General features: G+C 69.6%; 43 protein-coding genes and 3 pseudogenes (1 of these 46 running past the window's edge). 17 read left to right on the top strand and 29 right to left on the bottom strand.

Annotation, left to right across the window (positions count from 1 at the left end; translation table 11 throughout):
* Positions 1 to 4,030 precede the first annotated feature (4,030 nt).
* The 5 genes from AZE13_RS25085 (at position 4,031) to AZE13_RS25065 (ending at position 10,539) form a co-directional block, all read left to right on the top strand.
* Entirely contained in the window at positions 4,031 to 4,771 is a 741-nt protein-coding gene (locus tag AZE13_RS25085; protein WP_066936342.1) for a CRISPR-associated endoribonuclease Cas6, read from the top strand.
* Positions 4,768 to 6,252, top strand: a complete 1,485-nt coding sequence (locus AZE13_RS25080) for a hypothetical protein (protein ID WP_066936340.1) — start codon at positions 4,768 to 4,770, stop codon at positions 6,250 to 6,252. Before AZE13_RS25085 ends, AZE13_RS25080 begins: the two co-directional genes overlap by 4 nt.
* 127 nt (positions 6,253 to 6,379) lie before the next feature.
* Positions 6,380 to 7,423 carry a type I-B CRISPR-associated protein Cas7/Cst2/DevR gene (gene cas7i, locus AZE13_RS25075; RefSeq protein WP_066936337.1) on the top strand — a complete coding sequence of 348 codons (1,044 nt, stop codon included), beginning with the start codon at positions 6,380 to 6,382 and terminating at the stop codon, positions 7,421 to 7,423.
* Positions 7,420 to 8,076 (top strand): CRISPR-associated protein Cas5, encoded by a 657-nt coding sequence (gene cas5 / locus AZE13_RS25070; RefSeq protein WP_066936334.1) that lies wholly within the window; start codon positions 7,420 to 7,422, stop codon positions 8,074 to 8,076. The genes cas7i and cas5 overlap by 4 nt, the downstream gene beginning before the upstream one ends.
* A 90-nt stretch (positions 8,077 to 8,166) precedes the next feature.
* Positions 8,167 to 10,539 carry a CRISPR-associated helicase/endonuclease Cas3 gene (locus tag AZE13_RS25065; protein WP_066936331.1) on the top strand — a complete coding sequence of 791 codons (2,373 nt, stop codon included), beginning with the start codon at positions 8,167 to 8,169 and terminating at the stop codon, positions 10,537 to 10,539.
* Positions 10,540 to 11,267: 728 nt separating this feature from the next.
* Here the strand turns inward: AZE13_RS25065 and AZE13_RS25055 are convergent.
* From AZE13_RS25055 to AZE13_RS25015, 9 genes and pseudogenes are all read right to left on the bottom strand, one after another.
* On the bottom strand, positions 11,268 to 11,882 hold the full coding sequence (locus tag AZE13_RS25055) for a non-canonical purine NTP pyrophosphatase (protein ID WP_066936325.1): 615 nt from the start codon (positions 11,880 to 11,882) through the stop codon (positions 11,268 to 11,270).
* Between the two features lie 277 nt (positions 11,883 to 12,159).
* Positions 12,160 to 12,836: pseudogene (locus AZE13_RS39075) on the bottom strand (DUF5655 domain-containing protein).
* Between the two features lie 806 nt (positions 12,837 to 13,642).
* Positions 13,643 to 13,885 carry an acyl carrier protein gene (locus AZE13_RS25045; protein ID WP_066936322.1) on the bottom strand — a complete coding sequence of 81 codons (243 nt, stop codon included), beginning with the start codon at positions 13,883 to 13,885 and terminating at the stop codon, positions 13,643 to 13,645.
* A complete protein-coding gene (locus tag AZE13_RS25040) occupies positions 13,882 to 15,276 on the bottom strand; it encodes a 2-oxo acid dehydrogenase subunit E2 (protein ID WP_066936319.1) in 1,395 nt (464 codons plus the stop codon). The genes AZE13_RS25045 and AZE13_RS25040 overlap by 4 nt, the downstream gene beginning before the upstream one ends.
* Positions 15,277 to 15,278: 2 nt before the next feature.
* Positions 15,279 to 16,277: an alpha-ketoacid dehydrogenase subunit beta gene (locus tag AZE13_RS25035; RefSeq protein ID WP_066936316.1), complete on the bottom strand. Its 999-nt coding sequence runs from the start codon at positions 16,275 to 16,277 to the stop codon at positions 15,279 to 15,281.
* Between the two features lie 2 nt (positions 16,278 to 16,279).
* A complete protein-coding gene (gene pdhA, locus AZE13_RS25030; protein ID WP_398780221.1) occupies positions 16,280 to 17,215 on the bottom strand; it encodes a pyruvate dehydrogenase (acetyl-transferring) E1 component subunit alpha in 936 nt (311 codons plus the stop codon).
* 155 nt (positions 17,216 to 17,370) lie between these two features.
* The gene (gene acsA, locus AZE13_RS25025) at positions 17,371 to 19,161 is read right to left on the bottom strand and encodes an acetate--CoA ligase (protein ID WP_066936312.1); all 1,791 of its coding nucleotides are present in this window, start codon (positions 19,159 to 19,161) and stop codon (positions 17,371 to 17,373) included.
* A 466-nt stretch (positions 19,162 to 19,627) separates the two neighbouring features.
* Positions 19,628 to 20,656: an alcohol dehydrogenase catalytic domain-containing protein gene (locus AZE13_RS25020; protein WP_066936310.1), complete on the bottom strand. Its 1,029-nt coding sequence runs from the start codon at positions 20,654 to 20,656 to the stop codon at positions 19,628 to 19,630.
* Between the two features lie 197 nt (positions 20,657 to 20,853).
* Positions 20,854 to 21,729: a universal stress protein gene (locus tag AZE13_RS25015; RefSeq protein WP_066936306.1), complete on the bottom strand. Its 876-nt coding sequence runs from the start codon at positions 21,727 to 21,729 to the stop codon at positions 20,854 to 20,856.
* A 187-nt stretch (positions 21,730 to 21,916) separates the two neighbouring features.
* On the opposite strand from AZE13_RS25015, the gene AZE13_RS25010 reads away from it, so the two are divergent.
* Together AZE13_RS25010 and AZE13_RS25005 are read left to right on the top strand one after the other, a co-directional pair.
* On the top strand, positions 21,917 to 22,738 hold the full coding sequence (locus tag AZE13_RS25010) for a universal stress protein (RefSeq protein WP_066936304.1): 822 nt from the start codon (positions 21,917 to 21,919) through the stop codon (positions 22,736 to 22,738).
* A gap of 344 nt (positions 22,739 to 23,082) precedes the next feature.
* Positions 23,083 to 23,499 carry a hypothetical protein gene (locus AZE13_RS25005; RefSeq protein WP_309302215.1) on the top strand — a complete coding sequence of 139 codons (417 nt, stop codon included), beginning with the start codon at positions 23,083 to 23,085 and terminating at the stop codon, positions 23,497 to 23,499.
* Positions 23,500 to 23,754: 255 nt separating this feature from the next.
* On the opposite strand, the gene AZE13_RS25000 is transcribed toward AZE13_RS25005, so the two are convergent.
* Positions 23,755 to 24,210 carry a cyclic nucleotide-binding domain-containing protein gene (locus AZE13_RS25000; protein ID WP_066936298.1) on the bottom strand — a complete coding sequence of 152 codons (456 nt, stop codon included), beginning with the start codon at positions 24,208 to 24,210 and terminating at the stop codon, positions 23,755 to 23,757.
* Between the two features lie 351 nt (positions 24,211 to 24,561).
* Between AZE13_RS25000 and AZE13_RS24995 the strand changes: the two genes are divergently transcribed.
* Both AZE13_RS24995 and AZE13_RS24990 read left to right on the top strand, forming a co-directional pair.
* Positions 24,562 to 25,437 carry a universal stress protein gene (locus tag AZE13_RS24995; protein ID WP_066936295.1) on the top strand — a complete coding sequence of 292 codons (876 nt, stop codon included), beginning with the start codon at positions 24,562 to 24,564 and terminating at the stop codon, positions 25,435 to 25,437.
* A 61-nt stretch (positions 25,438 to 25,498) separates the two neighbouring features.
* A pseudogene (locus tag AZE13_RS24990) lies at positions 25,499 to 27,900 on the top strand (glycoside hydrolase family 65 protein).
* A 185-nt stretch (positions 27,901 to 28,085) separates the two neighbouring features.
* On the opposite strand, the gene AZE13_RS24985 reads toward AZE13_RS24990, so the two are convergent.
* Positions 28,086 to 28,775, bottom strand: a complete 690-nt coding sequence (locus AZE13_RS24985) for a CBS domain-containing protein (protein WP_066936293.1) — start codon at positions 28,773 to 28,775, stop codon at positions 28,086 to 28,088.
* Positions 28,776 to 29,056: 281 nt separating this feature from the next.
* Between AZE13_RS24985 and AZE13_RS24980 the strand changes: the two genes are divergently transcribed.
* A complete protein-coding gene (locus tag AZE13_RS24980; RefSeq protein ID WP_066936403.1) occupies positions 29,057 to 29,947 on the top strand; it encodes a DUF1918 domain-containing protein in 891 nt (296 codons plus the stop codon).
* 151 nt (positions 29,948 to 30,098) lie between these two features.
* Here the strand turns inward: AZE13_RS24980 and AZE13_RS24975 are convergent, their stop codons facing one another.
* A complete protein-coding gene (locus tag AZE13_RS24975) occupies positions 30,099 to 30,746 on the bottom strand; it encodes a CBS domain-containing protein (protein WP_066936290.1) in 648 nt (215 codons plus the stop codon).
* 224 nt (positions 30,747 to 30,970) lie between these two features.
* Positions 30,971 to 31,873 (bottom strand): universal stress protein, encoded by a 903-nt coding sequence (locus AZE13_RS24970; protein ID WP_066936287.1) that lies wholly within the window; start codon positions 31,871 to 31,873, stop codon positions 30,971 to 30,973.
* A 184-nt stretch (positions 31,874 to 32,057) separates the two neighbouring features.
* Here AZE13_RS24970 and AZE13_RS24965 point away from each other — a divergent pair, with 184 nt between their 5' ends.
* Positions 32,058 to 32,771, top strand: coding sequence for a CBS domain-containing protein (locus tag AZE13_RS24965; RefSeq protein ID WP_066936285.1), 714 nt, complete (start codon positions 32,058 to 32,060; stop codon positions 32,769 to 32,771).
* A gap of 57 nt (positions 32,772 to 32,828) precedes the next feature.
* On the opposite strand, the pseudogene AZE13_RS24960 reads toward AZE13_RS24965, so the two are convergent.
* A pseudogene (locus AZE13_RS24960) lies at positions 32,829 to 33,284 on the bottom strand (hypothetical protein); the annotation flags it as partial.
* A 225-nt stretch (positions 33,285 to 33,509) separates the two neighbouring features.
* On the opposite strand from AZE13_RS24960, the gene AZE13_RS24955 reads away from it, so the two are divergent.
* From AZE13_RS24955 to AZE13_RS24945, 3 genes are all read left to right on the top strand, one after another.
* On the top strand, positions 33,510 to 34,943 hold the full coding sequence (locus AZE13_RS24955) for an MBL fold metallo-hydrolase RNA specificity domain-containing protein (protein ID WP_066936279.1): 1,434 nt from the start codon (positions 33,510 to 33,512) through the stop codon (positions 34,941 to 34,943).
* A 52-nt stretch (positions 34,944 to 34,995) separates the two neighbouring features.
* The gene (locus tag AZE13_RS24950; RefSeq protein ID WP_066936275.1) at positions 34,996 to 35,403 is read left to right on the top strand and encodes an OsmC family protein; all 408 of its coding nucleotides are present in this window, start codon (positions 34,996 to 34,998) and stop codon (positions 35,401 to 35,403) included.
* A 98-nt stretch (positions 35,404 to 35,501) separates the two neighbouring features.
* A complete protein-coding gene (locus tag AZE13_RS24945; protein WP_066936272.1) occupies positions 35,502 to 35,957 on the top strand; it encodes a pyridoxamine 5'-phosphate oxidase family protein in 456 nt (151 codons plus the stop codon).
* 24 nt (positions 35,958 to 35,981) lie between these two features.
* On the opposite strand, the gene AZE13_RS24940 is transcribed toward AZE13_RS24945, so the two are convergent.
* Positions 35,982 to 37,694: a GAF domain-containing protein gene (locus AZE13_RS24940; RefSeq protein ID WP_066936400.1), complete on the bottom strand. Its 1,713-nt coding sequence runs from the start codon at positions 37,692 to 37,694 to the stop codon at positions 35,982 to 35,984.
* Positions 37,695 to 37,954: 260 nt separating this feature from the next.
* On the opposite strand from AZE13_RS24940, the gene AZE13_RS24935 reads away from it, so the two are divergent.
* Positions 37,955 to 38,683 (top strand): response regulator, encoded by a 729-nt coding sequence (locus AZE13_RS24935; RefSeq protein ID WP_066936270.1) that lies wholly within the window; start codon positions 37,955 to 37,957, stop codon positions 38,681 to 38,683.
* Positions 38,684 to 38,929: 246 nt separating this feature from the next.
* Here AZE13_RS24935 and AZE13_RS24930 read toward each other — a convergent pair whose 3' ends face one another.
* The 11 genes from AZE13_RS24930 to AZE13_RS24880 form a co-directional block, all read right to left on the bottom strand.
* On the bottom strand, positions 38,930 to 39,805 hold the full coding sequence (locus AZE13_RS24930; protein ID WP_066936267.1) for a universal stress protein: 876 nt from the start codon (positions 39,803 to 39,805) through the stop codon (positions 38,930 to 38,932).
* A gap of 34 nt (positions 39,806 to 39,839) precedes the next feature.
* Complete coding sequence (locus AZE13_RS24925; protein ID WP_066936264.1) at positions 39,840 to 40,271, bottom strand: Hsp20/alpha crystallin family protein; 432 nt, start codon at positions 40,269 to 40,271, stop codon at positions 39,840 to 39,842.
* A 137-nt stretch (positions 40,272 to 40,408) separates the two neighbouring features.
* Positions 40,409 to 41,041, bottom strand: a complete 633-nt coding sequence (locus AZE13_RS24920; protein ID WP_079124335.1) for a V-type ATP synthase subunit D — start codon at positions 41,039 to 41,041, stop codon at positions 40,409 to 40,411.
* On the bottom strand, positions 41,038 to 42,510 hold the full coding sequence (locus tag AZE13_RS24915; RefSeq protein ID WP_066936261.1) for a V-type ATP synthase subunit B: 1,473 nt from the start codon (positions 42,508 to 42,510) through the stop codon (positions 41,038 to 41,040). Before AZE13_RS24915 ends, AZE13_RS24920 begins: the two co-directional genes overlap by 4 nt.
* Positions 42,507 to 44,180: a V-type ATP synthase subunit A gene (locus AZE13_RS24910; protein ID WP_220127597.1), complete on the bottom strand. Its 1,674-nt coding sequence runs from the start codon at positions 44,178 to 44,180 to the stop codon at positions 42,507 to 42,509. The genes AZE13_RS24915 and AZE13_RS24910 overlap by 4 nt, the downstream gene beginning before the upstream one ends.
* Before the next feature lie 110 nt (positions 44,181 to 44,290).
* On the bottom strand, positions 44,291 to 44,818 hold the full coding sequence (locus AZE13_RS38355) for a hypothetical protein (protein ID WP_258527975.1): 528 nt from the start codon (positions 44,816 to 44,818) through the stop codon (positions 44,291 to 44,293).
* Entirely contained in the window at positions 44,815 to 45,027 is a 213-nt protein-coding gene (locus AZE13_RS24900) for a V-type ATP synthase subunit F (RefSeq protein WP_258527974.1), read from the bottom strand. Before AZE13_RS24900 ends, AZE13_RS38355 begins: the two co-directional genes overlap by 4 nt.
* An 11-nt stretch (positions 45,028 to 45,038) precedes the next feature.
* On the bottom strand, positions 45,039 to 45,458 hold the full coding sequence (locus AZE13_RS24895) for an ATP synthase subunit C (RefSeq protein WP_066936251.1): 420 nt from the start codon (positions 45,456 to 45,458) through the stop codon (positions 45,039 to 45,041).
* Complete coding sequence (locus tag AZE13_RS24890; protein WP_258527973.1) at positions 45,455 to 46,861, bottom strand: V-type ATPase 116kDa subunit family protein; 1,407 nt, start codon at positions 46,859 to 46,861, stop codon at positions 45,455 to 45,457. Before AZE13_RS24890 ends, AZE13_RS24895 begins: the two co-directional genes overlap by 4 nt.
* Positions 46,848 to 47,738, bottom strand: a complete 891-nt coding sequence (locus AZE13_RS24885; protein ID WP_258527972.1) for a V-type ATPase subunit — start codon at positions 47,736 to 47,738, stop codon at positions 46,848 to 46,850. The genes AZE13_RS24890 and AZE13_RS24885 overlap by 14 nt, the downstream gene beginning before the upstream one ends.
* 41 nt (positions 47,739 to 47,779) lie before the next feature.
* A complete protein-coding gene (locus AZE13_RS24880; protein WP_066936246.1) occupies positions 47,780 to 48,271 on the bottom strand; it encodes a hypothetical protein in 492 nt (163 codons plus the stop codon).
* A 319-nt stretch (positions 48,272 to 48,590) separates the two neighbouring features.
* Between AZE13_RS24880 and AZE13_RS24875 the strand changes: the two genes are divergently transcribed.
* Positions 48,591 to 51,212: a cation-translocating P-type ATPase gene (locus tag AZE13_RS24875; RefSeq protein WP_066936243.1), complete on the top strand. Its 2,622-nt coding sequence runs from the start codon at positions 48,591 to 48,593 to the stop codon at positions 51,210 to 51,212.
* Between the two features lie 128 nt (positions 51,213 to 51,340).
* Positions 51,341 to 51,760 (top strand): CBS domain-containing protein, encoded by a 420-nt coding sequence (locus tag AZE13_RS24870; RefSeq protein WP_066936240.1) that lies wholly within the window; start codon positions 51,341 to 51,343, stop codon positions 51,758 to 51,760.
* Positions 51,761 to 51,800: 40 nt separating this feature from the next.
* Here the strand turns inward: AZE13_RS24870 and AZE13_RS24865 are convergent, their stop codons facing one another.
* The 3 genes in view from AZE13_RS24865 to AZE13_RS24855 are tightly spaced (each overlapping or abutting the next) and all read right to left on the bottom strand, a layout consistent with a single transcriptional unit that may run on beyond the window.
* Complete coding sequence (locus AZE13_RS24865; protein ID WP_066936237.1) at positions 51,801 to 52,457, bottom strand: potassium channel family protein; 657 nt, start codon at positions 52,455 to 52,457, stop codon at positions 51,801 to 51,803.
* On the bottom strand, positions 52,454 to 53,113 hold the full coding sequence (locus AZE13_RS24860) for a potassium channel family protein (protein WP_066936233.1): 660 nt from the start codon (positions 53,111 to 53,113) through the stop codon (positions 52,454 to 52,456). The genes AZE13_RS24865 and AZE13_RS24860 overlap by 4 nt, the downstream gene beginning before the upstream one ends.
* Positions 53,110 to 53,743, bottom strand: partial view of a cation-transporting P-type ATPase gene (locus tag AZE13_RS24855; protein WP_309302214.1) — the final stretch only. 2,111 nt of this gene lie beyond the right edge of the window; the window shows 634 of its 2,745 coding nt (coding positions 2,112-2,745); its start codon lies beyond the right edge, outside the window; it ends in the stop codon at positions 53,110 to 53,112. Before AZE13_RS24855 ends, AZE13_RS24860 begins: the two co-directional genes overlap by 4 nt.

The raw sequence follows: 53,743 nt of genomic DNA, 5'->3' as shown, positions 1-53,743 counted from the left end.
GAGGACCAGTTCGGCGGCGCGGGCGGTGGCGGTGATGATGTCGTTGGTACCCCTCCCAAGGACGATGAGGACAGGGCGTGCAGCCGCAGTCCGTTGTCGGACCGTTCCTGTTGGTACCCCGCCCAGGGACGATGAGGACCGGACGCCGCCGTGGTCATCGTGGTGAAGGTCGACGGTTGGTACCCCTCCGAGGGTCGATGAGGACCGACCGGGGGATGGCCGGCCCCGTCGCGGTGGGCGTGTTGGTACCCCTCCCAGGGGTGATGAGGACGTGCGGCGGCGGCCGGATCCGGCTCCGACGTGTCTGGTTGGTACCCCTCCCAGGGGTGATGAAGACACCGGCCCTCACGTGCGCCTCCACGTTCGTGCTGTGTTGGTACTCCTCCCAGGGGTGATGAGGACATCGACCTCGTGGTGTGCCACCTGGTGCTCCCTTTCCTGTTGGTGCCTCTCCGAGGAGCGATGAGGACCGACCTGATCGAACAGTTCGCGCCGGCGGAGTACCGGTTGATACCCCTCCGAGGGACGATGAGCACGCGGCCAGCGCACGACGCGCAGCTCCTCCAGCGTCGGGTTGGTACCTCTCCGCGGGACGATGAGGACCCGGGCCCGATGTTGATCAGTCCGGCGATACCGGCGAGTTAGTACGCCTCCGAGGGGTGATGAGGACCGGCGCGGAGGCTGCACCGTCAGCGACCCGTCAGCCTTGGTACCCCTCCAAGGGGCGATGAGGGCGCGGATGCGGGCGCGGCCGGTGGCAAGCCGGTAGAGGTTGGCACCCCTTCCAGGGTCGATGGCCCGTACCACCGCGAGATCAATACGGCGGTAGCCGTAGTTGGTACCCCTCCGAGGGGCGATGAGGGCCGGTCGGTCGGAACGGATTCGAGTCCCCGCTCGTGAAGTTGGTACTCCTCCGAGGATCGATGAGGACCCGCCGCCCGCTCGGGACCGGCCACGACCACCCCTGGTTGGTAACCCTCCGAGGGGCGATGAGGACCCCAGTCATCCGCGCACACCGGGCCGCCGCCTCGCGGTTGGTACCCCCTCCCAGGGTCGATGAGGACCGGCCAGGACGTCGCCGTCCGGGTCGGAGCCTTCATGTTGGTACCCCTCCGAGGGTCGACGAGGAACTCCGTGGTGCGCCTGGCCGACTCCTTGCCCAGCCTGTTGGTACCCCTCCGAGGGGCGATGGGGACCCCGCGCCGTCGTCCACGGTCTGACCGCCTACTCGCTGTTGGTACCCCTCCCCTGGGCGATGAGGACATGAGATCAAGGTCTACGGCCCGGGACTCCACGTGTTGGTACCCCTCCCCGGGGCGGTGAGGACCGTCCTACGGCGGCGGCCCCCCTGCTCAACTCGCTGTTGGTACCCCTCCCCGGGGCGATGAGGACGGGACGGGCAGGACTCCGGGCCGCTGCTGGCCCTCACGTTGGTACCCCTCCCAGGGACGATGAGGACTTTCGCCGCCGTCCCCGTTGTCTCCGCCCTGCTGCTGTTGGCACCCCGCCCAGGGGCGATGAGGACGGCCGAGGCCGGCCCGGACGCATCCTGGCGTACCGCCCGTTGGTACCCTCTCAGGGTCGATGAGGACGCGCCCACCTGCGGCTCGCCAAAGCCCTGCACGGCGCGTTGGTACCCCTACGAGGGGCGATGAGGGCGTCGCGGCTGCTGTCCAGGATCGACCTCGCCTCGGAGTTGGTACCCCTCTCAGGGTCGATGCGGGCTAGCTCGTTACGCCGCGCGGCGGTCGAACCACTCCTGTTGGTACTCCTCCCAGGGGCGATGAGGGCGGCCCCGCTCCTCCCGAAGGAGAAGAGCCAGCATGACGTTGGTACCCCTCCCAGAGGCGATAGGGGCAGGTGGGACTGCACCACATCCGCGGCTGCCAGCTGAGGTTGGTACCCCTTCCCAGGGCGATGAAGGCCGGTGCTCTACTGCGGGTACGGGCGTTCACCGCCGCGTTGGTACCCCTCCCAGGAGCGATGAAGACTTCGCAGCGCAACGCGACCGACGTCCACAAGGACGTGTTGGTACCCCTCCGAGGAGCGATGAAGACCATCAACCCACTGCCCGGCTGGGACCGCTACCTCCAGTTGGTATCCCTCCTAGGGGTGATGAGGACCGCCCAACCGGGCAACCCGCCGACGGGCGATGGCGAGTTGGTACCCCTCACAGGGGTAATGAGGACCTGATGCAGCTGTGCCAGCCGGCCGGCATGGACGTGTTGCTACCCCTCCTAGGGGTGATGAGGACCCGCGCCTGTCGGTCATGCTGGTGCATACCCTCCTGTTGGTACTCCTCCCGGGGGTGATGAGGACCCATGTACATCGACGGCCAGCCGGTGGAGATCCCCGGTTGGTACCCCTCCGAGGGGGACGATGAGGACGATCCCCGCGCTGATGGCCGCCATCGCGTGCTGGGTGTTAGTACCCCTCCAAGGGGCGATGAGGACGACCTACCCGGGGGCCTGCGCGGTCCTGGTGGCCGTTGGTGCCCCTCCCCGGGGTGAGAGGACCACACTCCTGGTGGAGCTGTCCACGTAGGACATGGCGTTGGTACCCCTCCAAGGGGTGACGAGGACGCTCCGCCGCCGCCTCCTCCCGCTGGGACGGCAGCGGCGTGTTGGTACCCCTCCCAGGGGCAATGAGGACCGGCGCCGGCCTGCCGCGCGCCTTCGAGGATGTCGGGTTGGTACCCCTCCCAGGGGTGATGAGGACCCGCTGCCGGCGCCCGCCGCGTTCCTGATCAACGAGTTGGTACCCCTCCCAGGGATGATGAGGACCGTTCAACTCCCTCGCCTACCGGGCCCGGACGCACACGTTGGTACCCCTTCCCAGGGGTGATGAGGACGTGCCGACTCGACCCGAACACCGCGCTCGACGTGATGTTGGTACCCCTCCGAGGGGCGATAAGTACCCGAGTTCGCGTTCCTCGACCTGGGCCGCACACGCAGGTTGGTACCCCCCAGGGACGATGAGGACCTGCGAAGATCCGTGGCCGGCGCTCGAACCTCTACTAGTTGGTACCCCTCCCAGGGACGATGAGGACCGCTGCGCCGGCCCGGGGCCACGGCCTGCCAGTCGTGGTTGGTACCCCTCCCAGGGACGACGAGGACGGTCCAGCTGTCCGTCCTGACGGAGGCCGGCCTGAGGTTGGTACCCCTCCCAGGGGAGATGAGGACGACGCACCCGGACCGGCCGACGGTCTACCGCCTGGCGTTGGTACCCCTCCGAGGGTAGGTGAGGACAGGACATCAGCGGTGGCTGCACGCGGCGATGCCGCAGTACCGGTTGGTACCCCTCTCAAGGGCGATGAGGACACGACGACACGGCCGCCTTCGGCGTGCCGCCCGACGAGTTGGTACCCCTCCGAGGGTCAATGAGGACCTGGCTACGTGACGGCCTGCTTCGACGCAGTCATCGTGTTGGTACCCCTCCGCAGGGCTATGAGCCCCACCGAGCGGCTCCGACGTGGCCCGCAGAGTTCGCGGGTGTATCCCCTGATATGGGGCGAATGAGTGATGTGAAGTTCTCAAACAGCAGGCCCTGCAAGGTAGTACGCAATGATTGCACGTCCCACTGACATCTTCTGCGGCTGGAGGCTGTCTGCGTGTGGGCTGGGGCCGCGAACTCAGCCGGCCAGTTGGACACGGCGAGAGGCTACCCTTCCGTAGGCGCGTACATCTCGCCAGCCCGGCGTCGCTGTACATGCCCGATTGGCCCGTTAGGGGTCGCAATGTGTGCGCCTTCGCTTTGAGGCACGTGCGACACGCATCTCATCGCCCCGAGCAGGGGCACCCGAAGGGGCTCTGACCGAACCGGCCAGAGCCCCTTTTTCTGTTGCCGGTTGAACGAAATGACCGATTGTCAGTGGCTCCTGCTAGACAGTCAACTACCGCTCCTCGTAAGGGCGGACAGTGTGATAGACCTTCTGCCATCCATCCCGAACTGAAGCTAAGGCTCACACCGAAACAGGCACTCTGCCCTGTGTGCGCCCGAGGCCACAACCAGCAGAAAGGAGGGAAGAAGCATGCGCCTACGGGTCACTATCAGCACCCGGGCCCGGGAGATCCCCTGGGATCAGGTCCAGGCCCCCGGACGCGGCGTGTTCTACGAGGCCCTGGAACGCCAGGACCCCCAGCTCGGAGCCACCATCCACGCCAACGGATGGGGTCCACACGGCATCGCACCGTTCGGCCACTCCGCGCCTACCTTCCCCACCCCCAAGCGTCAAGAAGGCAAGTACGTCGCCGGCGGCACCGGCACCGTGGAATTCGGCAGCCCGATCCCGGAGATCATCACCGCGCTGGCGAAGGACTTCACCACCATCCCTGTCCTGGACTGGGGCGGCACCGCGCTGAAGGTGGAGAAGACGACCGTCGTCGATCCTCCTGCATTCGCCTCTGGCCGCGGGCGGTTCCGCACCATCAACCCCATCACCGTCAAGGCGGAGGCAACCCGTACTCCCGAAGGCCGCGTTATCCGCGGAAAGCACCTCCTGCCCGGCGAGCCGGGTTTCGATGTCGCGTTGCAGCACAGCATCCGACGTAAGTGCGAAACCTTCGGCCACGGCAGCGATGTCCAGCTCGAAGGAATCACCTGGATCGGCCCGAAGCGGTCCTTCGCCGTCACCGGCCACGGCCACTGGGGTAAGAAGCTCGGCGCGCCCATCGAGGTAGAGGTCAGCGGACCGCCGGCCGCACTTCAGGCGCTGTGGTCCACCGGCATCGGCGGATCAACCGCCTCGGGCTTCGGCTGGGTGGTCGCATGACCACCACCACGTCCCACGCCGACGGCCAGTACACCCTCCGCGACACCCCTCACCCTCTGGCCCGTATCGGGGCCCACGTCATCGCGTCCTTCGCCGATGTCGAGACCCCCGCAATGGTCACCAGCGCACTCTTCCAGGAGGTCATGAGCCGGCTCATGGACGCCGCTGTCACCGCAGCGCTGCTGCGCGACGGCAAGGCGGAGAACGGCTTCCTCCTCAAGTGCTCGCACAGCCTGTGGCCGAACAGCGACATGAACCACCCGTTCAACGCCAAGCGCGACGACCCAACCGTCACGGAAAAGGTCCGCGCCTGGCGCACGATGCCCGCACCGGACACGTGGCCCGGCGCCGCCTGCACCCTCTGCGGACATCAAGCCGTCGGCTTCTACGGCAAAGCGGACATGATGCTCGCGGCGTCCGCGGACTACCGCAACACCACTCCCCGCAGACATGCCGGCACCGCCCTGTGCTGGCCGTGCATCTGCTGCTTCTACGCGGCCCCCTACGGCTGCTACCTCACCGGAGGACGCACCGAAGCCCTCCATACCTGGGACGACGGCTTTCTCGCGGAAGCCGTCGACCTTCAGGTCTCCCGCAACGAGATGCTCATGATCACCGGGAAGAGAGCCTCTCGCACCAAGGCCGAGACCCTCGCCCTCCAGACGCTGCGCCGCTACGACCACGAAACCACCGCTGGTATCGAACTGGTCATCTTCAATAACCACAACAAGGGGCAGGCACTGGACACTTACGCCGTCGACCAGCCCTTGGCCGAATGGCTGCGGAAGTCCTCCCACAAGAACGCCCACCGGGATGGATTCCCCACTCTCGTCCGGGCTTTCACCACCCCCGAACCCGCCAGCAAGAGCGGTGGGCAGAAGACCAACGCCACCACCTCCGGCGTGGAAAACCTCGCCTGGGCCTGCTTCCACCGCCCCTGGACCATCCCGCGGCGCCTGACCAGCTACATCGTCGGCCGCTCGACAACCCTCGAAGGTCCCACCCGCGAAGCACCCCCCGCCGCCAACCTCCTCACCACCTACCTGCACGAGGTACTCAACGTGAACGAAACGGACCTCCAGGAGATCCGCGACACCGCCGCCCGCATCGCCCTCCTGTTCACCGAAGACGACCCCGGCGGCAAACTCACCGGCTTCTACACCCTCTTCCAGCGCGGCAACAGCGCCCGCCTGCGCGCCTGGCTACAGCGCCACGGCATCACCTGGATCCTGGACCGCCCCACCGACGAGTCCGAACTCGTCACCAGCCGCGGCTTCGAGATCCTCTTCAGCCCCGCCCCCGACTCCTACTCCTGGTACTACCGCGAATACCTCCTCGCCTGCACCATCTCCGCCCTCTTCCAACGCGGATGGCGGCCCCGCGACGCCGAGAAGGCCGCCCAGGACTTCGACCCCGACACGATCACCGCCAAGGACATCGCCGTCCTCGACGGCACCGAAGCCGACCCGGCCGCCGTATAGCCGCCCCCGCCCGCAAGCGCCTCTACCTGTAGGCGGACAGCGCGCCTGAGCACCACCCTGCACGGCGTCCTCGACGGCCTCAACACCGGAGCCACCGCACCAACCTGATCACGAAGGAGAGCACCAAGTGACGTACCTCGCAGGCAAGATCGCGTTCGACATCAACGCCGGCGCCCCCAACAACGGCGAAGGCGAAGACCAAAAGGGCCGCGTCAAGCAGATGCGCGTCGGCCGCGACGTCTACCCCTATCTCGCACCCCAGGCCGTACGCCGCTGGCTGCGCGACAGCGTCCCCGCTGACGAGCCCCGCTCCCGCGTCTTTCGCACCGGATCCGGACAGAAGCAGCAGGCGTTCACCCAGGGCCGGCCCGACAAGTACTTTGACGACGACCTCTTCGGCTACATGGTCGCCCTCAAGGACAGCGAGCGGAAGAAGGACCCCGCCCTCCCCGAGACCTGCCAGCGCGACACCGTCCTCGCCACGGGCACCTTCGTCGCCGTCGTCCCCAACAACCCCACCATGGACTTCGGCACCATGACCCGCGGCTTCGACGCCGGCGACAACCCCGTCATCCACCAGCACGAGTTCTACACCGCCGTCTGCGCCGGCGACGTCCTCCTCGACCTGCCCCGCGTCGGTGTCTTCGAGACCGACGGCGGCGGCCTGAAGGTCGCCCTCGGCAAGCAGGCCGCGCAGGAAGCCAAGGACGCAGGCGCCACCGAGACCACCCTGCGCGGCACCGCCGCGCTCGCCCTCCCCCTCGAGGAACGCCGCCGCCGTACCGCGCTCATCCTCCGCTCCCTCGCCACCATCCAGGGCGGCGCCAAGCACAACGCCCATTACGGCGACCGCACCCCCGCCTTCCTCGTCCTGGCCCCCATGAAGGGCGGCAACAACCCCTTCACCCGGCTGCTCCAGAACCAGCTCGGAAAGGTCACGTTCTCCGCCACCACCCTCGAAGCCGAGATCACTGCCTGGGAAGACCAGCTCGATGGCCCCGTCCACATCGGATGGGCCCCCGGCTTCCTCGCCGACCAGCGCGAGAAGGCCCTCACCCACTTCGCCGGCAACGACCGCGTCACCATCGGCCACCCCCGCACCATCCTGACCACCCTCGCCGACGAGATCACCGACAAGCAGCACGACGACTGGTTCCAGGACGCCCAGTGACCGGCATCGAAGCCCTCGAAGCAACCATCACCACACCCGTCGCTTCCTTCCGCAACCCCCTCTACACCGGCGTTCAGGTCACCCTTCCCTGCCCGCCGCCCTCCACCATCGGCGGCATGCTCGCAGCCGCCGCCGGAAGCTGGGACAAAGTCCCCCACGACTTCCGGTTCGCCGCCGCCTTCCACGCCGAAGGCCGCGGCACCGACCTGGAGACCTACCACCCCCTGCCCACAGCCCGAAAACCCGGAAACTACGGGCCCCAAAACCGCGAATTCCTCGCCTTCACCACCCTGAAGATCTGGATCCTCGACGACCTCGACCACTGGGAACACCGCCTGCGCCGCCCCGTGTGGCCCATGCGCCTGGGCCGCTCCCAAGACCTCGCAGCCCTCACCACCCGCCGCACCACTCTCACCACCACCCCCGGTGAACAACGCAGCGCCCTGATCGCCGACCACCCGGCCGCCGGCGGAACCAGCCTGCGCATACCCACCGCGATCACCCTCGACCGAGGCCGCACCCTCTGGGGCTCCTACCGCTACGACCCCACCGGACACGCCACCGCCACCGTCCCCGACAGCTACAGCACCCCCACCGGACAAGCCGTAGCCCTCCTGCCCCCCACCCACCCGGCCACCGCCGAACCCGTCTGACGGAATACGTCAAGGGCGGTGCCAGACACACCAACCCACGTGGCTGGCACCGCCCTTGACATCCCCAGCCCACGCCGCATGGAGCCTGATATGACAGACCTCCGCGACATCAACGCAAAAAGCGCCCGCGGAAACCGGCCCCCCGAACGACTCACCACCCATCTCGACCTCACCGAGAAGAGCGCCGCCCTCATCCAGCAGCGCACCGGCCGCATCGACGCCGCCCACACCGTCATCCCCGACTTCTGGACCATCGCGCGTCTGGCCTGCCTGTTCCACGACTGCGGCAAGATCAACTGCGAGTTCCAACGCCAACTAGCCGAAAAGGGCTACTTCTGGGCCGAACGCCATGAAGCGCTCTCCCTGGGATACCTCCACCTAATCCCCGACGCCACCCACCGCGCATGGGCCGCCGTCGGCATCGCCACCCACCACCGCGCCCTCACCGGAGAAAACGCACGCAAGACCACCCTCGCCACCCTCTATCAGGGCACAGACCTCACCGAATGGCGCGACCGCTTCGAATCCCTCCCCGAGGCCGCGGCCGAACAGCTCGCCCACTGGCTCCACGAAACCGCCACCCGTCGCGGCCTGCCCACCACCGCCCCCATCCCCGGGCACGGCTACACCACCGCCGCACACACCGAATTCACGGCCTTCCTGGCCACCTGGCGCCGTCGCACAAGCCCCGCCACCGGCCTTGCCGCCGTCCTCCTCCAAGGCGCCGTCACCTACGCCGACCACCTCGCCTCCGCCCACGGCACCCTCAACACGGCCCAGCCCATGAACGCCGACTTCGCCCGCACCATCAAGGAAGCCTTCCCCCTCAAACCCCACCAGGAGCGCGCAGCGAAAACCCCCAGCCACGTCATCCTCCGCGCCCGCACCGGCAGCGGAAAAACCGAAGCCTCCTGGCTCTGGTGCTGCCAGCAGGCAGCCCTCCTCCAAGCCGAAGGCCGCGGCACCCCCCGCGTCTTCTACACCCTGCCCTACCTCGCCAGCATCAACGCCATGACCACCCGCACCACCGAAAAACTCGGCCGCGAAGGGCTCGTCGGCCCCGACCACTCCCGCGCCGGCGACTACTGGCTCCAGCAGTTCTGCTGTCCCGACGACGAAACCACCCGCGTCCAAGCCGCCCGAGACGCCACCCACCGCAAAGCCGCCACCAAACTCTTCAAAGAAACCATCCGCATCACCACCCCCTACCAACTCCTGCGCGCCGCCCTCGTCGGCGCCGCATACTCCTCCCGCCTCATCGACGTAGCCAACTCCGTCTTCGTCTTCGACGAACTCCACGCCTACGACACCAAACGCCTCGGCTACATCCTCGCCATGATGCAAACCCTCGAAGAACTCGGCGGACGCATCGCCGTCCTGTCCGCCACCATGCCCGACGCCCTCACCACCCTCATCACCGAAACCCTCACCGGCGACGTCACCTGCGACGACGACTCCGACAGCACCCAACAGCCCCGCCACCGCATCGAAACCCGCAACCACCACATCACCGACCCCGCCGCCCTCACCGAAATCACCCACCACCTCCGAGCCGGCGAATCCGTCCTCGCTATCGCCAACAACGTCGCCCACGCCCAACAGCTCTACGACAACCTCACCGCCGCCCTCCCCGACCACCACGGAACCCTCCTGCACTCCCGCTACAAGCGCGGCCACCGCGGCACCATCGAAAAAGCCATCACCGACCGCTACGGAACCGACCAGACACGGAACAAAACCCGCAAGGGCGGCTTCGTCGTCGCCACCCAAGTCGTCGAAGTCAGCCTCGACGTCGACTTCGACGTCCTCTTCACCGCCTGCGCCGACCTCGAAGCCCTCGCCCAACGCTTTGGACGCATCAACCGCATCCGCGCCCGCGAAGCAGCGCCCGTCATCATCCACACACCCCGCTACAAGCAACGCCGCGGACAACCCGGCCTCTACTGCGACGGCATCTACCCCCACGACCCCGTATCCGAAGCCTGGACAATCCTCAACGAAAACACAGGCAACGACATCGACGAAAACGAAATCACCCACTGGCTCAACCGCATCTACAACACCACCTGGGGTCAGATGTGGCGCCAAGAAGTCCTCCGCCACCGCGACGATTTCCGCCGCGCCTTTCTCACCTTCAAGCGCCCCTTCGACGCCCGCGACCAGCTCGAAGAACGATTCGACGAAATGTTTGACGGCCTCGAAGCAGTCATGGAAGAAGACCTCAAAAACTACAAGGAAGCCCTCCACCAGGACGTAGATGCCAACGGCAAACCAAGAATATCCGGCCAGCTCCTCGCATCCGAATACCTCATCCCTCTCCCCCACTGGGGATCCGCCAAAGCCACCTACGACACAAACCTCAAAGTCCACGTCATTCGAGGCGCATACAGCGACACCGACGGCCTCAAGGCAATCCACAACCCCGGCGGAGCCACCGGCTACCAGCTCGACCAGCTCGCCTAGCCCCAAGCCTCACACCACAACGCCACCGCGTGGGACCATGAAGCATCAACCGCCTGTAACCGGACGTTACTTGAGAACTCCACAACTCTTATGGCCCCGTAGAGGGGCATCAATACACACCGGCACTCTTGCGTGACCGCGCCACTTCGGGCCGCATCCACATAGCTCCTGGTGGTTTCAACTTCCATGCCGTGATGGCCTTACGGGCAGGGCGCGCCCAGTCCTCATCGCCTCTGGGCGGAGTACCAACGCGATCCTCGCCGTCGCCTTGGCGGCTCTGCGCTGCGCGCCCTCATCGCCCTTGGGAGGGGTACCAACCCACCGAGTACCGCCGTCGGGCCGGGGATCCCGGCCGGTCCTCATCGACTCTCAGAGGGGTACCAACTAGCAGGTGCACTCGTCGTACGGGCTGGACGATCCAGTCCTCATCGCCCCCGGAGGGGTCCCAACAGGAACTCTGTCGGGCGTTGGGCAAGAGGCGTGGCCGGTCCCCATCGCCCCTGGGAGAGCCACCAACTGGCGGGGTACGGCTTGATCACGGTGCCATCCGGCATGTCCCGGCTGGACCGCTCTGGAGTCCGTACCCGACGCCGAAGCGCGATATCCCAGCGCTACAAGACCCCGCGCCCTAATCCCGAGCGCGTCGTCATCGAGATCACCATCACCCACGCCATGGGCAGCCAAGCCGCCCGGATGCTAACCCTGGATACTGGCGCCCGCTGATCCGTTCACACCTTGACGCGATGCGGGTCCAGGTGGCTGGCCAGCCAAGCTCCCATGGCGGCCACGACGGATGTGCGACGCCACTGCGCGAAGATGCGGTCCTGCTCCTCGGAAGGCAGGGCAGACAGCGTCGTATCAGCCCCTTGCGGAATGAAGACCGACCAGAGATCCGACCAGGCGCGTTGCCCTGTCCCGCGGAGCGGGACTGCCGCGATGGTCCCCGGCGCCCGCATGTCGTCAGCGAAGACATGCTGCTGCCCGTCAGCGTCGACGTAGACTGCCGCGCTGGCGAAGCGCGCGGTCCGCTTCTCCGTTCGGTCAGCAAGGTGGGTCAACCCCGCCGGCCCAAGCGCTTCCAGCGCATGCTTCACCATGGGGCCGGGCCAGCCACCGAACTCCTCGATGTAGAAGCCGGAATCCTCCACGAAGAGCGGCCTATGCAGACGGGCAAATGCCTGGTGAGCTTTGTGGCGGGCGATCTCTTCCACCGACGTGGTCTGGATCTCGTCCAGCTCCAGCGGGACCTGCTCGATCTCGATACCCCACGGGGCCAAGTGCTCCCCCGCCGTGGCGAACTTGCCTTGGTTGCCCGTGCAGAACGCCAGCGCGAGTTCGCTCATCTGCTGCCCTCTCGATCCTCGATGGGGAGCGGACGCTAAGGCGTCCGCACTAGCCATTGTTCTCAGCTCGGCCTCGCGGTGCACCCCGCTTTCGAGAGGACCATGCTTTGTAGCGCACGATCCCCGGTTACCGAAACCTGGGATTCGCCGCACCATTGGAGATCCACCGCCAGTCCCTGACCGCCACGTCGAAAGGCAGCACCACGCCCCAACGCCCACAAGTTCACATGCCCCTCCCCACCCCCACACTCGGCACGACACGCTGGACGGCCCTCTGCTACGCAGCGGCGTAGCTGAGGCGGAACAGGTCCTGGGCGCGCTCCAGGTCCCGCTCCGTACGCAGCTGCACCTCCAGGTCGCCGGTGCCGTGGTGTCCGAGCCCCGTCATGTCCCGGGTGAATCCGGGAATGAGGTCGACCTCCTTCGGGTCGGCCTTGAGGTAGACGAGGAGCTTGGTCTGCTGCGGCGGGCAGACGCAGGCGAAGTTCCGCAGCCGCTGGTAGGCGGCGTACTGCTTGCGCTGGACCCGGGTGACGCCGTCCCCGAGGCCGAGCAGCACCTCGTCGACTGCCTCCGCCAGCTCCGCCATCGCTCCGTCCTGCCTGCGGGCCGGCGGAAGCCCGGCCGCGCGTCGGCGGAAGCCCGGCCGCGCGTCGGCGGGCACGCTTGGTTGTCGCCGACTGGCCGGTGACGGAAGCCACGGTCTCAAGGCCGATGTGGTCGTTGCCGAAGTACCGGTAGCGGACCAGGTCGATGCTGCTCATCGAGCCCCAGCGAATCGATCCGCCCACCATCGACACAGTCGATGACGTACTCGCTGGCCAGGAACCGCACTCCCAGCATCGTCTCCATGTGCGCCTCGATGAGGTCCTGCACATCCGCCTCAGCCTCAGCAAGACGCGGCACGACCTCAATTACGCCACCATCCGTGTTGAACAGTTTCAGGCCCGACACCTTCCCCTCCTGGACTCGAAGAGCAGGAACGTCGGGCGGGTGTCCGTTGATTCCCGTTGATGCGTGCGCGCGGCGCCACCAGCTGGGAAAGGAAGGAATGCGGTACTTGCCATCGAGCTCGTCTGAGTCGTTCAATCTTGCGCTTCCCGCCCACTGTGCGGCATCCCGTGGCTTCCCCTGAGTCCCGGAGCCCTCGTGGCAGGACGCAGTATCCGCGCCCGGGGCATGGAGTCCTTGGACTGTTGCCACGGCCCTCGCTCACCAGGACCAAGGGGCTATCTCACCATACCCGTCTGACCGTTGAGTTTTCCGGTCAGACGGTCAACGTCACTGGATCAGCTGGGAGGCTCCCGGCGACGAGGCCGCCGGCGTTCAGTTCGACGCCTTCACTTCCCAGAAGCCCCACAGCCTGCTGCCGACCTGGACCAGTGGGACGGCAATACTATTCACCAGCCCACCTGGGCACTCAACTTCTCCACGCACACCCCCGCAGCGTGACAGCAGCGTTCCTCCACCATCTCGCCTTCGAACTCGCCGAAGGGCAAGGACGCCGCCAAGTCTCCGCTGCCTCCGCAAAGCCACCGGCCCAACTGTCCACGCAGGCCCCGAGACAGACCCCGCCGCGTGCCCCCACCCGTACCCGCGGTATCAACGCGCCCACCGCGGCTCGAAAGCAGTGATCACCTGGTGCGACACCGGCCTGCGTCAGGACGCCTGGTTCTGGAATTGGCGCGCCTGACGTGCACGAGGGTGTCCACTCCAGCACTCCCCCGGCATCCGCCGGCACCTTCGGTCAGCACACCTGGCTACGGGTGGGCGACGAGGAAGTCTACGCAGCCGGACAACGTGGTGAGCCGCGGGGTGTCCTCGTCGTCGATGCGGATACCGGTGCGTTCGCTGAGGGTCTCGATGAAACTCAGGAAGTCCAGCGAGTCCATCTCAAGGGCGTCGCGGAACGCGTCGTCGGGCCCCAGAGTGGCGAAGTCGGCGTCGGGGATGACGCGGGCGATGGATTCCTTGACGATGTCCAGTGCTTCGGTGCGGTTCACAACTGCTCCGGGTTCTGCAGGAGGTGATCGACGGCTGTCAGGTAGCGGGCTCCGATGGCGCCATCGGTTGCCCGGTGGTCCGCCGACAGGGTGGCCGTGACCACGGGCCGCACGCCGAGCAGGCCGTTGACAGCGCAGGGCTGGTCGGTGACCCGTCCGAAGCCGACCAGGGCTACTTGTGGGGGGTAGATGACGCCGAGGACGCTCTCCACGCCCTGATCTCCGAGGTTGGTGACGGTGATGGTGGAGTCCGCCACCTCGGAAGCGCGTAGCCGGCCTGTCCGGGCGCGGGCGACCAGGTCCTTCAGGGCGGTCATCAACTGCGGGAGTTCGAGGGTGTCGGCGTTGTGCAGGGCGGGGGCGACGAGCCCGCCGCCGCGCAGGGATACCGCCACGCCGAGGTGTACGCCGTCGCCCGCCGTGAAGTGGTCGTCGGTCCAGAAGCCGTTGAGCTCGGGGACTTCCCGGGCCGCGAGGGCCGCGGCCTTGAGCAGCAGGGCTGAGGGAAGCAGCCGCCCGCTGACCGGGCTGCGTCGGTTGTGCTCGTGCAGCCAGTCCGTGGCGGCGGCCAGGTCGATGGTGGTGGACAGGTAGTAATGCGGAATCTCTCGATTGGCGCGGGCCATCAGCCCGGCGATCGCCAGGCGCATCGCGGCTGCCCGGTCCTCGGAAGGGCGCACCGGGGCGCCAAAGTGACGCGGGGGTGGGGCTGCGGCTGCCGGCCCCGGGGCCGCCTTGCGTACGTCGTCGGCGCGGACGGCGCCGTCCTTACCGGTGCCCGTCACCGAGGCCAGGCTGACGTCGAGTTCGGCAGCCAGCCGTCGGGCGAGCGGGGTGGCCCGCAGGCGCGGTGGTGGAGCGGCAGTCCTGGCGGCCTCAGCTGCTTGCTCGACGTCGGTTCGGGTGATGCGTCCTCCGGGCCCAGATCCTTGGAGAGCCTCCAGTGCAATGCCGCTGCGCTCCGCGAGGTGCCGGATCAACGGGCCCTCCTCAGCGTGCCCCCGCTGGTGGGCGGCGGAAGGCGTCGGAGCCCGGCCGGATTCGGGCCGGTCGGGAGGTGTTGCGCCCTTCGGCGCCGACTGGAATGGTCGTTCCCCCTCGGCCTTCTTGGTCCTCTTGGCCGTGCGAGCCTTCTCGCGTTTCTCGGGTTCTTCCGCAATCGGCTCGATCAGCGCGAGGGTCGTACCGACCGGCACCGTCGCACCCGGCTCGACGAGCTGTTCCCCCATCGTCCCGGTCTCGAAGCACTCCACCTCGATCGTGGACTTCGCGGTTTCGACGACCGCGACGGGATCGCCTTTGTGGACCAGTTCACCGGGCTCTACCAGCCATTCCTGAAGCGTGCCCGCGTCCATGTCGGCGCCCAGGGACGGCATGGTGAACTCGGCCACGGTCAGTCCACCGCCCGGTGCGCCGCCGCGACGATGTCAGCGGTCTGCGGCAGGGCGGCCTCTTCAAGCCGCCGGGCATACGGGATGGGGACTTCCGCGCTGCACACCCGCTCCACGGGCGCGTCGAGTTCGTAGAACGATCCTTCGGCGATGCGGGCGGAGATCTCGGCGGCGAGGCTGCCAGTGCGCCAAGCCTCGTCGACGATCACAACTCGGTGTGTACGGGCTACGGTGGCTGCGATGGTCGCGTCGTCGAGGGGGCGGAGCGCGCGCAGATCGACGACCTCGGCGCTGATGCTCTCGGTGGCCAGTTCGTCTGCTGCTGCGAGCGCCTTGGGCAGCGAACCACCGTACGTGATCAGGGAAATGTCCGTGCCCGGCTTCCGAACTGCGGCGTGGTCCAGGTCCACGGGGGTGGTGGACGGAGCGAGCTCACCAGCGGCGTTGTAGAGACTTCCGTGCTCGAAGATCAGCACCGGGTCGGGGTCGGCCAGTGCCGGAGCCAGCATGTGGCGTGCGTCCTCGATGGTGGCCGGCGCGAGGACGCGGATACCGGGGATGTGCGCGTACCAGCCTTCGAGGCTGTGGGAGTGCTGCGCGGCGAGCTGTCGGCCCGCTCCCGTCGTCATGCGGATCACCAGCGGAACGGGCAGCTGGCCACCCGACATGTGGAGCAGGGTGGCGGCGTTGTTGAGGATCTGGTCGAGGGCGAGCAGGCTGAAGTTGACGGTCATGATCTCGACGATCGGCCGCATCCCGGCCAGAGCCGCTCCGATGCCCGCACCCACGAACGCGGACTCCGAGAGCGGGGTGTCTCGGATCCGTTCCGGCCCGAACTCCTCCAGCAGACCGAGGCTCACACCGAAGCAGCCGCCGTACCGGCCTACGTCCTCACCCATCAAGAAGACACGGTCATCCGAGCGCAGGGCCTCCCGCAGTGCCTCCCGCATCGCTTCCCGGTAGGTCGTCTTCCGCTCCTCCGGCTGCCCGCCGGCGCCCATGGTCAGCTCACCCCCGCCGAACTACTCGTGACGTAGCGGAGCAGGTCTCCCACCGGCTCCTCGGGAGCCTGCTCGGCCGCTTCGACGGCGCGGTCGACTTCCTCAGCGACCCGGCGCTCGATCCCGGCGAACTCCTTGTCGCCCAGCTCACCGCTCTCCCGCATCCGGTCCATGAGCCGGTTGATCGGGTCCCGGCCCTTCCACTGCTCGACCTCCGCCTTGTCGCGGTAGCGGTCCGGGTCGTACATGGAGTGGGCGCGGAAGCGGTAGGTGCGCGCCTCAAGGAAGTGGGGGCCGGCGCCTGCCCGGATGCTCTCGGTGGCCCGGCGGGCGGCCTGCTCGACGGCTTCGACGTCCATGCCGTCCACGGCCCAGGCCACCATGCCGTACGAGGCGGCGCGCATCGCCAGGTCGGTCTGCGCCTCGTGCCGCTCCAGGGCCGTGCCCATGGCGTAGAGGTTGTTCTCGCAGACAAGGAGCAGCGGCAGCCGCCACAGTGCGGCGAGGTTCGCCGTCTCGTGGAACTCGCCCTCGGCGAAGGCGCCGTCGCCGAAGAAGCAGCAGGTGACGTGGCTTTGGCCGCGCATACGGTCGGCGAGTGCCAGCCCCGCGGCCAGCGGGAGCCCGCCGGCGACGATCGCGTTGCCGCCGTAGAAGCGGCGGCTCGCGTCGAAGAGGTGCATGGACCCGCCGCGGCCACCGCTGCAACCGGTCGTCCTGCCGTACATCTCGGCCATCACGGCATCGGTCGGGATGCCGCGAGCGAGTGCATGGCCGTGCTCGCGGTACGTGGAGACCACCGCGTCCTCAGGCATCAGCGCCTCGTTGACACCGACCGCGACGGCCTCCTCCCCGATGTAGAGGTGGACGAAGCCGCGGATCTTCGCGGCGCTGTACAGCTCGACGCATCGCTCCTCGAAACGCCGGATGCGCAGCATCGCGTGCAGCAGTCCGCCGCGGTGTCCGGTGCCCGGCAGGTCGGCGGGAAGCGCCGTCCCGGTGGTCCGCGTGCTCGTCGCGGCGCTCTCGGCGGCCTTGCTCGCGGGCTTGGGTGCCGCCGAGGTCTTCCGGGTGCGGGTGCCGCGGGCCGGACTCATGCGGATCCCTCCAGAGTGGACAGGTCGCCGGTGGGCAGCCCGAGTTCACGTGCACGCAGCAGCCGGCGCATGACCTTGCCGCTGCGGGTCCTGGGCAGGTTGTCGTCAAAGGCGATCTCGCGGGGTGCGACGGCGGGGCCCAGCCGTTTACGGGAGAACGCGAGCAGTTCCCGCTCCAGATCCGCGGTCGGCTCGATGCCGGGGCGCAGCGAGACAAACGCCTTGACGATGTTTCCGGCGACGGGGTCCGGCCGGCCGATCACCCCGGCCTCCGCGACCGCCGGGTGTTCCATCAGCGCACTCTCCACCTCGAACGGGCCGATCAGATGCCCCGCCGACTTGATGACGTCGTCGGCGCGCCCCACGAACCAGTACCAGCCGTCCTCGTCCCGGCTGGCCACGTCGCCGGTCAGGTACCAGCCGTCGGCGAACGCGGCCTCGTAGCGTTCCTTGTCGTGCAGATAGCCGCGGAACATCGACGGCCATCCGGGGCGCAGCGCCAACTCGCCCTCCGCGCCGGGGCTTTCCAGCACCGTCACCCGCCCGTCGGTGACCTGCGCCCGGCCGTCTTCACCGCGCTTCAGCACCGCCGCTTCGACGCCCGGCAGCGGCCGTCCCATCGAGCCGGGCCGGATCTCGCAGGCCGCATAGTTCGCGATCATGATGCAGCCGGTCTCGGTCTGCCACCAGTTGTCATGGATGGGCAGCCCCAGGACGTCCCGGCCCCACACCACCGCCTCGGGATTGAGCGGCTCGCCAACGGAGGCGATGAAGCGCAGCGCCGAAAGGTCGTACGAGCGCGGCAGGTCGTACGGGCCCTGACGCGGTGTCGCGCGCATGAGCATCCGCACCGCTGTGGGCGCCGTGTACCAGACGCTCACTCGCTGTTCGCCGAGGATCCGGTACCAGCGCCGGGTGTCGAAGTCGCCCTCGTCGACAACGACGGTCACACCGTGGACGAGCGGGGCGATGATCCCGTACGACATGCCGGTGACCCAGCCGGGGTCGGCGGTGCACCAGTACACGTCCTCGGGGTGCAGATCGAGTGCGTACGCGGCCGTGGCGTGATGGGCGACGACCGCTTCGTGGACGTGGATGGCGCCCTTGGGGGTCCCGGTCGTCCCACTGGTGAAGTGCAGCAGCGCCATGTCCTCCGGCGCGGTCGGCGGGATGGTGAACCCGTCCGACGCGGCGGACAGCAACGAGTCGAAGGAGACCGTGCCGGGCAGCTCCTCGGCACCGGGCCCGACGATGAGCACGTGTTTCAGACCAGGGAGCGAAGCCCGCCGCTCGGCCACCTTGCGCCGGTACAGAGCCGCGGTGGTCACCAGCACACGGGCGTCGCCGAGCCGCAGCCGCTGCTCCACCGGATCGGGGCCGAACGCGGAGAAGAGCGGACACAGGACGCTGGTGTTCTTGAGGGTGCCGAGGACTGCCGTATAGAGCTCGGGGCAGCGGCCGAGGAGGGTAAAGACGACGTCGCCGCGCCCGACGCCCAGCGACCGCAGGACGTTCGCGAAACGGGCCGTACGGCGGGACAGCTCGCCGTACGTGACGGTCGAGACCGCGTCGTCGCGAGCGATGCACCGCAGCGCGACCTTGCCGTCGTCCTGCGGGCCCGCATGGCGGTCGACCGCCTCGTGCGCCATGTTCAGCCCGCCGCCGGGCAGTCCGGCCAGCGCGGTACGCGCCTGCGACCAGGTGAAGTCGGAACGGGCCTGGTCGTAGTTGGCGAGATTCGGCGTGACACCCGCTGCGGTGTCCTTGGGGATCGTCTCCCAGTGCATGGGCGCTCCTCCCGACGCCTACCTTTCCAGAGTCGCCGAGCCTGAGCCGGGCCGCATTGTGACCGACCCGATCGGGAGCCGACCCGGCCTGCGGCAATCGTCCACAGCCCATCCGACGGGGCGGGTCCGGCGACGGGCGGCCGGGGCGCGCCTTGCCCGATCAGACTGACCGCAGCAGGCTTCCGACGATGGCGGAACCGAGGGCCGCCTGCTTCTCGCGAACCCGGATTGTGCGGTGCACGGTCTCGCTCCGCTTCGTCGCGCCCGATGGCTTGCCCTCGGCTCACCCCCATAGCACCACCGCCCGCCCGGCGAGTGGCGGGGCCTAACGGTCCCGGTCGTGGGTCCGACCGCCCCTGGTGAAGTTGCCCAGCCTTCCTGCGCCCGGGGCGAACGCAGGATCGCCGCATAGGCAGGGGATGATGAGAAAGCGCAAGGTGTCACGGCTTCTCTCGGGCTGGGCTCCCTACTCGCGGTGCAGCACGACCTTGAGGGCGCCGGAGTGAGTGCCCTGGGAGAAGACCTCGTAGGCGTCCGCTATCCGGTCGAGGCCGAAGGTGTGCGTGACGAGCTGGGAGATCTGGAGACGGCCGGATGTCACCAGGTCGAGCAGCCAGGGCGTGGACGAGGTGTCGACCTGGCCGGTGCTGATGGTCACGTTCTTGCGCCACAGTGCCTCAAGATGCAGCATGGCTGGTTTGCCGTGCATGCCGATGTTGGCGATGTGACCGCCGGGACGCACGACCCGGGTGCACAGGATGAAGCTGTCCGGATCACCGGCGGCTTCGATCGCCACGTCCGCGCCCGGCCCCTCGGCCAGATCGGCGATCAGCCGCCCGGGCAGCTCGGCGGAATCGGCACCCAGGCGGGTGGCGGCTTCCAGCCGTGGAGAGGACAGATCCACCGCAATGATTCTGCGGGGCGAGTAGATCCGCGCGGTGATGACCGCGGCAAGCCCTATGGGACCAGCGCCCACCACGACCACGGTGTCCCCCGGGGCCACGTGTGCGTTCCGCACCCCGACCTCGTAGGCGGTGGGGAGGACTTCGGCGAGCAGGACTGCGTCCTGAAGCGCCAGAGCGCCGGGCTGCCGGTGGGTGGAGTAATCGGCGAAGGGTACCCGCACGAACTCGGCCTGTGTTCCGTTGATCAGGTTCCCGAGGATCCATCCACCTCCGCTGCGGCACTGTCCGTACATGTTGTCCCGGCAGAACTGACAGTGACCGCAGGCGGAGACGGACGACACGATCACGTGCTCCCCCGGACGGATGGAGTGAACCTCGCGGCCGACTTCCAGCACCTCGCCAACAGCCTCGTGGCCGAGGACCGTCCCTGGCTTCACCTCGGGCAGTTCTCCGCTCAGGATGTGCAGATCGGTGCCGCAGATGGTGGTGGTGTCGACACGCAGGATCGCATCGGTCGGATCTTCGATCACAGGATCCGGAACCGTGTCCCATGAGGTCTGGCCAGGGCCGTGGTAAACGAGTGCGCGCATCGATTCACTTTCTCGCTGCCTCCCCTCCACCGTCGCCCTCGACGGACTTCCGGGCAACAGGGACCATCGGGCATTTTCAAGGGGCACAGCCGCTCAGCGCAGTTGGGCCCACATGGGTAAGCCGCCCACTCCGGTGTGACTCGCCGGAGGCCAGCAGGGTTTACGCGCGCATCAGCGGCTCGCTGCGGTGGCTCGGCTCAGTCGTGGGGGACGACGGCGACGGGGCAGCGGGCGTGGTGGATGGCGGCTTCGGCTACGGGGCCCAGGCGTGGTGCCAGGGCGGGACGGTGCTTGCGCCGGCCGACGACCAGCAGCCCGGCGCCCTCGGCGCCCCGTACAACGGCCCTGGCGGGGCTTTCGAGACCGATGCTGTCGGTCACCTCCACGCGTGGAAACTTCTCACGCCAGGGGCGGAGGACCTGGGTCAGGTTCTTCTGTGCGTCCTGCGTGATCTCGTCGGTGACGTCGGGGTCCACGCCCCAGGGCACATACGCGTGGAGCGGTACGCTTCGGCCGTGGACGGCGCGAAGGGCCACGCCGCGCGCTGCAGCGGTGCCGAATGCGAATGCGAGCAGGTCATCGCATGGACCGTGGAGTTTCAGTGCCACCACTACGCCTCCTGGCGTACCTGGGGTGGGCGGTCGGCCCTCTTCACGCGTTTCGGCACGTACCAGGACCACCGGCCGCTCGGCCCGTGTCACGACGGACATACTGATGTCGCCCAGGAAGTAGCTCTCGACGCGCGTCAGCCCGCGCGAGCCGAGCACGATCATCTCGGACTCCGATGCTGCTTTAAGCAGTGCGTCCTGGGCGTCGTCGGCGACCAGGTTGCCGACGAGCGTGAGGCCAGGGTGACGTACTTGGAGCTCCGCCCGCGCGTTGTGCACGATCCGCCTCGCCCAGTAGTTCTGATCCATCTCCGGGGGGACGTGGGTCTGCTCCGGCACCAGCAAGGGCCACGCATGCAGCAGGCGCAAGGTGAGCCTGCGCCGCTCGGCTTCCTCGGCGGCCCAATGGGCGGCGGCATGGCTCTCCGGTGAGCCGTCGAGGCCCACTGTGATGACTGGCTCCATGGCGACTGCCTCAGTCTCGTAAGAAGCTGGAATGACGGGCGGTATGTCCGCCGGTCCAGGCTGCACCGGTACGCCAAGAACAGCGCCCTTCATCCGAGGAGTACCCCAAACCTTCCTGCGGCGCATGCGGACTCGGGTGTGTCAGTGCTCGGAACAGCGCGGAGTCCGGCACGAGGAGGCGGGAGCAGTGGCGATTCCCCTGGTGGTCGGCGTCGACGGGTCCGAGGCGAGCCTGGAGGCGGTGGACTGGGCCGCCGACGAGGCAGTCCGCCACAAGGTGGTGCTCCACCTCGTCCATGCGGCGGCTCCGGGCCACGAGGCGCCCGAGCTCATCGCCGCTGCCTCGGAACGGGCCAGGAAACGCGCTCCCACGGTGCGGCTGTCGAGCGAGGCGCTGCCTGAGGACGCGGCGTCCGCCCTGGTCAGCCAGGGGCGCAACGCCTTCGCTCTGGTGCTCGGGTCCAGAGGGCTCGGAGACCTCGCCGGGCTGCTCCTGGGTTCGGTCAGCCTGGCCGTGGCCGCCCGTGCCGACTGCCCCGTCGTCGTCGTGCGCGGCGGAGTGGAACACCGGAACGCCCGGTTCGGGAGCGTCGTCGTCGGTGTCGAGGACGGGGAGGGCAGCGGCACGGCAGTGCAGTTCGCGCTCCGCGAGGCCCATGTGCGGCGCTGTCGGCTGGTGGCGGTACATGCCTGGGGTGTCCCGTTCGGGGCTCTCTCGGAGCCTCCGCCCCTGTCCGGGTACGCCCTTGAGGCCCACCGGCGACCGCCGGAGCAGGTGCTCGACGATGCGCTGCGCGGCTCCGCAGAGCGGTACCCGGACGCCCTGGTGAGCCGCGAGGTGGTCGAGGAGCCGGCACGACATGCGCTCCTGAGAGCTGCGTCGGGCGCCGACCTGCTCGTCGTCGGAGCCCGCAGGCGACGCGGGCGGATCGGTCTGCAGCTGGGCCTCGTCAACCACGCGGCGTTGCATCACGCGCCGTGTCCGATCGCCGTCGTTCCGCAGATATGACTGCCACCGGCCCGGGGCCGGAGCCCGTGGGCGGCCAGCCGGCGTGCCCCAAGTGGCCACCCGTCGGGGACCTTCGGCCCTATGCCGGGGGGCTGCTGTCCTCCGATCGTGGTCAGGGCAACGGACCAGCGAATGCTGGAGGCCAGACCATGAGTAGACGAGGTTCGCCGTACGCATCCGGTCCCCACCCGCCGTACCAAGAGCACCCGTCCAAAGGGGCAAACCCCCTGCGGCGCAGGTCCGACAGGATCGAATCCTGGTTCTTCCGCTTCCTGATGCTGGTCCTTGCCCTCGGACTGCCGGCGGCCTCACTGAGCGCGGGAGTGACCGCATACGGGTCTTCGATGCGCGCCGCGCAAGCCCAGTCGGTGCAACGGCACGAGGTCGCCGCCCGGCTGACTGCGGACGCCGGAGGAACGCGGGGCATTGCAGAAGACGCCATGCGACAGGGGCAGGTCCGCTGGACCGACAAGGACGGCAAGGAACGTACCGGAACCGCCCTCGTGAATCCTGGTACGCCCAAGGGCACGACCGTGCGGATTTGGGTGGACCAGGAGGGAACCATCAGCAGTCCGCCGATGACTGCCGCCGCGACGACTACCGGCTGGCTGGTGGGTGGCACGACGGCGGTCGCGGTGGCCACCGGGGTCATCGCCGCGAGGACGGGCATGCGCCTGGTACTGGACCGTAGAAGGTACGCGCAGTGGGATGCCGAGTGGGACCTGGTGGAGCCCGGTTGGTCCGCGCGCTTCCATCAGTGACAGGCGGGCCGAAGGGCACCTCCGGCCTTCGCGAGTCTGCTCGGATGGTGAAGAGAGCCTCTCGGGAGGTGAGCGGCCACCATGGTGGTGCGGACCGCGGAAAGATGCCCGGGAAAACGCCGGAGGAGATCCTCGACCGTCGCTTCGCGCCCGGCGAGATCGACGCGGACACGTACTCCGAGGCGCGCAGCCTCGCCGGGCACCGGCCGAGGCCGCAGTGACCAGTCTGCGGGGCCGCTGGCTGCGCTCGTCTCCTCAGGGCACCTGGCCTGCGCCGTAGGGTGCATACAGATCGAGCAGCCGCACCCGGGCGGCCCTGAGCCGGTCCGCGACCACCCGCGCCACATAGACACACAGTGCGTGATCAAGCACAGGGTCCGTCCCGCACAGGTCACGGACCGCGATCGCGTCGAACTCGTAGGCACGCACCGGGCTGCTGGCCTCGGCCCCCAGATGCCAGCGGTGGGGCGGGAACAGCCATGACCAGCCCAGCAGTTCTCCGGCACCGAGGGTCTCGATGACGGCTGCGCGCCGACCGGGCACGTGAAGATCGAGAGCGACTGTGCCCGTGCGGATGATCCAGAAGCGGTCGGCCTTGCCGCGCTCGTTGAAGACACGCTCGCCGGTCGCGAACGACACCTCTCGGGCCAGTGACATGAGCTGATCTCGACGGTCCTGGGGCAGGTTGCCGAAAAATCCGGTCCTCGCCATCACAGTGGGCTTCCCTTCCCGTGGCGTCGAACGCGGAGGGCGGGCTCCGCGTCCCGTCACGGACGTCTCGCCATGCGGGCCGGGGACTTCCTCCACGAGACCCCGCAGCAGCTTTGCGGCCGGATGGCGGCCCGGAGCCGATGCCGGGGCTCACGCTGGCGGTGCTGGCCGCGGCCACCCATCGCCCTGTCCCTCACCGCCGTATGACTCCACCATCGCCGCAACCCGGCGCGGCGCAACCCGAACCGGGGTTCCATCTGGGAGGCGATCCGCATATCGCGGTAGGGCCAGGGCAGTGCGACGGTATGGAGAGGGGGCTTCGCGGTGGCCGGGAAGGAAGGCGGTGGGACGGTGGAGCTCCCGTTGGTCGTGGGCGTCGACGGATCGGATTCCAGCCTGCAGGCAGTGGACTGGGCGGTAGACGAGGCGGCGCACCATGGGCTGACATTGCGGGTCGTCTACGCCTCCCGGTGGGAGCGCTACGAGGGCGGCCACCCGTCCCTCGACGCCGATCGTCCAGCCGAAGAGGTCATGGCGGAGCACATCACCGCGTCCTGCGCGGAACGCGCCCGGCTCCGCAATCCAGAGGTGAAGGTGTCGGGCGACGTGCTGCCCGACGACGCCGTGTCCGCGTTGCTGCGCGCGGGACGCGAGGCATTTGCCCTGGTCACGGGCTCGCGTGGCCGTAGTCAGCTCGCTGGGCTGCTGCTGGGGTCGGTCAGCCTCACAGTGGCAGCCCTCGCTGTGTGCCCGGTGATCGTGGTTCGTGGCTCGGAGCAGAACCGGCAGGGAGCTTTCTGGAAGGTGGTGGTCGGGGTGGGCGACGCCACCCGGGGATCGGCTGCCGTACGGTTCGCCTTCGAAGAGGCCGAAGCGCGTGGCTGCGCACTGCACGCCGTACGGGCCTGGCGCTGCCCCGCTCATGAGCACGTGGACCACCCCCTGCTGGCGGATGATGCCGCCCGTGTTCACGAGGAACGGGCCTCGGCCAACCTCACCGACGCACTGCGCGAGGCCGTACGGGATCACCCGGAGGTTGATGTCCACCGCCAGACGAGCGAAGGCCCCGCCCACAAGGTCCTCCTGAACTCATCGGCCGAAGCCGACCTCATGGTCGTCGGCGCTCTGCGGCGGCACGGTCACTTCGGGCTGCAGCTCGGCAGGGTTGCCCACGCCCTGCTGCATCACGCCGAGTGTCCGGTCGCCGTCGTCCCGCAGCGGGTCTGAAGTCCGGGACGTGGGCCCGTGCTCCAGTCGATGTCGTCAACGGAGAGGGTGAGGACGGCGGATGTCGGAGTGGACCTGGGAGTACGAGGGCTACGACCCCGATGCCGAGCGGCTGCGTGAATCGCTGTGCACACTCGGCAATGGCTACTTCGCCACCCGTGGCGCGGTGCCCGAGAGCAGGGCCGGTCTGGTGCACTACCCGGCCACCTACGCTGCCGGCTGCTACAACCGTCTGGAGTCGACCGTGGCGGGGCGGCGGGTGGTGAACGAGGACCTGGTCAATCTGCCGAACTGGCTGCTCCTGCGGTTTCGTCTTCGCTCCGCCGACGGATCGACGGGGCCGTGGTTCTCTCCCGACGGGCGGCAGCTGCTTGACTACCGGCACACCCTGGATCTGCGCCGTGCCACGCTGACGCGAGCGTTCCGATACCGGGACGACGCGGCAGGCGTCCTGAGCGTGGAGCAGATCCGCTTGGTGCACATGGCAGACCCTCACCTGGCCACGCTGCGGACCGTCTTCACGGCCGAGGAATGGTCGGGAGAGCTTGAGGTCGAGTCCGCCCTCGACGGTGACGTGACCAACAGCAACGTCCACCGTTACCGGTCCCTCAACCGGAACCACCTGGCCCATGTGCAGACCGGAGCGGCGGGGACCGACACCACGTGGCTGCGTTGCCGTACCAGCAACTCCGACATCGGCATCGGTATGGCAGCCCGCACAGTCGTCAGCGGGCAGCCGCCCACTTCGTCGGAGCTTCGTCCCTCTCGCCACCGTGCCGTGCACCGACTGGTCATACCGATCGCTCCGGGCCGACCCGCCATCGTGGAGAAGACGGCGGCCCTGCACACCTCGCGTGACCCGGCGATCAGCGACCCGCTGGGAGCGGCCGTTGACCGGGTGACCGCCGCTCCGGACTTCCCGGCGCTCCTGGACTCCCACGTCGCCACATGGGCGCGGTTGTGGCAGCGTGCGGACCTCCAGGTGCCCGGGGAAGCGGGCCGTGTCCTGCGCCTGCATCTGTTCCATGTGCTGCAGACGTTGTCACCGCACACCACGGAACTGGACGTGGGTGTGCCTGCCCGCGGGCTGCACGGTGAGGCGTACCGGGGCCATGTCTTCTGGGACGAGCTGTTTGTGCTGCCGTATCTGAACCTGCACTTTCCGGAAGTCTCGCGGGCGCTGTTGAACTACCGTTACCGGCGCCTCCCACAGGCTTGTCGGGCGGCCGCCGAGGTGGGCCGGGCCGGGGCGATGTACCCGTGGCAGAGCGGCAGCGACGGCCGTGAGGAGGCCCAGCAGCTGCATCTCAACCCCCGTTCAGGCCGCTGGCTGCCGGACCACTCCCGGTTCCAGCACCACGTCGGCTCGGCGATCGCCTACAACGTGTGGCAGTACTGCGAAGCGACCGGCGACATCGAGTACTTGCACACCAAGGGTGCGGAGATGCTGCTGCAGATCGCCCGCTTCTGGGCGGACACTGCGGACTTCGCGCCTGGGCTCGGGCGCTACCGCATCCGCGGCGTGGTCGGCCCCGACGAGTACCACGACAGCTACCCAGACGCCGCCCAGCCGGGCCTGGACGACAACGCGTACACCAACGTCACCGCCGCTTGGGTCCTTGGGCGCGCCCTGGACACCGTGCGGCGCCTTCCGGCATGGCGTCGCCGGGAACTGTTCGAGCGCATCGAGCTGGACAGCGGTGAACTCCCCAAGTGGGAGGACATATCGCGGCGGTTGCGGGTGCCGTTCCACCAGGGCGTCATCAGCCAGTTCGACGGCTACGGCGATCTCGCCGAACTGGACTGGGACGGCTACCGCGCACGTTACGACAGCATCCGGCGGCTGGACCGGATCCTTGAGGCCGAGGGCGACACGGTCAACCGCTACCAAGCCTCCAAACAGGCCGATGTCCTCATGCTCGGCTACCTCTTCTCCCCCGCCGAGCTGCAGCACTTGTTCCGCCGTCTCGGGTACGACGTGGACGACGAGGTCTGGCGCAGGACCGTCGACTACTACCTGAAGCGCACCAGCCACGGCTCCACCCTCAGCGGTCTCGTCCACGGCTGGGTCCTGGCCCGGGTCAGACGGGCCGAGGCATGGAAGTACTGCCAGGAAGCGCCCTGGAGGAGGATGTTGCCGACATCCAGGGCGGCACAACCGGCGAAGGCATCCACCTCGGCGCCATGGCCGGGACCCTCGACCTCGTCCAGCGTGGCCTGACCGGCCTGGAGACCCGGGAGGACGCCCTCTGGCTGGACCCGGTGCCGCTTCCCGCGCTGTCCGAATACGGATTCTCCCTGCGCTACCGCGGCCACTGGGGTGTCAGCGTACGGCTGCAGAGCGGGCAGCTGCGGATCGGTGTGCCCGATTCGGAGGAGTCACCGATCCGCGTGGTACTTGCCGACCGGGCCGTCACCATCGCACCGGGAGAGACCTGCACGCTCGTATTGCCGGCAGGTTGATCCGTCCGGCGGACCGGAGCAGACGTGCCGACCCATCAGTGGCAAAGCCCCCCAAGGGTTCCCCGGCAGCGGGCGGCGGGCGGCGGTCAGGCTCTCGGCCGAGCTGTCGAGGCCCGCGGTGACGACTTGTTCCATCGCGAGTTCCACCGTCCTGTCACCGTGCGCATACAGAATGCGGGGGAGGCTTACCTTCCAGAGGCGGCGCTTCGGGTGCCGTCGGTGTGAGTGTCGTCGGTCTCGCACCTCAAGTGCTCGGAGACCGAGACCACGCCGTCCACGGTTCGGCACAGCCGCTCGATAATCGGGATCAGGCTCTTGAGCTGTACGGATCCGCCGAGTCTGACCTGTCCTTGGCGTACCTCGACGGTCACCCCGGACGGCGCCAGGCCCAGCGTCCGGTCCAGCACGTCCCGGTTGATCTCCTCGCGGATGGCGTCGTCGTGCCGCAGGAAGATCCGCAGCAGATCGCGGCGGCTGACGATGCCCACCAGCCTGTCGGTCTCGTCCACAACGGGCAGCCGCTTGACGTTCTGGACCTCCATGAGGCGCGCGGCCTCGACCACGTTCCAGTCCCGGCGCGCGCAGACCGCCGGAGCGGACATCAGCTCTTCCGCCCTGGCTCCTTCGGCCTTGGCGCGCTCCCACGCCTCCAGGTGCGGGATCGGCGCCGGGCCGGACGAGTCGGACTGATCCGCTGACTTCCGCAGCAGGTCTGCCTCGGAGACCACCCCCATCGGACGGCCTGTGGCATCCACGACCGGGACGGCGGTGACGTCGTTGTCCGCGAGCGTTCTGACGATCTCCTTGAACGGCGTGTCGGGCCGTACGTGGATGACATCCCGGGTCATGAGTTCTCCGACGGTTCGGTGTTGCATGTCTGTCTCCTCTGGTCTGTCTCCTCTGGGCGAGTTGTGGCAGCGGGGCGGGCAGCCGGCCACTTCTCCATCCTGTTCCGCTCCGGGCTCTCCTGAATGATCCGACGGGCACCCTCGGCGGCATCAGGACCGTTCGGCCCTCGACAGGGGCTTCTGGGCCCCATGCCGTCGGCGTACCGCCGTGTCACGGTGAAGGCAGCGTGCCGGACACGGTGAAGCGTGCCGTACACGGTGAAGGCAGCCTGCCGGAGGAGAGCACGGACCGGAGAGCGGTGATGACCATGCGGGCTCACATCGGCGATCAACTCGTTGTCGAAAGTCCGGCCACGGGCGCGACCAGGAGGGACGGCGAAATCGTCGGAGTCCACCACGAGGACGGCACGCCGCCCTATGACGTGCGCTGGTCGGATACGCATGAAGTGACGCTCGTGTTCCCGGGCCCCGACGCACACATCCACCACCTCGCGGACCGGCCCGAGGACGGACACTCCGAAGCGGAGGCGTCCGTGTCCGACGTGCCGTCGCGCCGGTGGCTCGACCCCGGCGACCTCGGACGGAGGGTGGCCCATGAACGCAGGCGGCAACGGCTCACCCGCGCGGAGGTGGCCGGCCGTGCCCGTGTCTCCCCCAGCTACCTGGCATATCTGGAAGAGCGACCGGCCGACCCTGACGTCGGCACGCTCACGGCGCTGGCCGCTGCCCTGAGGACCACCGCGGCTCGCCTGCGCGGCGGAGGTATGGACCGTCCGCCCGGCGAGGGCCAGGCCGCCTACCACCCCGAGCTACGGGAGCTGGGCCCCGACGAATGCCGGGACCGGCTCGGCACGCATGGCGTGGGACGCATCGCCGTGTCGTCACCGGACGGGCTGTCGGTGGTCCCGGTGAATTACGAGGTCGTCGACGGTGCGATTGCCTTCCGGACCGGGGCCGGCACCGTTCCGGCAGAGGCCGCGGGTGCGGAGGTCGCGTTCGAGGTCGACCACGTGGACGAGGCCATGAGCGGCGGGTGGAGCGTCCTGGCCGTCGGCCCGGCCCGGGCCGTCACCGAACCGAACGCGGTGCGGCGGCTGAACGAGCGCGCGCACTCCAGGCCCTGGGCAGGCGGTGAGCGCCCCCTCTGGGTGCTGATCGATCCCGAGCGTCTGACGGGGCGGCGCATCCACACCGACTGATCCGCGGGAGAGCCGAGGGAGGCTCCGGTGACCGCACAACTGCTCTCCGAGGAGCGCGTCAGGGAACTGGCCGACGACGCGGCCACCGCGCCGTCCATGCACAATGCGCAGCCATGGCACTTCCGCTACTGCCGGGTGGCTTGCGGCTCCGTTACTGCCGGGTGGCTAGCGGCCGCCTGCTGGAGTCATCGAGGCGATAGGTCAGCTTGTCGATGACGGAGACGACGCCGTCCACTTGCTGGGCCAGGCGGACCGCGACCGGGATGTCACTGAGCCGTTCCAACCGCCCGGTCAGGGTGACAACACCGTCGATCACCTGCACGTTAACCGTGTTGGGGGAGAGCCACAGCGTTTCGTCGAGCTCCTCTGCGACCGCTCGGCGGATATCGGCGTCCGGGCGGAGGAAGAGCTGCAGAAGATCGCGGCGGGTCACGATGCCCACCAAGCGGTCCTCCTCGTCGACCACGGGCAGCCGCTCCACCCGGTGTCGCGCCATGGTCCGGGCCGCCTCGGCAATGCTGTCGCCGACGCGGACGGTGATCGCCGGCCGGGACATCAGCTCCTCGGCGGTCATCGCGTGCACCTTGGCGTCCTGGCCCTGGCCGGGCGCCTCTCCGGCCTGCCGCAGCATGAGATCGCTCTCGGAGATCACACCGAGCACTCTGTCGTCGGAGTCCACCACCGGCAGACCGCTGATCTGGTGCACCGCGAGCAGCTTGGCGACCTCCTTGAACGGCGTCTGCGCAATCACCGTAACCACGTCACTCACCATCAGGCCGCCGACTCGGCTGTGCTTCATGTGCTGCCTCCTCCCCGCTCACCTCCCAGCGTCCTGCGCGGAGCAGTGATACCCCATGGGCCGAAGGTCCCCGAGCGGAGACCGAACTGCCCTCGCGAGGCACAGTGGGGGCCGACGGTGGACCGGAGGGGTATCCGGAGAGCTCGGGGCACCGGAAAGGTGATGGGGACGATGGCGGTCCCCATGGTTGAGGTGTCGACGGCGCCATATCCAACCTGCCGAAGTCAGTCGTGCGGGATGACCGCGACCGGGGCCGGGCAGTGGTGCATGACGGCGTGGGCGGTGTGCCCGATGCGGGCCGGTCCGGCCGAGAGGCGGTTGGTGCGCCTGCCGATGACGACGAGCCCGGCGTCGGCACCGGCATCCACCAGGTGGTGCGCGGGCTGCCCGACCACGGACTGCTCGATCACGTCGATGCCCGGGTACTTCTCCCGCCACCGCCGCAGCGCGGTCCGCAGTGCATCGGCTTTCTGGTCCGCCGTGTCGGTCGGCGGGCCCGGTTCCGCGCCGAGGCCGTAGGCGATGAAGGCCGGTGGGTTCCAGCCGTGGATGACCCGGAGCGGGGCCGCCCGCAGCGACGCGGTCTCGAAGGCGAACCGGATCACGTCACCGCAGGGCCGGTCCAGATCCAGTCCGAGAACCACCGGGCGGTAGGGCATCGCCGGCAGCGGCCGTCCGTCGGTGGCGGACACATGCTCGTCGACGGCGGTCGTTCTGGCCCGTACGAGCACGACCGGCCGCTCGACGTGCGCGACGGTGGACATCGCGACGGAACCGACGAAGAACCCGGCCAGCCTGCCCAGCCTCGCACTGCCGAGGGCCAGCAGCTCGGACTCCCTGGCCACATCGCACAACACCTCCGGCGGCGCGCCTGTGAGGTGGTCCGTGGTGATCTCCAGATCCGGGTAGCGTTCACGCAGTTCGGCGGCGGCCTCACGGGGTACGCGCTCGGACCACAGCCGGGGTTCGTCCGCTCCCGCGAGCGGTGCGTAGGTGAGGGGCTGCCACTCCCAGGCGTGGACGAGTCGTAGCGGTACATCCCTGCGCAGTGCCTCACGGGCACCCCAGTCCGCGGCGGCGAGACTGGCGGGTGAGCCGTCCAGGCCGACGGCCAAGGGGCGGGTCATGGTGCGCCTCCAACGGGAGCTCTTCGACGGTTCCGCTTCCACGGTGGCCCGGCGGGGACGGTCCCGGTGAGGGGCTGCCGGGCCCTTTCGCGGGCCGACCGGCCCCTGTCCCGGGGCGTCGGGGGAACCCATGCTGGAGGTGTCACGCCGAGTGTGAGACAGCGGTCCGTACCGAGGAGGCGTCATGGGGCACACACCGCACATCGTCAGTGACGTGATGACACAGACCGTGGTCGCGGTCGGCCGGGAGGCGCGGTTCAAGGAGATCGTCGAAACCATGGAGCAGTGGAAGGTGAGTGCCCTGCCGGTGCTGGAGGGGGAGGGGCGGGTCATCGGCGTGGTCTCCGAAGCCGATCTGCTGCCCAAAGAGGAGTTCCGGGAGTCCGATCCGGACCGGCTGGAACAGCTGCGGCGCCTCGACGACACGCGCAAAGCCGGCGCGCTGACGGCGGGGGAGCTGATGAGCACACCCGCCCTCACCGTCAACGCAGATGCCACTCTCGCCCAGGCGGCGCGGACCATGGCGCACGAGCGGGTGAAGCGGCTCCCGGTCGTGGACTACCGCGGGATGCTCCAGGGGATCGTCAGCCGTGCCGATCTGCTGAAGGTCTTCCTCCGGTCCGATGAAGAGCTCGCGGAGGAGATCCGCACGGATATCGTCCGCCACCTGTTCGCGGTGTCCCACGAGGATGTGCAGGTCACCGTCGTCGACGGGGTGGCCACAATCAGCGGCCATATCCGCAACACGTCGCTCATTCCCCTGGTGGCGCGCCTGATACGGGCCGTGGAGGGGGTCGTGGACGTCACCTTCGAGGTCACCGGCCCGACTCGCGTCGGCGCCCGAGCAGCGACCGCGCCGTCACCGGACGCCGAAGCAGATGCTGCGGGGCCTCCGTGACGACCGCCTCACTCGCTTCCTGTATCTCCACCGGGCGGGCGTGATCGCCTGTGGATCGGCCGCGTGATCCGGGACGTATGACTGCGGGTCTTTGGGCGGCCGTTGGTAGGCGGTGGCCGGTGGCCGCATCGGCAGCATGAGGTCCGGTGCGGGAACGGCGTAATACGGCACCATGGACAGCAGGTGGGCGATCATATTGAGCCGCGCTCGGCGTTTGTCATCGCTCTCGACGACGTACCAGGGCGACTCGGGAATGTTCGTATGCGCGAACATCGGCCGCGGCAGCGCGACGATCCGGGCGACTCGCGGATTGAGGTGCTCGGCGATGCGCTTGATCGCGCTCCCCTTGCCGACCGCGTTGCGTCCCTCGAAGACCACAACGAGCCGGCCGCCTTCGGCGCGAATCTACTCTTGGAGATTCACCAGTTCCGTGTGCAGCCGGTACAGCTCCCGTTCGTACAGACCCCGCGGAAGTCTTCCGGGCCCGCCGTCGGCATCCTGCTCTTCTTTCATACGGCGACGTTACGGAGAATTCCCTGGCCGAGGCCAAGTGTCGGGGCCGATCAGGACTCAAGACAGCAGGAGCCGTGGAGGCACGTCACGCCCCATGTGGACGGCGCGAAGCCCGGCACAGGGGCCGCTCGGTCCCGACGCGGGTCAACCGACCCCATCTGCCCGGACGCCTCCGATGCCACCGTACGAGGGAGAGGCCCAGGCACTGTGTCAGGAGGCTCTGCCATGAACACCCCCGGCCAACCATCCGTGGCCCACGGAGCCCGGCCCCGGCCGGCTCTGCTGACGTTTCTCGGCGGGGTCGGCACGGTCACCGGCAGCAAATTCCTCATCGAGAGCGACCACACCCGAGTGCTGGTCGACTGCGGCCTCTTCCAGGGCCTTGCCGACCTGCGCCGCCTCAACTGGCGCCGACTGCCGTGCGACGCGGACAGCGTCCACGCGGTGGTCCTGACCCACGCCCACCTCGACCACTGCGGCTATCTCCCGCGCCTGGTCCGCTACGGCTTCCGCGGCCCGATCCTGACGACGGAGAACACGGCACGGCTCGCCGCGATCGTGCTGCGCGACAGCGCGCGCCTCCAAGCGGAGGATGCAGCCCACGCCAACCAGCACGGCTGGTCCAAGCATCGCCCCGCCCACCCGCTCTACACCATCGAGGACGCTGAGCGCACGGTGAGCATGTTCGACCCCGTCCCCTTCGACGAGCAGGTCGAGATCGAAGCCGGGACCACACTCACCCTCCACCGGGCCGGCCATATCCTCGGCTCGGCGTGGGCCCACCTCACGCTGGAGGACGGACACACTCTCGCCACCAGCGGTGACCTCGGGCGGCCGGGGCACCCGCTGCTGCGGCCCCCTCAGGCGTTCTCCGGCGCCGATGTCCTCCTCATGGAGTCCACCTACGGCAACCGCCGTCACCAGGGGGAAGCGGGCCGTGAGGCATTTGCCCGCATCCTGGAACGCACCTTCGAACGGGGTGGTTCCGTGGTCATCCTGGCGTTCGCGGTCGACCGCACCGAGATGGTTCTCCACGAGCTCGCGACACTGCGCGAGAGCGGACGGCTGCCCGCCGCCGTACCCGTGTTCGTGGACAGCCCGATGGCGCTGGCCGCGCTGGACGTGTACACGGACGCGATCCGGGAGAGCTCGCCCGAGCTGCGGCCCGAAGTCCGAACGGCCGGCGGAGCAGCGCTCAGCCCCGAACCGTTCCTCGCCGCACGCTCGGTACAGGAGTCGATCGACATCAACCACGCCACCGGCCCCGCCGTCATCGTCTCCGCGTCCGGCATGGCCACCGGCGGACGCGTGCTCCACCACCTCCGCCGGCTGCTGCCCGATCCGCGCAACAGCGTGGTGGTGGTCGGCTTTGCTGTGCAGGGCACCCGCGCCCGCGACTTGGTGGACGGGGCGCGCGCACTCAAGATGTTCGGTGAGTACGTTCCGGTGCGGGCCGAGGTCGCCGACGTACCGCACTTCTCCGCGCATGCCGACCAGGCGCAGATCCTGGACTGGCTGCGTGCCGCACCGGCACCACACGTCACCTACCTCGTGCACGGAGAGCCCGAGGCATCGGCCACCCTCAGGGACCGGATCGACCACACGCTGGGATGGACCGCGGTCGTGCCCCGTTCCGGAGAGCACGTGCTGGTGCGCTGAGCCGCCCTGTCTTCCAGGCTCCCAAGAACTATCGGTAGTGGTGGAGGTAGCAGTGAGCAACAGACGTATCGAGGTGTCGTTCACCGACGGGGAGGCATACCGGATCCGGGTGCGCGGGCACGAGTTGGTCGTCGACCAGCCGGTCGATGCGGAGGGTGGCGACAGCGGGCCCACGCCGGTCGAGCTGTTCGTTGCTTCCCTCGTCTCGTGCGTCGCTTACTACGCGGGACGTTATCTGGACCGGCACGATCTGCCGCGCGGCGACCTGAGTGCCACGGCAGACTTCGAGATGGCGGACGACAGGCCCGCTCGGGTCGCCCGGGTGCGCATAGGCGTACACGTTCCTGTGTCTCTGACGAGCGACCGCAAAGAGGCGCTGCGGGCGGTGATGCGCCACTGCACGATCCACAATTCCCTGCTGCGGCCTCCCGAGGTGTCGATCGATGTGGAAGAGACCTGACGTTGCCATGCGTCTCACCGACACAGCGGCCGAATCGCCCATACGGCCAGGGACCACCGGCCCTACCTCTGGTCAGGTCCCGCGCGCACGGTGAGGACATGGACCGACATGACGGTTTCCATGAGCTAGATCGGCAGGAGTGCCTGCGTCTCCTGTCACTGGTGCCCATTGGGCGCATCGTGTTCACGGACGACGCCCTGCCCGCCGTTCTGCCGGTCAACTTCTCCCTGGACCGCGACCACTCCGTGGTCCTGCGCACCTCGACCGTCTCGCGCATGGCACACGCCGTCGACGGCGCCGTCGTGGCCTTCCAGGCGGACTCGTTCGACGAGGCCGCGCACACCGGCTGGAGCGTGATCGTGACGGGCCGGGCCACGCTCGTCACCGACCCGCGGGAACGGGAAGAACTGCGTGCGGTCGGGCTTCGCTCCTGGATGGCCGTGCCGGAAGAAGCCTTCGTCCGGATCTCCCCGGAGCTGGTGACCGGGTGCATCCTGCGGGGGCACTGGGGAGGAGGCGAGCGGGGCACTCCGCCCTTGGCCGGCGTCCAGTGAAGTGCTGTACCGTCCCAGGCCGTATCACTGCGCGGGAAGGGGAACGTGCCAGGTCAGGGTCGTTCCACCGGTGAGTGGGCAGGACAGCTCCAGTGCGCCGCCCAGTTGCTCGGCCCGTTCGGAGAGGTTTCTCAGGCCGCTGCGGCGGCCGTCGGACGGGATGCCCACTCCGTCGTCGCTGACGGTCAGCACGACATCATCCCCGCTGCTCCTGAGGATCACGTTCGCGTGTTTGGCCTGGGCATGCCGGGCGACGTTGGTCAGCGCCTCGGAGAGCACCGCCGCCACGTGGTCGGCGATCTCCTGAGGCACTTGCGTGTCCAGCAGACCTTCCATGCGCAGGCCGGGAGCGAATCCGAGTGCCAGGGTGGCTTCCTCTACCGTCTGAACGACGCGGGTCCGCAGGCCATGTCCCTCGTCGCGTTCGCGGATCCGCAGGCCGAAGATCGTCGAGCGGATGATTTTAATGGTCTCGTCGAGGTCACCGACTGCGCGCAATACCCGTTCTGATGCGCTGGGGTGCTCAATGATCCGGGCTGCGCTCTGCAGCGTCATGCCCGTGGCGAAGAGCCGCTGGATGGCCAGATCGTGGAGGTCGCGGGCGATCCGATCGTGGTCTTCCAGTGTCGCGATCTGCTCGGCGTCCCGCCGCCGCTCGGCCAGTTCCATCGCCACCGCCGCCTGCCCGGCGAAGCCCGTCAACTGCTCGGCCCCCTCCTCCGTGAAGCCCGCCCCGCCGGATGCCCGGGCGAGCAGGAGCACGCCGCGTACCCCGGTACCGGTGCCGATGGGCACCGCCACCGCGGGCCCCAGCCCGGCGAGGCGCTTCGGGGCGGCTGTCTCTCGTGCATCGTGGCAGATATCCGTGCTGGTCAACGGGGTGGCGGCCGAGAAGGCCGCGCCCATCAGGCTGCCCTCGGCCGGCAGCACCAGGCCACGGTGCGCCTCCGCTCCCTCTCCGAGGGCGAGCTCGACCACCAGCGTGGACGTGTCCGGCATCGGCAGGGCCACCACGGCCAGTTCGGCGTCGGCGATGTCCTTGGCCGACTCGGCGATCAGACCGATCACCTCGCTCTGGGGACTCCCGGACAGCAGGCTGGCAGTGATCGCCCCGCCGGCCCGCTGCCACCGCTCGCGGCGCCGCGCCTCCTCGTACAGACGGGCGTTGTCGATCGCCACACCGGCCGCCACGGCCAACGTGGACAGCACCGACTCGTCCTCGGCATCGAACTCGGCACCGCCGCGCTTCTCCGTCAGATAGAGGTTGCCGAACACCTGGTCACGGACCCGGACCGGGACGCCGAGGAAGGTGTGCATCGGCGGGTGATGCGCCGGAAATCCGTACGAGGAAGGGTGCTCGGAGATCTTCGACAGCCGCAGCGGCTCCGGGTGGCGAATCAGCTCACCCAGGATCCCGTGGCCCGACGGGTACGGCCCGATGGCGGCGATCCGCTCCTCGTTGAACCCCACCGGCAGAAACTGAGCGATCTTCCGTCCGTCCGGCCCCAGGACGCCCAGGGCACCGTACTCGGCGTCGACCAGCGCGACCGCCGCCTCGGTGATCCGCCGCAGCACCTGCTCCAGATCCAGCTCCCGGCCCACCGACAGCACGGCCTCCAGCAGGCGGTGCACCCGGTCCCGCGTGCCCCGCGCCGCGTCCAGCCGAGCCTGCAGCTCCTCCAGCAGCTCGTCGAGCCTCAGCTGGGGCAGCCGCACACGGTCTTCCTCGGCGCTCACCGACGTCGTCGCCTCCAAGGCCGCCCGGCGACGGCCTTACACCCGTGCATCTCAGTATCCGCCGGTGCTGTGGGGACGGCATGAGCTGCAGCGAGCCGTCGACGCATCCGGAAGCTGCCGACCGGGGGACTCGGTGGCACCCTGTGAAGCAGGGGCCGGAGGGCCTGTGTCCTGCGGCTCGGGATGCTGGAACCACTGAGAAGGGCCGGCTTCTTCCCGACCGCCGGGCAGCGTGGTCCGGGGCATGACAGGAGCGGCTGATGGCCGACACCACGCGGCCCTCCCCGGAGGTGCCGATCACGGTCTTCCTGCTCGACGACCACGAGGTCGTACGGCGCGGGGTGCACGACCTGCTGGAGGACGAGCCGGACATCACCGTGGTCGGCGAGGCGGCCACGGCCGAGCAGGCCCGCGTGCGGGTTCCCGCGCTACGGCCGCGGGTCGCGGTGCTGGATGTGCGACTGCCCGACGGCGACGGCGTGAGCCTGTGCCGTGAGCTGCGCTCCCGCATGCCCGATCTTGCCTGCCTGATGCTCACGTCCTTCGACGACGAGGACGCGCTGCTGGATTCGATCCTGGCCGGGGCCGCCGGTTATGTGCTCAAGCAGATCCAGGGAGCGGATCTGGTATCGGCCGTGCGCACCGTCGCCGCGGGCCAGTCGATGCTCGACCCCGGGGCCACCACGATGCTCATGGCCCGACTGCGCGGCGCGCAAGAGGCGGAAGAACAGCCGGAGGCGCTGTCCGGTCTGACTCCCCGCGAGCGCGAGATCCTGGCACTGATCGGCGACGGACTGACGAACCGGCAGATCGGCCGGCGGCTCTACCTCTCCGAGAAGACAGTCAAGAATCACATCTCGCGCCTGCTGGCCAAGCTCGGGGTGGAACGACGGATCCAGGCGGCCGTCATCGCGACCCAGGCGGACAGCGCCGGGCAGCGTCCGCGGGACCCCGACGACACGCGCCGCCGCTACGGCGGCTCGCGCTGACGGTCCGGCTATGCCGGTCGAGTGCTGCCATCGCGCACAAAGGCCACGCGTACAAAGGCGAGGAGGACCACCCGCTTCTCGCGGGTCCCGATTGCGCGGTGCACGGTTTCTCTCCGCTGCTCCGCGTCTCCGATGTCCTCCTCGTCACTTTCAGTAGAGGCCGACTCGGCCCGCCGGGAATAGGGCCCAGTGGGCATTCCCGGTGGACCATGCGGCCCAGCCTCGATGTGGCGAGCGCACGGGCGGCTATCGCGGGATGACGGCCACTGGGCATTGGGCGTGGTGCAGTACGGCGTGGGTGACCCGGCCGAGCGGGGCGCCCACAGGGCGCGTGGGCTTATGCCCGCCCACTACGAGAAGACCGGCATGGGCGGACGCCTCGACCAACGCTCCGGCGGGGGAAGGGACTTGTACCACGTCGTCGGTCACCTTGAGGTCCGGAAACTCCTCCCGGACGGAGCCGATGATCCGGGTGCTCGCGCTGGCTTTGGCCTCGGCGGCCTCGCGGACGGACCGCACCATGGGCACGGTGCTCTCTAGGTACTGGACGAACGTCCACGCGCTCAGCAGCCGCAGCGACGCCTTCCGGCGCCCCGCGATCACCGCCGCGAAGCGCACCGCGACGAGATCCTCCTCGTCCTGTACGCCGACCAGGACGACCCCTGTCGAGGGCCGCTCCGCACCACGCACGACGACGACCGGTCCCTGCGCGCGGGCCGCAACCTTGAGCCCCACCGAGCCCAGCTGCAGTGCGGAGAACCCGCCGAGTCCCCGGGAGCCGACGACGATCGTTCCGTCCTCGCCGGCCGCGTGCAGCAGGCTCGCGGTGGCACCGGCCCGGCTCACCGCGGTGGTGACGCGCAGATCCGGCACCCGGTCGGTGGCCTGTTTCGCCGCCTCGTCCACGAGGCCCTGTGCCCGGTCGAGTATCAGTCGGACGGCGTCGGGAACCATCGCGCCTCCCCAGCCGTCGATGTTTGTGCCGTTCACGATGTGCAGGGGCTGATGCCGGGCAGCGGCCTCCTCCGCGGCCCACAACACCGCGGGTGCGGCTCCCGCCGAGCCGTCCGTGCCCACGACCACAGGACCGTCCGCCGAGCTGCTGACGGGGAGCGTGTCCATGAGAGCCTCCTCGCAGATCTTGCGTCTCAGCGGTTCAGCTCTGTTTGCTGACCTCGATACGACGGGTGGTGGTCGTGCGCTCACCCAACGGGGCCGTCACGGTAAGGATGCCCTTGTCGTAGCTGGCGGAGATGTCTTCCTCCTTGACCCCTTCGGGCAGGGTGATGCTGCGCGTGAAGGAGCCGTAGCGGAATTCCGAGTGCTCCTTGCTCTTCTCCTCCTCGGTGCGCTCGGCGTGGATGGTCAGTACGCCGGAGCGGTCGAGGGTGATCTCCACGTCCTTGTCGGGGTCCACCCCCGGCAGTTCCGCCCGCACGGTGTACGTGTCGCCCTCCTGGGACTCCTCGATACGGATGGGGTGGGTCTCCGCGGCGAAGGGAAGGCCGAAGGGGAATCCTTCGAACCACTCCGCGACGTCCGGGCGGCGGCCCATGAAGGGGAACTTCCGGCGTTCCATGGTGTTCATGTCGGGCCTCCTGGTCTGTTCCATGCCTCTTCGATCGGGGTGGGGCAACGCGCCCCGCCCCTTTCACCGTCGCGCACGTACGGCCCGCCCGGCTTGGGCCGTACGACCCATGGAGGTGTGCCACCTGCCCCAAACTCTCAGAGGGTTCCGCGCTCGCCGACCCGGCGCGCTGCCCACCGGCGCCGTACCGCGTCCTCGTGCTCGCCCTGTTCCAGCGCGAGGTCGATACGCGCGAGCGCCTGTTCCAGGCGGGGGATCGAGTGGCGCCGCAAGGCGCGGACCCGCTGACGGACGCGCAACAGCTCCGTGCCGACGATCCGGGCCGCCGCTCGTGCGGCGGCGTACTCGGCGGCCGCCCGTACCGCCTCACGGTAGGCGGCTTCGGCGTGCACCAGGGCCGTATTTCTCGGGGCGGCCGAGGTGGGGGCCCGGTCCGGGATGACGCAGAGGGCTTCGGACGGATACCGCACCCCCATGGTGGTCGCCTCATCGAGGGCGATCTCCGCGGTGCCGACCCCTGCCACCGCCGCTGCCAGGGCCTGCTCACCACCCAGGAGAAGCCCGCTCAGCAGCCACGCCTCCGCAACCTTCACCTGCTCGTGCCACCGGTCCGCACAGGCCCTCTCGGCTTCGAGGAGGAGTTGGTGCCGCATGCGCAGAATGCGTAGCTTCTGTTCGAGTACGTCGGCTCCGCGCAGGGCGACGGCAAGGCTGCGCCGAAGGCGCAGACGGCCGGCACGGGAGGGCGGTATGCGGGCCGCTGAGGTCACTCTGCTCCCGCCGTCCCGCTGTTCTCCGTCGGCGTCTCCTGCGCGCCGTGTGCGTCGAGCAGATCGGCCGGCAGCATGGAGAGCTGGCCACGAGGAAGCGTCAGCAGCACCTGCCAGGCGCGTTCCAACGTCTCGTCCAGAGTGCGCAGTTCGTCGCTGCGCTGGTGCACGAAGCTCCGCAGGAACGCCTCGTCGAGGTCGAGGTACCGGCGGTCGGTCCGGCCGAGCCCCGACTGCCCTACCAGGTCGGCGAGTTCCCGGACCTGTCGGGCCCGTGCGAGCGCGGCGAGCAGCTGTGCCGCGACGTCGAGGTGGTCGGGACGGGTGCGGCCGGGGCCCGCGCCCTTGCGCATCAGCCGGGACAGCGAGGAGAGGGCGTCCACCGGCGGGTACACACCCCGGGCGTGCGTCTCGCGGGAGAGCACGATCTGGCCCTCGGTGATATAGCCGGTCAGGTCCGGGACCGGGTGAGTGATGTCGCCCGCGGGCATCGTCAGAACGGGCAGGACGGTGACGGAACCGGGGCGGCCGTGGATCTTGCCGCAGCGCTCGTAGAGCGAAGCGAGGTCGCTGTAGAGGTAGCCGGGATAGGCGCGGCGGCCCGGAATCTCGCCGCGGGCGGCCGACACCTCGCGCAGCGCCTCAGCGTAGCTGGTCATGTCGGTCATCACCACGAGCACATGGCGCCCGCCGGTGAACGCGAGGTGCTCGGCGACCGTCAGCGCGATGCGCGGGGTGAGGATCCGTTCGATCACCGGGTCGTCGGCCGTATTGAGCAGCAGTACCAGCTCACCCGCGGCGGAGCGCTCCTCCAGAGCGTCCCGTACGAAGGCGGCATCCGGATGGGTGAGCCCCATACCGGCGAAGACGACACTGAACGCTTCCCCAGTGCTTCGCCCGGGTGGGGGCTTCCCCGGCGACGCCAAGGGGAGCGCCCCCACAGCACCGGCGATGGCCTGGGCGGCGATCTGGGCGGCGAGCTCAAGATGCGGCAGTCCGGCCTGGGAGAACACCGGCAGTTTCTGCCCCCGCACGAGAGTGGTCAGCGCGTCGATGGCGCCGACACCGGTGAGCACCGGCTCGGATGGTGGCTCACGCCGTACCGGATTGATCGGATGCCCACTCACCGCCGCGTCGGCCTCGCCGAAGACCGGCGGCCCGCCGTCGAGGGGCTCGCCACGACCGTTGCAGATCCGCCCCAGCCAGCCGGGACCGACCGGGACGCGCAGCGGCGCTCCGGCGAACGCCACCCGGATACCGGCCGGATCCATGCCGGTGGTGTCCTCCAGGACCTGTACGACGGCGAGTTCCCGGTCCACTTCCAGGACGAGGCCGTGCCGCTGCTCGCCCGAGTCCAGGGTGATCCGGACGAACTCGTCCCAGCCGACTCCTGACACGCCCTCCACGACCGCCAACGGGCCGCGCAGTTCGCGCACCGCTGTGTACTCGACCTCACCCCACGTGGTCACCGCACCTCCCGGAGCCTGGCGAGCACGATGTCCCGCCGAGCCGCCACCCCCGCGGCGTCATGCGGGCCGACCTCCTCGCGTGCGCGCAGCACCGGCCCGAAGTCCGCCTCCTCGACAGCGGCAGCCGGCACCCCCGAATCCACCAGCTCCCGGCAGCGGTCGACGACCGCGAGTACGGCATCGACCAATGCCGCCGTCTTGTCCGCGGCGCAGTACGCGTCCAGGGCGGACAGCGCGCTCTGCTGGAGAACGGCCTCGCGCGCCAGCCGCCCGGCGAGCACGGTGATCCGCTCTTGGGCAGGCAGCGCGGTGATCCCGATCAGGTCCACGAGGTCGGCCAGCCGGTCCGCCTCGCCCAGCAGCGCGGCGACCCGGTCACGCCGGGTGGCCCAGGCCGGATCTCCCGTGGCCGTCTGACGGGCGGTCAGCGCCGCCGCGTCACGGGAGAACGACCCCGCCCAGGAGACGGCAGGGTAATGGCGGGCATAGGCGAGATCGCGGTCCAGCGACCACAGGCAACGGACGAACCGCTCGGTGTGCGCGGTGACCGGCTCGGTCAGGTCCCCTCCGGGCGGGGAGACCGCACCGATCATGGTGACCGAGCCCCGCCCGCCACCGAGCGTGGTCACCGCTCCCGCCCGCTCGTAGAACGCGGCGATCGCCGAGGCCAGGCCCGCCGGATATCCCTCCTCCGCGGGCAGCTCGCCGGTGCGGGACGCGAACTCGCGCAGCGCCTCGGCCCATCGCGATGTCGAGTCCGCGATGACGACGACGTCGAGCCCCATGTCCCGGAAATACTCGGCGACCGTGGCGCCCGTGTAGATGCTGGCCTCGCGCGCCATCATCGGCATGTTGGAGGTGTTGGCGACGGTCACCGTCCGGTCTGCCAGCCGTCCGCCGGTGCGGGGGTCCTCCAGTGCGGAGAACTCGGCGATGACATCGGCCATCTCGTTGCCGCGCTCCCCGCAGCCGATATAGACGATCACGTCGGCGTCGCACCACTTGGCGATCTGCTGCAACAGCACGGTCTTACCGGTGCCGAAACCGCCCGGCACGGCGACCGTGCTGCCCCGGGCGACCGGAAAGAGCAGGTCGATCACGCGCTGCCCGGTGTTCAGCGGCTCCTGCTCGCCGCCGCGCTCGCGCACCGGACGCGGCCGCCGGACAGGCCAAGAGGTGCCGGTCCGTACCTCGGTGCCACTGACCACGGCCACCACGGCGTCCTGGCGCACGGAGCCCTCGGCAGTGATCCGCTCCACCACACCACCCGAGCCAGGCGGTACGAGGACCCGCACCCGTACCGGCCCCACGCCCTGGAGTTCGCCCAGGACCTCGCCCTCCGAGATCCTCGCTCCCACGTCCGCCATGGGCACGAACGCCCAGGTGCGCTCACCGCCCTCGGCCCGGGCGGCGGCGGGGAGCAGCCACTCGCCGCTCCCGGAGAGTGGTCGCAACAGGCCGTCGAAGACGCCGCCGAGCAGGTGGGGGCCGAGCCGTGCCGAGAGCGGAGTGCCCTGAGGGAACGCGGTGTCGCCGGGGGCGAGTCCGCCCGTGTACTCGTATGCCTGGACGGTGACGACGCCGCCGCTGATCGCCACCACCTCGCCGGGCAACCCGGCCTCGCCGAGCGCGACCAGGTCGTGCATCGCCGTACCGTTCGCGTAGTCCATCTCGACCAGGGGGCCAGCGACGCGCCGGATCCGGCAGGAGCGCTCATGCCGCACGCGCCGCCCGGACCCCTCGGGCGGCCGGACCTCGGCAGTTGCCTCGGAGGAGGCCGCTACGGTTTCCACAGCGTCTCCGCATCCGTACCGAGCCGGTCCAGCGCCCGGGCGGCGAGGACGTCCAGCGTGCGGTCGACGCGCCGTCCTGCGGCGTGGGCGACCACGCCTCCATGGGGGTGCTCGGTGACCTCCGCGTCCGGTCCGAGGAGCCGGCGGGCGCCCCGGGTGAGCCGGTCCAGCACGGAGCCGTAGTCGGCTGCGTGGTGCAGCGCCCGGACACGCTCGGTGGCGCGCACCCTCAGCTCTTCGTACGCCTCTCTGCGCACGTTCAGTTCGCGGGCCCTGGCCGCATGGCGGGCCCTCCTGCGGACGGCTCGGCCGGCGGCTTCGCCCTCTGCCTCGCCCCGTCGGCGAGCTTCCTCCAGGATCGCCGCGGCTTCGGCACGGGCGGCGTCGAGCAGGTCCGCAGCCTCGCGGTCCGCCTGGGCCAGGAGGGCCCCGGCTTCGGCGTGTGCGGCTCGGACGAGTTCGGCGCGCACCGGTTCGAGCGCGGCCCCGGCCTCATCGGGGGCGGGCGTGCTCATCGCGGCAGTACCGCCGTGAGCGGCGGGATGCGATCGAGCACCGCCGGGCCGAGAGCGTCGGCCGCTGCCGGCGTGAGGATCACCAGCCCAGCGCCTCCCCGCACGTCCCGCCAAGCGTCGCGGACCGCTTCCGGCTCCTCTGCGGCAAGGACGGTGACACCGGCCAGCGCCAGTCCCGCGACACGTACCTGTTCGCCGATGGCGGCCACGTGTCCCACGGTCATGCCTTGCCGATGAGGAGGATCGCGACGACCAGGCCGTAGATGGCGATGCCCTCGGCGAGGCCGACGATGACCATCGCCCGGCCGAAGAGTTCGGGGCGTTCGCTGAGTGCCGCCAGTGCCGCGGCCCCGGTGTAGGCGACGGCGATCGACGCCCCGATGGATGCCCCGGCTACCGCGATCGCGGCCCCGATCAGCGCGGCGGAGCCGGAGCCGGAGTTCTGCGCGGTCGCCGCAGCGGCGGCGTGTGCAGGGCTGCCGCTGAATGCCAGGGCCAGCAGCACGGCCGCGCCCACCAGCAGGAACGCGTCCGCGGCGACCACCCAGCGCAGGGCCGTCCGGCCGGACCGGCGCAGCAGCAGCCGGGTGACGACAAAGACCACCGCGACGATGGGGAGCGTGATGAGCCAGGTGATCACTGCGTCACCTCCGTGTGCTGTACGGGAAGGTGCCAGGGACGGAACGGACGGCCCTGACCCTCGAAGACACGCGAGAACAATTCGTAGAACTCCAGCCGAAGTGCCTGCACTCCGGCAACAAGTGCCTCCAGCGCGAAGGCGAGGGCATTGCCGGCGACGAAGACGACGATGCCCGCGACCAGCGCCATGGCACCCATCCCCGCCAGCCCCGTGGTGCCGTCCCACACGATCGAGCCGAGCGCGGCATGAGTGAGCCCGAAGGCCGCCAGCCGTGCGAACGAGATGACATTCGATCCGATCCGCACCACCACGTCGAAGACCTGGACACCGGTCTGGGCGGCGCCGCTGACACCGCCGGCGGTGGCCGCGTACACGCCGTAGCCGGTCAGCACGAGGCCCACGAACGCGATCGCTGCCCCGGTGAGCGCGATGTCCGCGCGGCCCAGATACGCCGCGCCGGCGGTCATCGCGAGCCCGAGGAAGAGAACCGATCCCGCGATGCCGGAGACCGCGTACAAGGCGCTCGCCGCGCCGTTCTCCCGCCAGCGGTTGACGATCCCGGCCGCGTAAGCCAGCACGAGCAGTACGGCACCGAGCCCGACCGCGGTGGCGAGCAGCCGTACGGGCTCGTCCAGGGGGTTCAGCCAGAGCACCGGCAGTACCCCTGTAGGACCGAAGAACTCGCCGTAGGCGACACCTGCCAGCGTGCCGGCCAGCCCGGCTCCGGCCACGAACGGCCACAGGGCGTGAAGCGAGGCCAGCCGGCGGGGGCGGCCGAGACGCAGCAGCAGCCCTGCGAGCAGCAGCAGGGCACCGTGCCCGGCGTCGCCGAACATCAGGCCGAACATCAGCACATAGACGATGCCGGCGGGCAGGGTGGGATCGAGGTCGGCGTAGGGCACGGTCCCGTACGTCCGGACCAGGGGCGTGAAGGAGCGGTGTACGGCGCCGGTGCTGCGCAGCAGGGTCGGCGGATCGACACCGCGGGGCGCCGACAGCGGCACCAACGCGCCTCCGGTGCCGGCGATGCGCTCGGCGACCGCGGGAACCTCCGCGGCAGGGCACCAGCCGGCGAGCGCCGCGACGCCCCCGTGCCGGACCTCCCCGGCCAGCCGCTCCTCCAGCTGCGCCTCGCCCGCCAGCAGATCCGTACGCCCAGCCCGCTCAAGAACATCGAGGTCGGGCGGGAAGGCGCTGAGGGCGGCGCCCTTCGCCTCGCCGCGCACACGCTGCAGCCGTCGGGTGGCCGATCCCGGCGCTCCCGGCCCGCCGTCGTCGATGCGGTCGATCTCGATGCAGCCCGCTTCGGCTATCCGGACGAGGGCCTCCCGCAGCGCCTCGTGCGGGGCGACGATCGCCACCCGCTGCATGCGGACGGGGGTCACGGTCTCAGCCCGGAGCACCGAACGCCTCCGTCGTCCCGCCGCCCCGGGCGGCCAGTTCCAGCGCACCCCGCACCCGCCAGGCGTCCGCGGACAGCAGCGCGACCGCGCCGATCACCGGCCCGGAGCTCAGGCGGTATCCGCGCAGCAGCTCGGCCCCACCCTGTTCCAGCCGGTCCCACCACCGCGCCTCCGCCCGCCACAGGCCCTCCGCCCTGTCGACGCCGTCCACCGCCCAGCGCGCCGTGGTCGGCAGGCGCTCCCGGAAGTCGGCGAACGCTGAGGAACGGATGGCCGCGGAACCGAGCAGTCGGCCCGCCCACCGGGCAGACGGCTCCGCCAGGCGGCGGCCGGCGACGAATACTTCGCGGCCGACCAGCAGGGCCATGCGGCCCGCCGCCCAGCGCACGGCCTCCGGCACTGCGGCCGCTATCCGCACGGCGGCGGAGGCCCGCATACCGATGCCCACCGCCGCCGGCGATTCGCCTCCAGGGTCTCCCCACGCGGAAGCGGCGAGCACGGCCCGCAACTCCGACGGCGAGCCGGTCCGGGCGAGCCGTGGCCAGGCGGTCGCCAGCGTGCCGAGCCGGTACGGCCGGGCGGGCGGGCGGAATTCGGCTCCCGCCAGCTGGCCGAGGTGTGCCTCCGTGTTGGCGATCTCGAATCCGGAGGCGAGCAGGCGGAGGGCGTTCGCTCCGCTACGGGGCTGCCAGCCGGCCAGGACTCGCAGATGCCACAACAGGGTCGCTCCGACGGCCCGTTGCGCGTCGGTCAGCGACATCTCGGGACCGAGTCCACGCCGATAGGCCGTGGACCCGAGATAGCGCACGGCATCGTCGAGCGTGGGCGCCGCGGCCACCTCCCGGACGCCTCCGGCGCCCAGGCACCGGGACAGCATCGCCCTGGACCTGGTGACACCTGCCACCCACCCGGCCCCCATCATGGGCCGCCCCCTTCTCTTGGCGTCCCGTGCACGTGGGGCACCTGCGCGGCGGCCGCCCCCCATTCGCCGAGTTCCTCGTTCACCAGTGCCGTCACGCGCTCGAGGAGGGCGGGCATCCGCGCCTCGGCTCGTCGGCGCACCGCAGCCGCCTCACACTCCGCCGATGCGAGCAGCGCCGCTGCCTCGGCCTCAGCGGCACGGCGGATGCGGTCGGCGGTTTCCGCCCGTACAGCGTGCGCACGAGCTCTCGCGCGCTCCACGATCTCGTCGGCCTCACGCTCAGCTGAGCGCCGTCTCTCTTCCGTCACGCGCACGGCCCGCTCTCGTACGCCCCGTGCCTCCGCTTCTGCCTGCTCCAGCAGAGAGAGCGGCGGCGCCAGCTCGGCCGCCAGCTCAGCGGAGCGGTCGGCCGGCACGCCCGCCGACGCCGCCCGGCCGGGGAGGCCGACCGGGCGGAACCGCATCAGGAATTCCCGGAATCCCGCCACCAGCTCTCCTCACGGGGCAGCCCCTGATTCAAGTCTCCACACGGGGAACACCCCTGTCGCGCCAGGTTGGGCCGCCCCGAGGACGCTCCGGCTCGGGCAGAGCACGGCCCGGGGCGCGGTCCGGCGCCGAGCTGTCCAGCCCGCGGGCACGGGACAGCCCTCCGTCCGCTCTGGTCTGCGCGTCGATCGGTCGGTCATCGGCGGCTGGCGTGCGCGGTGGCACCCTGAGAAGCGGGTCCCGTTCTCCGAGGCGGTAACCGCATACACGACGGGAGCGGTTGATTGCGCACACCGAGCAGACCGATCCGGACGCCCATTCATGGTCCGGCGTAGAGGCGAACGGAGGCACGCTGCGAACGCCGACCGATTCCGGAGCTCGACAACCGCCGCGGCGGGTCTGTCGCTGGACGAGGCCGCTCGGCGGCTGACGCGCCACGGGCCCAACGAGATCCCTGCGGAGCCGCGGACCCCTGTGTGGCGGCGGGTGCTGCAGCAGTTGCGCGACCCGCTGATCCTGGTACTGCTTGTGGCCGCCGCTCTGACGATCGCCACCGGCGATCTCTCCGACGCCGCCGTAATTCTGCTGGTGATCACGGTGAACACCGTGGTCGGCGTCGTACAGGAGGTACGAGCGGAGCAGGCGGTCATCGCCCTGTCCGCCATGAGCGCCCCCGCCGCCAGGGTGGTGCGAGACGGTGCGGAACGTGCCATCCCGGCTGCCGATGTCGTGCCCGGTGACCTGGTCCTGGTGGCCGAGGGCGACATCGTGCCCGCGGATGGAGACGTACGGGCCGCGGCGTCGCTGCTGGCGGATGAGTCCTCACTGACGGGCGAGTCCGTGCCGGTGGAGAAGGCCCCTGACGGTGACAGGTCACGCGGCACGGTGTCGGCGGGCACGGTCATCGTCCGTGGCCGTGGACGCGTGGTGGTCACCGCCACGGGAGCCGAAAGCGCGCTCGGCCGGATCGCCTCCCTGATGGGTGCCGCACCCGGCCTGACCCCGTTGCAGCGTCGGCTGGCGCGGTTCGGCCGGGTTCTGGCAGCTGTCATCGTGGCGCTGTGCACCCTGGTCCTCGCTCTCGGGCTGGTGGGCGGGCAGCCCGTGGAGCTGATGATCGTGGCGGCGATCAGCCTGGCCGTCGCCGCGGTACCGGAGTCCCTGCCCGCCGTCGTAACGCTCGCGCTCGCGCTGGGAGCACGGCGGATGGCGGACCGGCACGCCATCGTCCGGCGGTTGCCCGCAGTGGAGACCCTGGGCTCCGTGACCGTGATCGCCACCGACAAGACGGGGACGCTGACCGAGGGCCGGATGGCCGCCGAACGGCTGTGGACTCCGCACGGAGAGGCCACGGCCCTGGGTACGGGCTACGAACCCGAGGGCCTGGTCGTCCGCGACGGCAAGACGGTCACCACGGGGGATGCGCCCGACCTTGCGGCACTGCTGCGTGTCGCCCTGCTATGCAATGACGCCGCGTTGGAGCCCCCGTCGGACGGCTCCGCGGAATGGCATGCGCTGGGCGATCCCACGGAGGCCGCTCTGCTCGCGGCCGGGGCTCGCCTCGGCCTGGACCGGACGGCGCTGGACCGCGAACTGCCACGGGTGGAGGAGATCCCGTTCGACAGCGGCCGCAAGCGCATGACGACCGTGCACCGCCGGCCGGACGGCGGATTGCGGGTCGCGTGCAAAGGAGCTCCGGAATCGATGCTCCGGCCGCAGGTGCTGGCCGACGGCCCGGGCCTGCTCACCCGAGCGGCCGCCGAGGCCGAGGCTCTGGCTCGCAGCGGGTACAGAGTGCTCGCCGTCGCCTCGGCCGACCACGAGGAGCCTCCGGAACGGCCCCGGACATGGGAGTCGGGCCTGTCACTGCTCGGCCTCATCGGCATCCTGGACCCGCCCCGCAGCGCGTCAGCAACGACTATCGCCACCTGCAAACGGGCCGGCATCGTCCCCGTACTCATTACCGGTGATCACCCGCTGACGGCGCGGGCCGTGGCCGAGCGCCTCGGTATCGCTTCCCGGGACGAGGAGGTCACTACGGGCCAACGTATCCGCGAAGGGACAGCGGGCGAGCTGACCGACGTACGCGTCTACGCACGGACGACTCCCGAAGAGAAGCTTGACATCGTTGAGGCATGGCGTGAGGCGGGGCACGTGGTGGCGATGACGGGGGACGGTGTCAACGACGGCCCGGCTCTGCGCCGAGCCGATATCGGCGTCGCCATGGGGCGGCGCGGCACGGAGGTGGCACGCCAGGCGGCCGACCTCGTGCTCGCCGACGACAACCCGGCGACGATCGTGTCGGCCGTCGAGGAGGGGCGCCGGGTCTATGCCAACGTGCGCCGGTTCCTGCTCTACGCACTGGCTGGAGGCACCGCGGAGATCGCGGTCATGCTCGTCGGCCCTTTCCTGGGGATGCCGCTGCCGCTGCTCCCCGCACAGATCCTGTGGATCAACCTGCTCACGCACGGCCTGCCCGGCGTGGCACTCGGCGCGGAGCCGGTCGCCCCGGACGCGATGCGCCACCCGCCCCGGCCTCCCGAGGAAAGTGTTCTGGGTGCCGGCCTCTGGCCCCGGATCCTGTTCATGGGAGCCTTCGTCGCCACGGTGACCCTGGTGGCCGGGGTCTGGGCGCGGGAGTCCGGCCGCCCCTGGCAGTCCCTGATGTTCCTGGTCCTCGGCGCTACCCAGCTCGGCGTGGCGCTCGGTTCCCGCGCTCGTCCGGGAAGTCTGACCAACCCGTTCCTGCTGGTCGCCGTGGGCGCGGCACTGAGCCTCCAGACAGCAGGCGCCTATCTGCCTCCCCTGCGGGACCTGCTGGGTACGGAGCCGCTTCCGCTCCCCGACCTGGCGATCGCCTGCGCATTGTCCGGCCTCGGCCATGTGGTCATGCGTCTCCAGGCTCGGCTGTGGCCGGAACGTCCACCGCGCGCGGCCCCTTGAAGAGCCCGGGGCTTGCCCTCGTCCCCGGCATGCGTACGCGATCCGCGGAATCCACACTGGCGGTAAGGAGCACCAGTCGGGGCGGGTCCGGCTTCCCGTCCAGATCGCGAGCCTTGAGGGAGACGGCCATGACCACTGCACGGGAGATCATGCACACCGGTGCCACCTGCATCCAGGAGAGCGAAACGCTTGCGGACGCGGCACGCCGGATGAGTGAGCTGGATATCGGGGCCCTCCCGATATGCGGGCCGGACGACCGGCTCCACGGGATCATCACCGACCGTGACATCGTGGTGAAGTGTGTCGCCAAGGGCAAGGATCCCAAAACCATGACCGCAGGCATGCTCGAGCAGGGCAAGCCGATCACGATTGACGCCGAGGCCGACACGGACCAGGTCCTTCGGGCCATGGAGGAGCACAAGATCCGGCGGCTGCCGGTCACCGACAACCATCGCCTGGTCGGCATGATCAGCGAGGCGGACCTCTCGCGTCGCCTGCCGGAGGAAGAGGTGGGCCACTTCGTCGAAGTCGTCTGCGCGGCCACCTGATCACTCGGCGCCGGGGACGGCGGCCGGGGCCTTCGGGCAATCATTGGAAGGCGGCGTGGATCTCCTGTTCCGTGGCGGCGTGGGAGACGACGAGGAGTTCGTCGCCGGGCTGGAGCCGCATCTCGGGGGCGGGGACGGTGGGTTGACCGTCGCGGATGACGGTGGCGACGACCGTGCCTGCGGGGAGGATGATCTCGGCGAGTGTGTGGCCTGCGGCGCGGGACTGCGGTGTGATGGCGGTTTCGATGACGTCCACACCCGCTTTGCTCAGGCGCAGAAGGGCCACGGTGTCCGTGGCGCCCGTGGCTTCCTCGATGAGGGAGATCAGGGGGGTGGCTGCGGGAACTGCGGTGTCGACTCCCCAGTTCTGGTCGAAGAGCCAGGTGTTCTCGGCATCGTTGACGCGGGCGGCGACTCTCGGAACGGCGAACTGCCGCTTGGCGAGCAGGCTGATGACGAGGTTGTCCTCGTCGTTGCCCGTGGCGGCGATGACAAGGTCGGCGGTCAGCGCGCCGGCGTGTTCGAGGAGGATGGGTTCGCAGGCGTCCCCGGCGATGAGGCGTACGGGAAGGCGGCCTTCGAGCTCAGCGATGCGGTCCTCGTCGAGGTCGATAAGGGTGACGTCGTTCCGGGCAGCGGCCAGAACCTGGGCGATCTGGGTGCCCAGACGCCCGGCGCCGGCGATGAGGGCCTTCATGTCCCCAGCTCCTTGTCCAGGAAGCCGCGCAGGCGGCCGAGGGCGGTTGCGGCGACGGCGAAGGTGACGAGGTCGCCGGGTTCGGCGGGAGTGCTGTGGGCGGGCACGAGGGAACGCCCGGCGCGGGTGACTTCCACGACGCGGATCTCGCCGTCGACGTCGAACTCGGTGAGCCGCCGCCCGAGGAGGTAGACGGGGAGCTCGGAGCGGACCAGCAGGGTTTCGCCGTTGCCGAAGGTGAGTTCGGGCGTGAGGTGGCGGTGCAGCAGCATCTGGTGGATCTGGTGCACCGTCCAGCGGACGCTGGCGATGGTGGGGATGCCGAGATCGCGGTAGATGTCTGCGCTGCGGGGGTCGTAGATGCGGGCCAGGACGATCGGGACCCGGTAGGTCTCCTTGGCTGTCCGTGCGCTGACGATGTTGCTGTTGTCCCCCGAGGTGACGGCGACGAACGCGTCGGCGTGCTCGATTCCGGCCGCCTCGAGCACCGCGCGGCTGTAGGCGTTGCCTTCGTGGAACTGGCCCGGGAAGCCGGCCGGCAGCAGTCTGCGGGTCCTGGGCAGGCGGTCGATGAGCCGTACGTCGTGGCCTTCGGTGACGAGCTGGGCGGCAAGCGTGGCCCCCACCCGCCCGCACCCCACGATGATCACTCTCATCCCGGTTCTCCCTTCGACCTCGTCGGCCGGTGGCGGCGCAGCCACCACTTGCGGGTTTCCTCGGCGGCCAGCAGCAGTGCTCCGAATCCGGCGAGGACCGCCCAGTCGGCGGCGTCCAGCGGCGCGGTGTTGAAGACGGCCTGCAGCAGGGGCAGGTAACTGATGGCCGCCATCAGGGTGATGCCGAAACATCCGGCGGCCAGGAGCCACGGGTTGGACAGCAGCCCGATCCGGAACACGCTCTGCCGGTCGGTGCGTACCGCGAGCGCGTTGAAGAACTGGCTGACCACGATCCCGGCCTGGACCATGGTGATCGCCTCCCGGTAGACGGTGTCGCCCCTGGTGAAGTCGGAGTACGGGATTCCGGAGGCGTGGATGTGCCAGAAGAACACGGCGGTCACGCCGAGGGCCTGGATGCCGCCCAGGAACAGGATGCGTCCCATCACGGCGGTCGAGAAGAGCCGTTCGTGCCGGGAGCGCGGTGGGCGGTCCATGACGTCGGGTTCCGGTGGCTCGGCGCCGAGCGCCAGGGCGGGCAGGACGTCGGAGCCGAGGTCGATGGCGAGGATCTGTACAGCGGTGATCGGGACCAGCGGGAATCCCGCGAAGGTCGCGGCCAGGATCGGCACG

The organism is Streptomyces sp. NBRC 110611 (assembly GCF_001590865.1).
Taxonomy (GTDB): domain Bacteria; phylum Actinomycetota; class Actinomycetes; order Streptomycetales; family Streptomycetaceae; genus Streptomyces.
This window is presented reverse-complemented; position numbering and strand designations above follow the sequence as displayed.

Excerpts from the sequence above, each read along its gene's own strand:
- AZE13_RS25085 (WP_066936342.1), top strand. The coding sequence starts at position 4,031 with ATGCGCCTACGGGTCACTATCAGCACCCGGGCCCGGGAGATCCCCTGG.
- AZE13_RS25080 (WP_066936340.1), top strand. The coding sequence starts at position 4,768 with ATGACCACCACCACGTCCCACGCCGACGGCCAGTACACCCTCCGCGAC.
- AZE13_RS25065 (WP_066936331.1), top strand. The coding sequence starts at position 8,167 with ATGACAGACCTCCGCGACATCAACGCAAAAAGCGCCCGCGGAAACCGG.
- AZE13_RS25055 (WP_066936325.1), bottom strand. The coding sequence starts at position 11,882 with ATGAGCGAACTCGCGCTGGCGTTCTGCACGGGCAACCAAGGCAAGTTC.
- AZE13_RS25035 (WP_066936316.1), bottom strand. The coding sequence starts at position 16,277 with ATGGGCGCCGGCGGGCAGCCGGAGGAGCGGAAGACGACCTACCGGGAA.
- pdhA (WP_398780221.1), bottom strand. The coding sequence starts at position 17,215 with ATGCTGCGCATCCGGCGTTTCGAGGAGCGATGCGTCGAGCTGTACAGC.
- acsA (WP_066936312.1), bottom strand. The coding sequence starts at position 19,161 with ATGCACTGGGAGACGATCCCCAAGGACACCGCAGCGGGTGTCACGCCG.
- AZE13_RS25020 (WP_066936310.1), bottom strand. The coding sequence starts at position 20,656 with ATGCGCGCACTCGTTTACCACGGCCCTGGCCAGACCTCATGGGACACG.
- AZE13_RS25015 (WP_066936306.1), bottom strand. The coding sequence starts at position 21,729 with ATGGAGCCAGTCATCACAGTGGGCCTCGACGGCTCACCGGAGAGCCAT.
- AZE13_RS25005 (WP_309302215.1), top strand. The coding sequence starts at position 23,083 with ATGCGCGCCGCGCAAGCCCAGTCGGTGCAACGGCACGAGGTCGCCGCC.
- AZE13_RS25000 (WP_066936298.1), bottom strand. The coding sequence starts at position 24,210 with ATGGCGAGGACCGGATTTTTCGGCAACCTGCCCCAGGACCGTCGAGAT.
- AZE13_RS24985 (WP_066936293.1), bottom strand. The coding sequence starts at position 28,775 with ATGCAACACCGAACCGTCGGAGAACTCATGACCCGGGATGTCATCCAC.
- AZE13_RS24980 (WP_066936403.1), top strand. The coding sequence starts at position 29,057 with ATGCGGGCTCACATCGGCGATCAACTCGTTGTCGAAAGTCCGGCCACG.
- AZE13_RS24975 (WP_066936290.1), bottom strand. The coding sequence starts at position 30,746 with ATGAAGCACAGCCGAGTCGGCGGCCTGATGGTGAGTGACGTGGTTACG.
- AZE13_RS24970 (WP_066936287.1), bottom strand. The coding sequence starts at position 31,873 with ATGACCCGCCCCTTGGCCGTCGGCCTGGACGGCTCACCCGCCAGTCTC.
- AZE13_RS24965 (WP_066936285.1), top strand. The coding sequence starts at position 32,058 with ATGGGGCACACACCGCACATCGTCAGTGACGTGATGACACAGACCGTG.
- AZE13_RS24955 (WP_066936279.1), top strand. The coding sequence starts at position 33,510 with ATGAACACCCCCGGCCAACCATCCGTGGCCCACGGAGCCCGGCCCCGG.
- AZE13_RS24945 (WP_066936272.1), top strand. The coding sequence starts at position 35,502 with ATGGACCGACATGACGGTTTCCATGAGCTAGATCGGCAGGAGTGCCTG.
- AZE13_RS24935 (WP_066936270.1), top strand. The coding sequence starts at position 37,955 with ATGGCCGACACCACGCGGCCCTCCCCGGAGGTGCCGATCACGGTCTTC.
- AZE13_RS24930 (WP_066936267.1), bottom strand. The coding sequence starts at position 39,805 with ATGGACACGCTCCCCGTCAGCAGCTCGGCGGACGGTCCTGTGGTCGTG.
- AZE13_RS24925 (WP_066936264.1), bottom strand. The coding sequence starts at position 40,271 with ATGAACACCATGGAACGCCGGAAGTTCCCCTTCATGGGCCGCCGCCCG.
- AZE13_RS24910 (WP_220127597.1), bottom strand. The coding sequence starts at position 44,180 with ATGGACTACGCGAACGGTACGGCGATGCACGACCTGGTCGCGCTCGGC.
- AZE13_RS38355 (WP_258527975.1), bottom strand. The coding sequence starts at position 44,818 with ATGAGCACGCCCGCCCCCGATGAGGCCGGGGCCGCGCTCGAACCGGTG.
- AZE13_RS24885 (WP_258527972.1), bottom strand. The coding sequence starts at position 47,738 with ATGCTGTCCCGGTGCCTGGGCGCCGGAGGCGTCCGGGAGGTGGCCGCG.
- AZE13_RS24875 (WP_066936243.1), top strand. The coding sequence starts at position 48,591 with ATGGTCCGGCGTAGAGGCGAACGGAGGCACGCTGCGAACGCCGACCGA.
- AZE13_RS24870 (WP_066936240.1), top strand. The coding sequence starts at position 51,341 with ATGACCACTGCACGGGAGATCATGCACACCGGTGCCACCTGCATCCAG.
- AZE13_RS24865 (WP_066936237.1), bottom strand. The coding sequence starts at position 52,457 with ATGAAGGCCCTCATCGCCGGCGCCGGGCGTCTGGGCACCCAGATCGCC.
- AZE13_RS24860 (WP_066936233.1), bottom strand. The coding sequence starts at position 53,113 with ATGAGAGTGATCATCGTGGGGTGCGGGCGGGTGGGGGCCACGCTTGCC.